Source organism: Geobacillus thermodenitrificans subsp. thermodenitrificans DSM 465 (assembly GCF_000496575.1).
GTDB lineage: Bacteria > Bacillota > Bacilli > Bacillales > Anoxybacillaceae > Geobacillus > Geobacillus thermodenitrificans.
In genome coordinates this window covers 168872-226542 of sequence record NZ_AYKT01000005.1, presented here as the reverse complement: position 1 = coordinate 226542, position 57671 = coordinate 168872, and the positions used below count along the sequence as shown (strand labels likewise).

Here is a 57671-nt window from a genome sequence, read left to right as displayed (position 1 = left end):
AGAGGAAGGCCTCGTTTAGAGGATTGAAACATCTCCTTCAACCAAAAAAAATTCTTCTTGATTGAAAGTTGAAAGAGGAAGGCCTCGTTTAAAGGATTCTACTCCCCCGCTTCCGTTCGCAGGAGGCGGGGGGTGTTTTTTGGCTAAGAATTGAGGCAGGAAAACCGTTTGCCATGGCGAAATATTGGAAATACGATCTCTTGTTGGTGGATAAGAAGCGCCGCCGACAGGGTGGTGCGGGAGAGGGGGCGTGCTATGGCAAACGGTGGCAGGAGAACAAAAGGGGCAGTGAGCGCGAGGCTGGAGCGGGTCAAAGAGCTTTTTCCGGAAGTGGTGGCAGGCGAAGCGATCGATTGGGAGCGGTTGAAAAAAGAGCTTGGTTACGAAGAGCAAGACGAAGTGTACGGATTCACATGGCCGGGGAAGGCGGGAGCGAAGCAGTTGGCGGAAACGCCCGCCATCGGAGCGCTGCGGCCCGACCGAGCGGCAAGTAAGCGGTGGGAGACGACGAACAACTGGTATATTGAAGGGGACAATTTGGAAGCGCTCAAGTTGCTGCGAGCGTCACATGAAGGAAGCGTGCAAATGATTTACATTGACCCGCCGTACAATACAGGCAAAGCGTTCACGTACAAAGACAATTGGCGCAAAAGGAAGCGCGCCGCTTCACATATAGAGCAGGAGGAAGCGCGCGTTCATGCCGGCTGGCTTAACATGATGTATCCGCGCCTTTGGGTGGCGAAGGCGTTGTTGGCTGAGACGGGAGCCATTTTTATCTCTATTGACGATACGGAACAGGCCAATTTGAAAAAAATGTGCGATGAAATTTTCGGTGAGCGTAATTTCGTCGCGACGTTCATTTGGCAGCGGGCGTTTTCGCCGGTCAACATGAACAAGTTCGCCTCCCGCAACCATGACTTCATTTTGTGCTATGCGAAAAACATCGACCGTCTCGCTTGGTACGGCTTGCCGCGCGACTCGGAGGCAAATGGGCGGTATGCGAATCCGGATAACGACCCGCGCGGGCCGTGGATGTCAGGCGATTTGTCGGTCGGTCCGCCCATTCCGGAAAAAATTTATGACATCGTGACGCCGGGCGGCCGGGTTGTTTCCCCGCCGAGCGGGTATTGCTGGCGGGTGACGAAAGAACGTTTCGCCGAGCTGGCAGCGGACAATCGCATTTGGTTTGGCAAGCACGGAAACGGGGTGCCGCGCCTGAAGCGGTTTTTGCGTGAAGTGAAACCGACGATGACGCCGCTTACGATCTGGACGCATGATGAAGTGTCTCACTCGCAAGAGGCGAAAAAAGAGCTGAAGGAGCTGTTTGACGGGATGGCGGTGATGGACTACCCGAAGCCGGTCAAGCTCATTCAGCGCATGGTGGCATTGACAACGAAGGATGATGACGTCATCCTCGACTTTTTTTCCGGTTCGGCGACAACGGCTCATGCGGTCATGCAGCAAAACGCCGAAGACGGGGGACAGCGGTCGTTCATCATGGTGCAGCTCCCTGAACGGATGGTGAAAACATCTGCGGCGTATCAAGCTGGGTTTCGGACGATTTGTGACATCGGTCGTGAGCGCATCTGCCGTGCAGGGGAGAAAATCATTCGTGAAACGGGAAAGATTGATCTTGATATCGGCTTTAAAGTGTTTCAAATTGAACGGAAATCAAAACAGCCCGCTCGCTAAGCGAACGGGCTGTCTCTTGGCTAATCATTTTCGTACAGTGTTTTCGTCTTTGTTTCAGCTGTGCTCATGGCGGTGTGTGTGGTTGCCGGAATGTACGCAGATTCTCCTATGGCGGCTGCTTAGGGGCGGGGATTATAAGGATGCCGCGTGATCGTTGTTGACAAACACATCATATTCAGCAGCAATCGTCTCTTTCAGCTCAGTTAAGGACGGCATGTCGCCGGCAAACGTGTACGTATCAAGACAAAGGAGTGAATATTCATTGCCCGGGTCGAACAAGATGGTGACGACTTCTTCGGTTCCGGCATCCACTTGCCGGACGGCGTCACCGTCTTCTGGTTCAACGAGCACGTTTTGGTACGTTTCGTGGATGATGTAGTAACCTTCCTGCAATTGCTCTACAAATAAATGTTCCATGTCCATCAGTTCATGGACAATCATTGTTTCGTCCTCCTAGTTTTTGTGAAATTCTTCTCAATGTCAGTATACAACGCGGAGCGACCCATGTATATAGATACCGGTGGAAGTTTGAAAAGTTGTCACTTTTGTATGTCCATAAAAACATAAGGTGGATAAGTCGCGGGGGAACAAAAGAGTCGATTCAAAAGAAATCGCGCCCTTATTGGTGGGCGCGATTCTCCTTCGTCTTGATGGATATTAATCTTTCGCCGGCGTCGGCGTGGCTGGCTGGTAGTTTGGATTGAGGTGGCGCCGGGCAAAGACGAAGTAGTAAACGATGACGACGGCGGTAATGAGCAATGTTAACAGCAGCTGTGAGATCATTGATTCAATAAACAGCATGGAGGCAAGGATGACGAGCAAGGCGAGAATCGTAAAATAGGTTAAGTATGGGAACAGCCACATTTTGATTTTTAAGGCGGTGCTGTTTTCGCGTTCAAGTTTTTGTCGCATGCGCAGTTGTGAGACAGCAATCACTAAATAGACGAGCAATGCGATCGCTCCGGAAGAGTTGACAAGAAAGAGAAACACTTTATCTGGCGAGACGTAGTTCATGATGACGGCAATATAGGCAAACAACGTGCTGGCGATGACTGCCCGAACCGGAACACCGTTTTTGTTGAGCCGTAAAAATGACTTTGGCGCTTCTCCTTTTTCAGCGAGAGAGTAAAGCATGCGCGACGTTGTGTACAGTCCGGAATTGAGGCAGGACAAAACGGCAGTCAATACAATAAAGTTCATAATTTGGGCGGCCGCAGGGACGCCAACATGTTCCAAAACGGCAACAAACGGGCTTTTCAAGACACTTGCGGAGTTCCACGGCAGCAAGGTTACGACAACGGCAATGGATCCGATATAGAAGACTAAAATTCGCCATGTTACCGATTTGGTCGCCTTCGATACTGCTTCCTGTGGTTCGGCTGATTCTCCGGCAGCGATCGTGACGATTTCGGTTCCGAAGAAGGAGAAAATGACGATCACAATACCAACAAGGATGGAGCCGATGCCATGCGGCATAAATCCGCCGTGGCCGGTTAAGTTTTTCAGCCCGACCGGTTCGCTGCCTGGAGCGAGGCCAAAGATGAACGCCAAGCCGAGAATGAGGAAAAGAACGATGCTCGCCACTTTGATGAAGGCGAACCAATATTCAAACTCCCCGTAAGATTTTACAGACCAAATGTTTGTCAGTGTCATCAAAATGGTGAGAACGAGGCTAAGGAGCCATAACGGAATGGAAGGAAACCAATATTGGATGATTGCCGCTCCTGCGTTGGCTTCAATGGCAATGACAATCACCCAGAAAAACCAATACAGCCACCCAACGGTAAATCCTGCCCATGGGCCGATCGCTTCATGAGCATAGGCGGCAAACGATCCACTCGTCGGGCGGGCGGCCGCCATTTCCCCGAGCATCCGCATGACAAGCACGACGAGTGCGCCTGCTAGAGCGTAAGAAACAATGGCTCCCGGTCCTGTCGAGTGAATGACAGCTCCGCTTCCGACAAACAACCCGGCACCGATAACCCCGGCGATGGCAATCATCGTCATATGGCGCTCTTTTAACCCTTTTTGCAGACCGGAATGATTCATCCCAATTCCTCCTTTCAAAGGAAGTGAAATTAACTAAATAGTCTGACTACGCTGCTGTTTTTTTAGTGTATAGGGAAAAGCCATGATGCACATTAGACAAAGTGCCAATAAAAAATAGGTAGCTATTGGACAATTTGTCAATAGACGTTATCTTATTAGCAGGATTTTGGTTGTAAAGTTCCGAATATTTTTGACAGTAGTCAAGCAAAGGGGGAGGAAAGGATGGGGTACGGCTTTCCTCTGACAGTCGCCGATGTTTTACAGAGGAAGTATTTCCAAAAGGCGGTCGTTATTGCTGGAAAAGAAGGACTGTCAAGGACGGTCAAATGGGTGCATGTTGTTGAGGTCACGAAAATCAGCAATTTGTTGCGCGGCAAAGAGCTCATTTTGTCTACTGGTGTCGGGTGGCGGGAAGATGACTCATTGTTTTTATCGCTGCTTCGGCAGCTGATCGAATGTGATGCTTCCGGGCTATGCATCGAATTGGGAACGTATGCCTCCTCCATTCCAAAGGAGGCACTGGAACTGGCTAACCGTCATCATTTCCCGCTCATTCTTTTTCTTGAGGAAGTTCCTTTCGTCGAGATTACTCACGATATTCACACGTATTTAATTAATCAGCAGTATCAAATGATCGCTCAGCTCGAGTCGTATTCTCAAGAGTTGAACAAAAAGCTGTTGACGGTTCATCATTATCGGGAGATTTTAACATTTTTGCACAGCTGCCTAGGCCATCAGGTTGTTTTCCACATGCACGGCGGGGATGTGGAATACATACCGAGCCGGCCAAGGGGGAATTTGGGGGCAGGTGTTGGGCTTGGAGGAGAAAGCGACTGGCCATCAGCTGCGGTCGTCAAGCCGATTTCGTTATTTGGTGCTGAATACGCGGAGTTGGCCCTTCTTCCTGTCGGACGGGACATCAACGAGTTTGATTTGCTCATTTTGGATCGCACCGCAACAGCGCTGGCCCAGCACTTGTTGCGGAACCTTTACGTCGAGGAGAGGCGGCGCACCGAAGAAAATGAGTGGCTAAAGGGCTGGATTGAAGGAGAGTACTCCGATCAAGAGATTTCTTCCTATTTATTAGACCATCATCCTTCCCTTCATAGCCGCGGGGGAGTGGTATGGGTTTGTAAAGTGGGGACGGCGGGTCAAAAAGGAAACTTTGATTCAACATATTTTAAGCTGTTATGCCGTTCGCTGTTTGAGCAACGCGGGTTTCTCTTATTTTCGGTAGAGATGGGACGCCACCTTGCGTTTATTGCCATCAATCTTCGGGATGAGGAGACGTGGAAGAGCCGGATCGAGGAAGGAATCAAATGTCTCATGGCATCGGACTTTATGCAAACACGACTTTCCGCCTTGCCGGTCGGCGTCGGAACGTTTGTCCCATCTCTTTCTTCCATCAATCAAAGCTACCGCGCTGCGCTAGAGGCGCTGAAAATTCGCAGTCGGTTGGACGAACAGGGAGCTAGCCTGTTTTACGATGATTTGCATTTATACCGGATGATTATGGTGTTAGACAAATATAGCGATTTGCGTGAGGCCATCAACCGATATTTAGGGCCGATTATTGAGTATGACCGGAAATATAATGGAAAGCTGCTTGAAACGCTCAAAGTGTATCTGCAGTGCAACGGTTCGAAGCAAGAGGCGGCAAAACGGCTGTTTATCGTCCGGCAAACGTTGTATCACCGCATCGAGAAGCTGGAAAGCTTCCTTGGGGATAATTTCATGGAGGCGAACAAACGATTGGCTATTGAGCTGATGATCAAAGCGTATGACTACTTGATGGGTGATGGAGAGGCGCTATACGCGCAAAGAAATGCGCAACTTTAGTGAATGGAAACGGAAAGCCTGTTTGCGGGAGCAGCTAGGAAGCCCGCTTCCATGGGGAAGAGCGCAACAGGGGAATGGATGGCGGTTTAGATAGAACAAGGTAGCCAAACTGTGGAACAGATTCAATGACTGTTTTTACATTGTGTCTAATGAACGGCGTAGGAAGTTGCGCGATAATGACTATAGCATGAGGCGATTCTAAATAGAGAGGAGCCAAGCGGTGATGAAAACTGAACAAAGCCATCAATTATGGCTCGACAAAGACGATCGATACATTTGGCATTCGATGAAGCCGTACAATCCAAACGCGACGGTTGTTGTGACCGAAGCCAAAGGATGCTGGGTGACCGATGTCGCTGGAAACAAATATTTGGACGCCATGGCCGGGCTTTGGTGCGTCAATGTCGGCTACGGGCGCGAGGAGCTCGCTGAAGCGGCGTACGAGCAACTGAAAACGCTGCCATATTTCCCGCTGACGCAAAGTCACTTGCCTGCCATTCAGCTTGGGGAAAAACTCAATGAGCTGTTAGGCGATGAGTATGTCATCTTCTTTTCCAACAGCGGGTCGGAGGCGAATGAAACAGCGTTTAAAATTGCCCGTCAATATCATCAGCAACGTGGCGAACCCCACCGATACAAAATCATCTCCCGCTACCGGGCATATCACGGCAATTCGATGGGAGCGCTCGCGGCGACCGGACAGGCACAACGAAAATACAAATATGAGCCGCTCGCTCCGGGCTTCATCCATGTGCCGCCGCCTGATCGATACCGCGATCCTGATGCAGCGGACGATCCGCGCCAGCTGCGAGCCGTGAAAGCTGTTGACGATGTGATGACGTGGGAACTGAGTGAGACGATCGCCGCCATGATCATGGAGCCGATCATCACGGGCGGCGGAGTGCTCATGCCGCCAGATGGATACATGAAGGCGGTCAAGGAAGTATGTGAAAAACACGGAGCACTACTCATTGTCGATGAAGTCATCTGCGGTTTCGGCCGAACAGGGAAGCCGTTTGGGTTCATGCATGAGGGGATTAAGCCGGATATCATTACGATGGCGAAAGGCATTACAAGCGCCTACTTGCCGCTGGCAGCAACGGCGGTGCGAAAGGAAATTTACGAGGCGTTTAAAGGAACGGATGAATACGACTATTTCCGTCATGTTAATACGTTTGGCGGCCATCCGGCTTCGTGCGCTCTGGCGCTGAAAAATATTGAAATCATGGAGACAGAGCATCTGTTTGACCGTTCACGTGAGGCGGGCGAATGGCTGCTTTCAGCACTGAAAACGAAACTGGCTGACCATCCGTATGTTGGCGATGTGCGCGGAAGAGGGCTGCTTGTCGGCATTGAGCTTGTTGCTGACCAAACGACGAAAGAGCCGCTGGATGTATCGCTCGTCAATCAAGTAATCAGCCGCTGCAAAGAGCATGGTGTCATTATCGGCAAAAACGGAGCGACGGTCGCCGGGTACAACAACGTGCTTACCTTATCGCCGCCGCTGTGCATCAGTGATGATGAGCTTTCATTCCTTGTCCGTGTCTTGACGGAGGCATTAGCACAAATCAAATAGAAAAGGAATGCCAGCCGGGTGGTTGCCTTGGCTGGCATTTTTATAGAGTTTTAGCTGCTGTATGGGAAAATATGGCAGTGAAGAGGGGAAGCGAAGGAAGGAACATAAAGGATGACTGCCGCCCAACAGCGAAGAGTGGGATGATGATAGCACCGACGTTTTGGGAAAAGGAATCGTCTGCTAGTATGTCGAACATAGACTAGCGGAATAAACAAAATGAAGAAGGAGGGGGAACCGTGCCGACATTCCAAGCGTTTGTCGTCAACAAAACCGAAGCGGAGTTTACAGCCGGAGTTGAAACGCTCTCGATGGATGATTTGCCAGAAGGAGATGTCGTCGTCCGCGTCCACTATTCAAGTGTCAACTACAAAGACGGATTGGCATCGATTCCGGATGGTAAAATTGTGAAAACGTATCCGTTTGTGCCAGGGATTGATTTGGCTGGGATTGTTGTCTCCTCAAACGACGCGCGATTTCGCGAAGGGGATGAGGTGATTGCGACCGGCTATGAAATCGGTGTTACTCACTTTGGGGGGTACAGTGAGTATGCGCGTTTACATGGCGATTGGCTCGTCCCATTGCCGAAAGGGTTGACGTTACGAGAAGCGATGGCGATCGGTACGGCTGGCTTTACAGCGGCGTTGTCCATTCACCGTCTTGAGGAGCTCGGACTTGTTCCGGAACGCGGACCTGTGCTCGTCACGGGGGCAACGGGTGGTGTTGGCAGTCTAGCAGTGTCGATGCTTGCCAAGCGCGGCTACACGGTGGCAGCGAGTACAGGCAAAGCGACAGAGCACGACTATTTGCGTGCTTTAGGAGCAAAAGAAGTGTTGACGCGCGAGGATGTCACGGCCGAGCGCATCCGCCCGCTTGATAAGCAGCGTTGGGCGGCGGCGGTCGATCCGGTTGGCGGACGGACGCTAGCAACCGTGTTGAGCCGTATCCGCTACGGCGGAGCGGTGGCAGTGAGTGGATTAACAGGAGGCGTCGAGGTGCCGACAACCGTCCACCCGTTTATTTTGCGCGGTGTCAGCCTGCTTGGCATCGATTCCGTCTATTGCCCGATGGACTTGCGCCTTCGCATTTGGGAGCAATTGGCTAGCGATTTAAAGCCGGATTTGGAGCAAATTGTCCATGAAATTTCGCTTCATGAACTGCCGGGGGCGCTTGCGCGTATTTTGCGCGGCGAACTACGCGGCCGGACAGTTGTACGGTTGGTCTAACGGAGAAGAGACGAACGAGATCCCCTGCCGAATAGAGGCAGGGGAGTTTCTTCATTAATATAAAGGCATGATATTTATCATTTGGTCTTGAGTGATCAAGAATCACCATAGTTACTTCACGACAAAATCCTTCCACGTTCTTCTAAGTGTTTTATCGGATGTGGTGACAAAGATATGTGCCATCATACCTATACAGGGAAGCATTTCAATAGATGAAAAAGAGCTATTTGAAGAAGCGAAATATGGAGGTAATTGGTAATAAAGTGGTATATACAACTATACCAAAAAACTTGTATGATAACGATAGAAAGCGCTATCATTGTTTTGCGGGAGATCTTAATCGGATAAAGGGGGCTATTTTATGGATAAGCGGCCTGTTTTTATGATCTTGTCGTCGATTTTGTTCGGCTCCGTTCTTTTTTGTTCACCGGTCGCCGCCACATCCCACCATGATCCAACCCCTACAATCGAGTCAGCCGAAATAAAAGCGTATAAAACGAGTCAGTCTCACAGGAAAGCCTCTTTTTCTTGGGATCAGAAAGGATCGATTTCCGCGGTTATTCATCCTGGAACACCTCAAGCTGCTGGCATGAGAGAAGCTCCTTTACGAAAAATTGATGAAGTCATAACGCAAGCCATGCGCGACAACGTCATTTCGGGGGCGGTCGTTTACATTGTGCGGCGCGGAATGATTGTGAAACAGAAAGCGTATGGATATGCCAAACAGTATGAGGACGATACGTTTACACAATCTAAACAGCCGATTCCGATGCGAATGGACACAATGTTTGATTTGGCATCCATCAGCAAACTGTTCACAACAACAGCGGCGATGAAGCTATACGAACAAGGAAAATTTTCGCTAGACGATCCTGTTGCGAAGTACATACCGGAATTTGCCCAAAACGGAAAAGAAAATGTAACGATCCGTCAACTGATGACCCATACGTCTGGGCTGGCGGCGTGGATCCCCCTGTATACAATGGGAACGAATCGCGACGATCGTTTGCAAATTGTATTTGCCCAGCCGCTTGAGCATCCCCCGGGAACAACGTATGTATACAGTGATTTGAACATGATTACTTTAGGTGCATTGGTCGAACGTTTATCGGGCGTACGTCTTGATCAGTTTGTGTATCGGTATATTACGAAGCCGTTAGGCATGAACAATACGATGTATAATCCCCCGTTGCTAAAAAAGAGGAGAATCGCTGCTACGGAATATCAGCCATGGACGGGAAGAGGAATGGTTTGGGGGGAAGTGCATGATGAAAACGCATGGGCGCTAGATGGGGTGGCCGGACATGCGGGATTGTTTTCAACTGCTAGGGATTTGGCTATTTTTGCTTCCATGTTTTTGCAAAATGGAACATATGGCGGCAAGCGGATTTTACAGCCGGAAACGGTTCAGCTGCTCATGGAAAATCAAATTCCGCAGTTTCCTGGATACGATCATGGGCTCGGGTGGGAACTCGCACAAGGATGGTATATGGATGCATTGTCTGAACATACATCGTTTGGCCATACAGGGTATACGGGAACATCCATCGTTGTAAACCCGAACAATAATGTGATCGCTATTTTATTAACTAATCGCGTTCACCCTACACGCAATACGCCATCCATCAATCCGTTGCGCAGGCAAGTTTCCCGTCTAACGGCAGACGCCATTCCCGTGGCCATTCCCGGGAAAAAAGCAGCTTGGTTTGCGGGATATGGAGATCATTTGAATGCGATACTGTCGACAAAGGTAGTGGCCCGTAAACAGCTCACATTAACGTTTGATACATGGTACCGAATGGAGCCGGATGTTGATTTCGGTGTTGTCGAAGTATCACAAGATGGAGAACATTGGAGGCAAGTTGGGGAACAGCTGACAGGCAGCAGTGACTGGACAACGAAAACGGTGCCTATTCCGGCTCATACGGTTGCCATTCGGTTTCGCTACTGTACCGATTCGTCCGTTAACGGGCGTGGCTGGTATGTCACAAATATTCGCCTTGTCGACGATGATGGGAAAGAGTTAGAGACATTATGGGAAAGCCATGATTGGGAACGGCGCACGTTTTAAACAAACCATATAAGGGGGAACGGGGATGTCATTTTATTGGAAAACAGCTGTTTTCATGACTGTGATCACCTTTTTCATTTCGTGGGCCTCGCCACAGGTTGGAGCCAAAGAGAAAGTGGGAGTCGATTTGATTATCTACCAGAATATCCCTGAGGTTGACGTAACCATCGACGGGAATACTGTCGCATTGCGGGCATTGAAAGTTTATCCAAAAGGAAATTTTTCTGAAGTGACAACAGGGGTTCAATGGAAATCATCCAATCGACAAGTCGCTTCTGTCAGCCGCAACGGTACCGTAGTTTTCAGCGGGAAAAGTGGAAAAACGTTCATCACCGTTACCGATGGCGTTCGCAAAGATCGAATCGGATTTACTGTAAAACCCGTTTCTGCAGCAAAAAAAGGGGGAAAATCAGACATCAAAGTGTCTGTTTCTAAGGAAAAAGGAAGCCGTTATGACGTGATTTCGCGAGCGGTTAAAGGGTTGACACTAGAAGAAAAAATCGGCCAGATGCTAATGCCGGATTTCCGATATTTTAACGGAGCACCTGTCACGGCGATGCGTCCGGAAATCAAAGAGCTCATACAAAAATATCATATTGGCGGCATTATTTTATTCCGAGAAAACGTTGTAACGACCGAGCAGACAGCACGGCTTGTGATGGATTATCAACAAGCAGCGGAAAAGTTCGGTTTGCTGATCTCCATCGATCAGGAAGGCGGCATTGTGACGAGGTTGCAGTCAGGGACGAATATGCCAGGGAATATGGCGCTCGGAGCTACGCGTTCGGAGTCGCTCGCTTACAAAGTAGGACATGCGATTGGCGAAGAGTTATACGCGTTAGGCATAAATATGAATTTAGCACCTGTTTTGGACGTAAACAACAATCCGGATAATCCGGTTATCGGGGTTCGTTCATTCGGTGAAAATCCAGAATTGGTCGCCCAACTAGGGACAGCATATATGAAAGGGCTGCAAGATAGCGGTGTTGCCGCTACCGCCAAGCATTTTCCAGGTCATGGGGATACTGCGGTCGACTCTCATCTCGGACTTCCCGAGGTGCCACACGACCGAAGCCGTCTTGAAACGGTGGAATGGTATCCGTTTCAAAAGGCAATGGAAGCTGGGATTGACGCGGTGATGACCGCCCATGTCACATTCCCGAAAATCGATGATACGAAAGTCATTTCCCAAAAAGACGGGACAGAAATTTCGCTTCCTGCCACATTGTCACATAAAGTGCTTACGGAATTAATGCGTCAAGAAATGGGATTTCAAGGCGTGATTATTACGGATGCTATGAACATGAAAGCCATCAGCGATCATTTCGGACCGGTCGATGCAGCAGTTAGAGCGGTGCAAGCGGGTGCGGATATTGTGCTGATGCCGATCGGATTGGAAGAAGTTGCTACCGGTTTGAAGAAGGCGGTGGAAAACGGTGAGATCTCACAAGAGAGGATCGATCAATCCGTGAAACGGATTTTGACGTTGAAAGTGAAACGGGGTATTTTTAAGCAAGAGACGCCGCCGAATGAACAGGAAGTGATCGATCGCGCGTTGCGTGTTGTCGGTTCAGAGGAGCATAAACAAATCGAGCGCGAAGCGGCAGCCAAATCGATCACATTGGTGAAAAATGAACAAGTATTGCCGCTATCGCCAAGCAAAATCGATCATCTCGTCGTTGTCGGCAATACGATGATTGAATCATTGGCTGAAGCGGTGCGGGCATATGTGTCCAATGTGACTGTGATTCAAGGTGCAGCTCCGTTAAACGAGGAGCAGTTACAAAGCGTAAAAAAAGCCGATGCCGTTATTGTCGGCACTTATACGTCAAACGCCTCAGAGCGGCTGCCGTCCAATCCACAAATGAAAATGGTGCGACAAATGATTGATAATACGGATGCTCCTGTTATTGCTATCGGGATTCGCAACCCGTATGATATGATGTCCTACCCGGACGTTGAGGCATATTTGGCCCAGTATAGTTTTCAACCGGCAAGTTTTCAGGCGGTGGTAGATGTGATTTTTGGAATCAACATGCCAACCGGCCGGCTTCCGGTAACGATTCCACGTTATGATGGCGGTATATTGTACGAATATGGTCATGGCCTTAGTTACTAAAACGGGAGGAACGTTATGAAAAAGAAATGGTGGATGATGTTTTCTTTGATCTTGCTAAGTTTATTTATGTTTACCGATGCCTTGGCCAAAGCCCCGAAGAAAAAAGAGCATCCACAGCTAGAGTTGGGCATTGAGGTATTACTCAAAGAGCAGAAGAAGTTAATAAAAGGGAAACGGATCGGCCTCATTACGAACCCAACGGGAGTTGATCGGGATCTAAATAGCTCAGTAGACCTTCTTTACAATGATCGTGATGTTGAACTCGTCGCTTTATATGGACCGGAACATGGAGTGCGCGGCAGCGCCCAGGCTGGCGAATACGTTCCTTTTTACATTGATGAAAAGACTGGCCTTCCCGTATATAGTTTGTACGGGCCAACGAAAAAACCGACACCAGAAATGTTAAAGGGAGTAGATATCCTTCTTTTTGATATTCAAGATGTCGGCGCTCGGTTTTACACGTATATTTATACGATGGCGTATGCAATGGAAGCAGCAAAGGAAAACAACATCCCATTTATTGTGCTAGATCGCCCGAATCCGTTGGGCGGCGTGAAAGTCGAAGGACCTGTTCTAGAAACGGACTATTCCTCTTTTGTTGGAATGTATCCCATCCCGTTGCGACATGGAATGACTGTCGGTGAATTGGCGTTGCTTATTAATAAAGAGTTCGGTATTGATGCGGATGTCACCGTCGTGAAAATGAAAGGTTGGAAACGTTCAATGTATTATGATGATACGGGATGGCAATGGGTGTTACCATCTCCGAACATGCCAACATTGGATACTGCCTTGGTATACCCCGGAACGGCACTGTTTGAAGGAACAAATGTATCGGAAGGCCGCGGGACAACAAAGCCATTTGAACTGATTGGCGCTCCGTTTATCGATGGGTTGCAGTTAGCTGAAAAATTAAACGCTCTTCGCCTTCCGGGCGTACGTTTCCGTCCAGCAAGTTTTCAGCCAACGTTCTCGAAATATAGCGGAACACTCGTACATGGTGTACAAATTCATGTCACCGATCGCCAAGTGTTCCGACCGGTCGAAACAGGAGTAGCAATGGTAAAGACGATTCATGATTTGTATCCAGATCAATTTGCTTTTCGCGCTGAAGATAGTCAAGGAATCTCTTATTTTGATCAACTGATCGGAAATGGATGGGTTCGAAAGGCGATTGAAGAGGGAATGACGATGGAACAAATGAAAAAGCGTTGGGAAAAGGATGTGGAAGCCTTTCACAAGAAACGTGAGCGATATCTCCTTTATTAAGTAGCATTTTATTGTGAAAAGGAGTATATATCGCTGCCGTTGAAGCCAGCGCAGGGCGAACCATGAAGAAGAAATGATGCGTGCTTGTGAAGCGATGGCCAAAATCGCGAGATAAGGAGGAAGGGGAAGAATCGTCTCCCCTTCTTTTTTCTTTCATGCTTTCTACCCAAGCTGATACCGCTCCAGCTCGGAGAAAAAGTCTTTTACAAACTGGTAGAATACTTTCACCGACGGGGCAAGCTCATGATGGTCGGAAATGATGATGCCGACGTTTCGTTTCACTTGCGGCATTTCCAGCGGTACTTTGGCGGCATAACGGAGAAGGCTTTCCGATAAGGCGCTCTCTGGCAGGAGAGTGACGCCGATGCCGGCGGAGACGAGTCCTTTAATGGCGTCGAGGTCCTCGCCTTCCGATGAGACATTTGGGACAAACCCCGCTTGGTGACAGGCCTCAATTAAAATTTGATGCAAAATATATCCTTTTGGAAATGTCACAAACGGATCGTTACGGAGTTCGTTTAACACGATCCGGTCGCGACGGGCGAGCGGATGGCTGTTTGGCAAAAGGACGAAAAACGGCTCGGAAAATAAAATTTCCCCTTTAATACCGATTTCGCGCGCTGGAATCGGCCCGAGAAATGCCAAATCAATTTCTCGCTTTTTCACCGCCTCAATCAAATAACGGTATGCTCCTTGGCGAAGATGGAACGAGACATTTGGGTGCTCCGCTTTAAAGGCGGAAATGACCATCGGCATCATCTGGCTGGCGAGACTGGTCGGGAAGCCGATTTTAATTGTTCCGCGTTCCGGATCCAAATACTCCTCAATTTGTTGCTTGGCATCGTCGATCGCTTTCAGCACCGCTTCCGCATGAGGCAAAAAATGGCGGCCAATGGGGGTGAGTTTGACATTCCGTCCTTCCCGTTCAAAGAGTTGGACGCCGAGTTCGGTTTCAAGGTTGGCGATTTGCCGGCTGATCGCCGATTGGGCGACATGAAGGGCATCGGCCGCTTCGGATACGTGCTCGCGCTTGGCAACTTCGACGAAGTATAGCAGTTGTCTTAATTCCATTTTCTCCCTCCCTTTTTTATCGAAAAATGAGATTGATTTCATCTAAATTATATATTGTTTATATAAATTTTGAAAACTACAATAAATATTACAGACAATTCGGAACGGGAGGGGAAGGCAGCATGAAGCACTACGGATTGCCAGAAGCACAAGGATTGTATCGACCGGAATTTGAACATGATGCATGCGGGATCGGGTTTTATGCTCATTTAAAAGGAAAACCGTCACATGACATTATTGAAAAAGCGCTCCATATGCTTCGCCGGCTCGAACACCGGGGCGGTCAAGGCAGCGATCCGGAAACTGGCGACGGCGCGGGCATTATGATGCAAATTCCGCACGAGTACTTTCAAATCGTGTGCGGCGAAATGAACTTACCGGAAAAAGGTCGCTACGGGGTCGGGATGCTCTTTTTGCCGGAAAATGAAGAAAAACGAGCGTACTATGAAGCAAAATTCAATGAAATTATTGCTCAGGAAGGGCAGCAGTTGCTCGGCTGGCGAACGGTGCCGGTTGACAACAGCAAGCTTGGTAAACTGGCGCAGCAAAGCAAACCGTTCATTCGCCAAGTGTTTGTCGCTGCTAGCGATGACATTTCCGATGAGTTGGCGTTTGAACGAAAATTGTATGTCATTCGCAAGCAATTTGAAAAGTGCGTCGAAAACAATGAGTGCTACGTAGCGAGTTTCTCAAGCCGGACGATCGTTTATAAAGGGCTTTTGACTCCGGAACAAATCGACGCATTTTACTTGGATTTGCAAGATGAACGGTTCCGCTCGGCGTTTGCGCTTGTGCACTCGCGTTTTAGCACGAACACGTTTCCGAGCTGGGAGCGGGCTCATCCCAACCGCTATTTGATCCATAACGGTGAGATTAATACGCTTCGCGGCAACGTCAACTGGATGGCAGCGCGTGAAAAGCAGTTTGTTTCAGAAGCGTTCGGTGCCGATTTGGAAAAAGTGACACCGATTTTGGATACAAACGGAAGTGACTCGTCGATTTTGGACAATGCGTTTGAATTTTTTGTCTTGGCAGGCCGCGATCCAGCTCATGTGGCAATGATGCTCATTCCGGAACCGTGGTTTTGGGATGAACAAATGGATGACATGAAAAAGGCGTTTTACGAGTATCATAGCTGTTTGATGGAGCCATGGGACGGCCCGACGGCGATTTCATTCACTGACGGCAAGCGGATCGGCGCCATTTTGGACCGGAACGGATTGCGCCCGGCGCGCTACTATGTGACGAAAGACGACTACATTATTTTCTCATCCGAAGTCGGCGTCATCGAGGTTGACCCGAACAACGTTTTGTATAAAGAGCGGCTGAGCCCTGGAAAAATGTTGCTTGTTGATCTGGAACAAGGCCGGATCATTTCTGATCAGGAAATTAAGGAAGAAATGGCGAGCCAACAACCGTATCGTCAATGGATTGATGAGCACATGGTGACGCTTGATGATTTCAACGTTCCGGAAACGGTTGAAGCGCCGAAATCGCTCATTAAGCTGCAAAAAGCATTCGGCTACACGTTTGAAGATGTAGAAAAAATGATTTTACCGATGGCGAGGGAGGGCAAAGACCCGACAGGTGCGATGGGGATGGACGCGCCACTGGCGGTGCTGTCGGAGCGGCCGCAAAGCTTGTTTAACTACTTCAAGCAACTGTTTGCTCAAGTAACGAACCCGCCGATTGACGCGATTCGCGAGTATGTCGTTACCTCGACAATGACGCTGCTTGGCAAAGAGGGGAACATTTTGCATCCGGATGCTAAAGCGGCGCGCCGCATTCGCCTTGAGACGCCGTTGTTGACGAATGAGCAATTAGCCGCGTTAAAAGCGAATCCGTATCCAGAATTTTCGTGTGCCGTGTTGCCAACGCTGTTTACGGATGACTTGAAACAAGCGCTTGACGAGTTGTTTGCCAAGGCGGATGAAGCGGTTGAAAACGGGGCGACGCTTCTTGTTCTCTCGGATCGCGGCGTTGATGAAATGCATGTGGCAATTCCGGTGTTGCTTGCGGTGAGCGGGCTTCATCAGCACCTGATTCGAAAAGGGACGCGGACGAACGTCAGCCTGCTTGTCGAAAGCGGCGAAGCGCGCGAAGTGCACCATTTTGCGGCGCTCATCGGTTACGGTGCTGACGCCATCAACCCGTATTTGGCGCTTGAGACGATCCGCCAGGCGTCAGAAAACGGCACGATCGCCCTGTCGTATCGTGAAGCGGTAAAAACATATATGAAAGCGGCAGTCGACGGTGTCGTCAAGGTGATGTCGAAAATGGGAATTTCGACCGTGCAAAGCTACCGTGGCGCACAAATTTTTGAAGCGGTTGGTATTGGCACGGATGTCATCGATCAATATTTCACTGGTACGGCGTCGCAAATTAGCGGCATCGGGCTTGACGAAATCGCCAAGGAAGCAAAATTGCGCCATGAAGCGGCATTTGGCGCCCGGCACGAAGACAACGTGCTTGAGGCTGGCAGCGAGCTGCAATGGCGACGCAACGGCGAGCACCATGCGTTCAATCCGCAGACGATTCACTTGCTGCAATGGGCATGCCGGAAAAATGATTACAATCTCTATAAACAATATTCGAAACTAGCCAATGAAGAACAGCTGACATTCTTGCGCAACTTGTTCGACTTCGATCTGAACCGGAAACCGGTGCCGATTGACGAGGTCGAGCCGGTCGAGTCGATCGTCCGCCGCTTCAAAACAGGGGCGATGTCGTTTGGCTCGATCAGCCAAGAAGCGCACGAGGCGCTCGCCATCGCCATGAACCGGATCGGTGGAAAAAGCAACAGTGGTGAGGGGGGCGAAGACCCGGCCCGCTATGTGAAAGACGAAAACGGTGACTGGCGCCGCAGCGCGATTAAACAGGTCGCTTCCGGGCGTTTTGGCGTGAAAAGCCATTACTTAGTCAACGCTGACGAATTGCAAATTAAAATGGCTCAAGGAGCAAAGCCGGGTGAAGGCGGCCAGCTTCCGGCCAATAAAGTGTACCCGTGGGTCGGCAAAGTGCGCGGCTCGACGCCGGGAGTGGAGCTCATTTCTCCGCCGCCGCATCATGACATTTACTCGATCGAAGATTTGGCTCAGCTCATTTATGACTTGAAAAACGCAAACAAACACGCGCGCATTAGTGTCAAGCTTGTCGCCAAAGCAGGCGTCGGCACGATCGCCGCTGGCGTAGCGAAAGGGAATGCTGATGTTATCGTCATCAGCGGTTATGACGGCGGCACGGGCGCTTCCCCGAAAACGAGCATTAAACATGCCGGCTTGCCGTGGGAGCTTGGCTTGGCGGAAACGCATCAAACGTTGATGCTTAACGGCTTGCGTGATCGTGTCATCTTGGAAACTGATGGAAAACTCATGACGGGACGCGATGTCGTGATGGCTGCGCTGTTTGGCGCCGAAGAGTTCGGATTTGCGACGGCACCGCTCGTTGTTTTAGGCTGTGTCATGATGCGTGTCTGCCATTTAGATACATGTCCGGTCGGTGTAGCGACACAAAATCCGGAGCTGCGCAAAAAGTTTATGGGTGATCCGGACCATGTTGTCAACTTCATGTACTTTGTCGCCCAGGAAGTGCGTGAAATTATGGCTGAACTTGGCTTCCGTACGATCGACGAAATGGTTGGCCGCGTCGATGTCCTGAAAGTGAGCGAGCGGGCGAAAGCGCATTGGAAAGCGAAACATCTCGATTTGTCTCGCCTTCTGTACCAAGTGGACGGTCCGCGCACTTGTGGTAAGGGGCAAAACCATCGTTTGGAAACGACGCTTGACTATAAAGAAATTTTGCCAGCAGTACAGCCAGCACTCGAGCGACAAGAGCCGGTTGAACTCAAGCTCGCGATCCACAACGTCCACCGCACGGTCGGGGCGATGACGGGGGGCGAAATCTCGAAGCGCTACGGTGAAGAAGGGTTGCCGGAAGATACGATCCGCCTCCATTTCACGGGATCAGCCGGACAAAGCTTTGCGGCGTTTGCGCCGAAAGGAATGACGCTCGAGCTTGTCGGTGACGCAAATGACTACGTCGGCAAAGGGCTCTCCGGCGGAAAAGTGATCGTCCGTCCGCCGCATGAGGCGTCGTTTGCGGCGGCAGATAACGTCATTATCGGTAACGTCGCCTTCTACGGTGCAACAGGTGGCGAGGCGTATATTCGCGGCCGCGCCGGCGAGCGGTTTGCGGTGCGCAACAGTGGCGTCCATGCTGTTGTCGAAGGCGTCGGTGACCATGGTTGTGAATATATGACCGGCGGCCGTGTTGTTATCCTCGGCTCGGTCGGCAAAAACTTCGCTGCCGGTATGTCAGGGGGGATCGCCTACGTCCTCGCTGATGAAGACAGCTGGCAACAAACAGCCAACCGAGAGCTCGTGGCGTTTGAACGGCTCGAAGACGAGCAAGAAATTTTGGAAGTGAGCCGGATGATCGAAAACCATTACCGCTATACAGGAAGCCCGCGGGCGGCGTTGGTACTTGACGAGTGGAACGCCTATGTGAAGCGGTTTGTCAAAGTGATCCCGCGCAACTACAAACTGATGATTGAAACAATTCAAATGCTTGAACGGTCTGGGCTTTCGTATGAAGAAGCGGCCATGGCGGCGTTTGAAACGGTGGCGAAACAGAAAAAAGCGGCTGCCGCCAGCCCCCATGTATTGCAAGTGGCCGCAAAATAAGGCCATCCTTTTGGGCGGCAGCAGCCATGGCGCCGCCTTGGCCCCGCGGCCCGCGCGGGGCTCGCTTTTTGACTGGCCAAACAGGCGGGGAAGGTCGCATGAGAGAAGAAAGGCCGTATACGGAGAGAAGGAGGGGAACCATCGTGGGAAAAACAACAGGGTTTATGGAATACGCTCGTGAGGAAGAGAAAAAGCGCGATCCGCTTTCCCGTCTTGAAGATTGGAAAGAGTATGCACAACCGTTTTCCGAGGATGTACTAGCGCGCCAAGGCGCTCGCTGTATGGATTGCGGTACGCCGTTTTGTCATATGGGGTTGGAGCTCAACGGCCTCACCTCCGGGTGCCCAGTGCACAACTTAATTCCGGAATGGAACGATTTAGTATACCGCGGCCGTTGGAAAGAAGCGCTTGACCGGCTTTTGAAAACGAACAACTTCCCAGAATTTACGGGGCGCGTCTGTCCGGCACCGTGTGAAGGATCGTGTACGGTTGCCATCTCCGATCCGGCGGTCGCTATTAAAGGAATCGAACGAGCCATTATTGATAAAGGGTTTGCAGAAGGATGGGTGAAACCTCGCATCCCAAAAACGCGCACTGGAAAAAAGGTAGCCATTGTCGGCTCCGGTCCGGCCGGTCTCGCCTGTGCCGACCAGCTCAACCAAGCCGGCCACTCGGTGACGGTGTACGAGCGGGCGGATCGTGTCGGCGGCTTGCTGATGTATGGCATTCCGAACATGAAATTGGAAAAAGAAGTGGTCGAGCGGCGGGTGCGCTTGCTTGAAGAGGAAGGTGTTACATTTGTTGTGAACACCGAGGTTGGCAAAGATGTCACCGCCGATGAGTTGCGCGCTGAATATGATGCGGTTGTGCTGTGTGTCGGGGCACAAAAGCAGCGTGACTTGGTCATTGAAGGCCGGGAGCTGGAAGGCGTTCATTTTGCTATGGATTATTTAACCGGTGTGACGAAAAGCTTAATGGATTCGAACTTTGCCGATGGTCAGTTTATCGATGCGAAAGATAAACATGTTATCGTGATTGGCGGTGGTGATACGGGGGCTGACTGTGTAGCGACCGCGCTGCGCCAAGGCTGCAAAAGCGTTGTCCAGTTTGGCAAACATCCGGCCCTGCCAGACAAACGCGCAGACCATAACCCGTGGCCGCAATACCCGCTCGTCTTTACGCTTGACTACGCATATGAAGAAGCGAAAGCGAAGTTCGGTGTGGATCCACGGCAATATTGCATTCAGACGAAAAAAATCGTCGGCGATGAATATGGACGGGTAAAAGAACTGCATACAATTCAAATGGAAAAAATCATCGACGAAAACGGCAAAGCCATCTTTAAAGAAATTCCGGGGACAGAACAAGTATGGCCGTGTGATCTTGTTTTCATCGCTATCGGTTTCGAAGGTCCGGAACAGCCGGTGTTGAAGCAGTTTGGCGTGGAAACGGCCAACAATAAGGTAAAAGCCCCGTACGGAAAATATACGACAAACATCGAAGGGGTGTTTGCGGCCGGCGATGCTCGCCGCGGCCAAAGCTTGATCGTTTGGGCGATTCACGAAGGCCGGGGGGCGGCTCGTGAAGTTGATCGCTTTTTGATGGGAGAGACGAAATTGCCGTGACCATAGCTTCCTCCTTAAAAAGTACTGCTTTTTAAGGAGGATTTTTTGTTTTTCCGGAAAAATATTTATAGGAAAAACAAACAAGGAGTGAACCGAAGTGAATCGGCGATTATGGATGATATCGGCTGCCGGTGCGGTCCTTTTTTCGCTTGTTTGGATCAGCATGGAGGTCGGGTTGACAAAAGCAATGGACGAAGGTGGGCTGCGGGTGTTTGACCCATGGCACTGGCTCGATTCTTTTACTTTTTTTGGAAGTAAAGGGGCAATTGGTATAATTAGTGTGATGCTCGTCATCGGTTTATGGTTTTTCCGCCGTGATGTGTATGGGATGGTGCTAGTTCTCGTCGCTGTTGGCGGAGGGTATGGCATCAATGAGTGGGTCAAGCACGTTGCCGGACGGGAGCGTCCGCCGCATGCTGGAATTGAAGGGTTCAGTTTTCCGAGCGGACACGCAATGGTCGGGACGATTTATTTGCTGCTTTTGGCGTATTTTTTGGCGCAAACGCGTACAAAGCGCGAAGAACGGGCAGCCATTTACGGTGTTTTTGCGCTGCTGGCACTCTTGACTGGTTTGAGCCGATTGAGCTTGCAAGCGCATTATCCGTCCGATGTGCTCGGCGGGTTTTTGCTTGGAGGAGCTTATCTTGCTTTTTGTCTCGCTTGTTACCGGACATTGGCAAGACGGATTGAGCAGAAACGGAAGAGCTAGAATGCTCGCTCCAATATGAAGATGGTTCTAAAAAATGATCTTCAATTATGTAAGATTTATACGGCAAAGGAATCGGTGATTCACCAATGTTTTTTCTTCCGGCAAGACTTTAGAAGGATAGTGTCCCGTGACGAAGAACGAATGGACGTCCCGGTGGTCTTTTGGACAGTTTTTCAAGCATATGTTAGTAGCAAAACGCCACAAGGAGAGAGAGGAATATGTCAGTTCGCGTTGTGAAAGCAGGGTATGCGTTGGCGCTGTTGTGCTTCATTGCCAGCATAGTTTATTTTTTTGCTGCCAACTGGCCTGAGATGGGACGTGAGGAGAAAGCCGGAATCAGCATCGCCGTCATGGCTGGATTTTATGTCGTTAGTGCAGTGTTAATGAGATTTCATCATTTTTTAGGGCGTTGGATGTTGATTGGCGGGGCGCTGTCGTTTGGCATTGCCTTGGCATTGCTTGGGCAAATCTATAATTCCCACGCTGATAGTTATTGGTTGTTTCTCATTTGGCTTGTGCCGACCGCCTTGCTGGCGCGGCTGACCAAAGACCAAGCGCTTTCAGTTCTCGCTGTGGTGTTGCTACAACTCGCCTGCTGGTTTTATTATTTCCCTTCTGCTTACCATATCGAGTGGACGGAATGGTCATCGTTTGGCTGGCTATTGTTGTTTGCTGCTGTCAACGGAGCCCTCTTTGGCGTGAGCCGTTCGCTGTGGGCAGCCCGTCTCGCCTATGCGGCCATGCATGGCTGGCTGCTGATGATCGGTATCACTGGTTTTTCGTACGGACGCGATGTCTGGTGGCCATACGTATATGCAGCGCTGTTAGCCGGATTGCTGTATTACTTTCTTGCGATCTCAAAACAGCGGTCGTACACGTTACTGACAAGTTTGTTTGCCGGCTTGTTTTTGCTGATTCAATACATTCGTCTGCTCGTGGATCATTTTGAAACATGGCTGCTTCTCATTGGGCTTGCAGTGGCAGCGGCTGTTCTGTATGGCGGAATCGTGCTTCTGCAGCGGGCGGGACTGTTTTCGTCGGGGACGCGGGCTGGAAAATGGTTTTTGACGGCGTTTCAGGCTGTGATTACGCTTGCGGCTTCGGCGTTGGCGACGGCAAGTTTGCTCGGCTTGTATCTCCTTTGGACGGAATCATGGTCGCCGTATGTGCTCTTTTTCGTCTCGATCTTCGGATTTGTTCTTCCTGCCTCGCTTGGCCGACGGTGGAATTCTGTTGTTCGCTATACGTTGCTTGCAGTCGGTTACGGGCTTGGATTGGCGATGGCGCCGGAAGTGTCGACGGTCGTGTTGTTTCTTTATGCTGCTGTATTGGCGTTCGGACTGATCCGTTCCTTCGAGCACGGGGTGCGCCGGTTGACGACGGTGGCGTTGACGCTCTATTTGTTTGTGGCACTTGAATTGACCATTGAAGATGGGCGGCTTGTGCTGCTAGCGCTTGCCGTGTTGAACGGCGGTTTGTACGCATACGACCGGTGGAGAGGGAAGATAGCTCTCACCCCGCTCGTGTTGGCACTAGGCGCGCTCGGGATCGCGACAAGCGTTGACATGTTTACCGCCGATGGACTATATATTGTTTCTAATATCGCCATGGTTGCTGTGCTCGGCTTTTTCTTGTTTCAACAGCGACGCCAGGAGCGAGCTGTTGCTTGGGGGTATACAGCACTTTATCTTGTGTTGAAATATTATGAACTGGCATGGAACTTGCTTCATAAATCGATCAGTTTACTAGCTGCTGGGATCGTGCTGCTTGTGTGGGCGGTCTGGTTGGAAAAGCGAAATCAGCTCGTGTTATCCGAAGGAGCGCGTTGGCGTCGGCGCGTTTCACTTTTCGTAGCGATTGTTGTCGCCGCCCAATTTGTTTTTGTAGGGGTTACGATATGGCAAAAGGAACGCTTGTTGCGGTATGGTGATGTGGTAAAGTTGGAACTTGAGCCGGTGGATCCGCGTTCGGTGCTGCAAGGGGATTATATTCAGTTGCGTTATGACATTTCCACGATCCGGTCATTGGCCGGAAGTGGTAAGGTGCAAGTTTTGTTGCGAAAAGGGCCGGATGGGGTGCACCGCTTTGCCGGCGTGTATGCTGTCAATGGTGAAAAACGGCCCGGATTTACGCGACAACAAGGGGACATTGTGATCAGCGGCACCTTCTATGATACCCGAGTCGTATACGGAATTGAGTCGTATTTCGTGCCGGAAAAAACAGGAGTGCGATGGCAGGAAAACGCCCGTTTCGCTTATGTGCGCGTCAGCAAAAACGGCGATGCGTTGCTTGAGGAGATCAGCACAAAATGAGCCCACTGTCTCCCGTGAGCTCATTTGGCGAATCCGATTCATAATTTTTTCTGTTCGCTAATGAGAATGATGGGCTTCTTTTTGGCGTCAAGCCGCTTGATGACGGATAAGAGATCTTTTTCAGCCATGGCGATGCAGCCGAGCGTATAACTGGAAGGGCGTGGCCAAATGTGCAGAAAGATGGCGCTTCCTTTTCCTTTCACGATCGGGCTGTCGTTGTAACGAACGACGACGGCATATTTGTAAAGTGGGTGAGTGAGGCGTTCAAACGATTTCCAGCGCCGATGCGGGTTGCCGCGGTAATAAATCCAGCGGTTGTAGTCTTTGGATGTCGGATCGTCCACCCAATAATCGTAAGCGGTTGTTTGCCGGTAGGGGATTTTCAGCCCCGCCGGCTTTTTGGCGGTGCCGAACGCTGTACCTAATGGGTAAACGCCAGCGGGCGTCTTTCCATCTCCCTCTTTTTGTTTGCCAATGCCGTTTTTACCGACAACAACGCGGATGTTCGCGAGCACTTTCCGCCATGTTCCGTTTTGTTTTTCGTAAAGGTATAATGTCCCGCTTCGTGCCTTGGCATGACTGGTAACTACAACTAACACCTGCCCGTTTGGCAACTTGTTCAGCCGATTGAGAATCTTTTTTCTACTGATAGCGCCGAAGCGTCTGCTCGCCCGGCTGATAGGGCAAGCACGAAGCTACAAAGCAGCCAAAACCAGCGCCGCATAGTCATCCCCCTTTGTTGATAACTATCGCTCTATGAAATGTTGTACGGTCATCATCTCAACTGGTTAGACATCGGAACTGACGAAACATGGAAACGTTGGTTAGTGCTAGATTTATAGTAATAAATCAACTGGTTGGTTTTCAATCCATTTCTGTTTTTTAGCATCATACTTCCGTGAGAGTATTTTCCATAATTGATTGAAAAAAGAGGAAAGCGTCGTTAGTTTATGACAAGTTCGTGTACCGAAGTCGCAAGATACCGAAACGATCAAAGTGGAAACATGCGCATGATGCGGTCAAAAAATGGCGTTGATCGGAAAGGCAGGACATTGTACGTGGTATGTCAACATCGAGGAACGGGGGAATTTACTCCCCCGCATAGCGTTCGAGCACGCGGTCGACCGCCGTGCCATACGCCTCACCAAACAAATTCAAGTGCACGAGTAAATAAAACAGCTGGTAAAGCGGCTTTCGTTCATGGTACTCCGAAGAGAGCGGCATAAGCTCTTGATAGCTCGCATAAAACTGGGGCGGAAAGCCGCCAAACAGCTCAGTGAACGCGATTTCCAACTCGTAATGGCCATAAAAAACGGACGGATCGATCAAATACGGGACGCCGCCCGGACCCGGAAGCCAGTTGCCGCCCCATAAGTCACCGTGCAACAACGATGGAAAGCAATCGTTTGGAATCCACTGGTCAAGTCGCTCGAGCAAACGTTCAAAACGTGTTTGCCGCTTAGCGGACAGAAGGCCGTTCGCTGCCGCCCGTTTCATTTGCGGGACGAGGCGGACATCGCGGTAATAGTCGAGCCAACGGCCGTACCATCCGTTTCGTTGCGGCAGCATCCCGATATAGGTATTGCGGTCAAGCCCGAACGCCGGTCCGCGGCAATGATGAAGGCGGGCGAGGCCGCGCCCAAGCTGTTCAGCCGTCTGCGCTGTTTCTGTTCCTTCCACCCACTCGAGGACAAGCCAGCCGTATCCGTCCGCCTCCCCAGTGCCGAAGACGCCTGGGACACGGATCGCATTCGCCTGCTTGATCAGCTCCAATCCTGCCTGTTCGGCGGCGAAAAAGCCAGCTGGCGGGAAGCGTTGCATTTTGATGAAATACGTTTGTTTGTCGCTTTGAACGCGGTAGGCGTCATTGATGTCGCCGCCTGATACTCGGCGCCAATGACGGATTCGCGAATCGTCGCCGATTGAGCGAAGCGCCTCTTGCAAAATCGTTTCCCGGTTCATGGTGCTCCCTCCGTCAGCTGTTGGTCAATTTCTTTGAGCACTTCGCCAATTTTCCGTTGATGAATGACGGCATCAGCCAGATGATCAAGTTCCGTCGGTTCCCAGTTGATGATGACCAATTTGGCTCCATTTTGTTTGGCGACAAACGGCAGCTGATTCGCCGGCGATACTTGCAAGGATGAGCCGAGCACAAGGAATAAGTCCGCTTGGCGGGCCTCCTCCCACGCTTGGGTGATGGCTCTCTCTGGCAGAGGTTCGCCAAACAACACGACCGATGGGCGTAAAACACCGCCGCATTCGCACGTCAATACGCCGTGTAAATAAACATGGCTCGGCTGTTTCTGCCCGCACTGCTGGCAATGGACGGTGCGCAGCGAGCCATGCAGTTCGATGACGCATTGACTGCCGGCTTGTTGGTGAAAACCATCGACGTTTTGGGTCACGATCGTCCGTACGATTCCGCGTTGCTCCCAATCAGCCAACAGGCGATGCCCGTTATGTGGCTGACACTGTTGCAAGGTGCGGATGCGATATTGGTAAAACTCAACAAATGACTCGTGGCGGTGGTGTAAGGCATCGACGGTGGCCAATTCGCTCGGATTGAAGCGCGCCCACAGCCCCGTGCGCGGCGAGCGGAAATCAGGCAGCCCGCTTTCGGTTGACATGCCGGCGCCAGTAAGCACAACCGTCTTTCGCGAGTTGGTAAGCCAGGAGGCAATGGTCACTGTTTTTCCTCCTTTACCTTTTTCTCTCCCCATTTTACAGTTCAATGGGTCATTCATATATGTTCGACAATCATTTTGCTTTCCCTGTCCGTCTATTTCGATTATGATAGAAGAAGGGGAAAGAAAAAAATGGGCAAGGAGGAAAGAAATATGGGAAAACGTGTATTGATCATTACCGGTGACGCTGTTGAGGCGCTTGAAGTGTATTACCCGTATTATCGTTTGTTGGAAGAAGGGCATGAGGCAACGATTGCCGCACCGAAGAAAAAGAAACTGCACACCGTTGTCCATGATTTTACCGACTGGGATACGTATGTGGAAAAACAAGGATACTTGATTGATGCTCATGCGTCGTTCGCCGAGATCGATCCGACGCAATACGATGCGTTAATTATTCCGGGTGGACGCGCGCCGGAATACATTCGTCTTGATGAAAACGTACAGCGCATCGTTCGCCATTTCTTTGAGGCAAATAAGCCGATTGCCGCGATTTGTCATGCTTCGCTTATTTTTGAAACGATGCCTGATGTGCTGAAAGGACGGAGCTTGACAGCATATATCGCCTGCAAACCGGGGGTCGAAGCGCTCGGAGCGACATATGTGTCCGACCAAACCGTGCATGTCGACGGCAACCTCGTTTCCGCCCATGCTTGGCCGGATTTGCCGGCGTTTATGCGCGAGTTTCTCCGTTTGCTTCAATAGTGGAAAAACAGCGGTCTCCCTTCAAAACAGGGAGGCCGCTTTTTCTCATGTGAAAAAGTTGATGCTGTACGGTTTGCGACCGACCTCGGTTTCTTTGATTGCAAAGGGAGATGACAGCGCGTGTTGGCCCGCTCTGTCTTTTCCCATTTTTGTTTCCGTGAATGGTGAGGAATCTTTTGGTCATGAACGGAGGGGACATTTTTTCATTATGTCGCCAGTCGGTGAGGCAGAAAGGAGCCGGGCAAGCATCCCGGTCTGCGGAGAAACAGCTAGAGAATCATCAGCCGGTGATGTCCGTTTGTTTCGACTTCGCTTTCGTCGTCAAATAGACGCCAAACAAGACGAAAGCGCCGCCTGCAAGCTGCGAGACGGATAGAGTGCCGCCAAGCAAAAACGTGATCAAAGCGGTAAACACGGCAATCAAGTTTAAATATACGCCGGCATGACTGGGGCCAACTTTTTGCACCGAGACGTTCCAAAATAAAAAGGAAAGAACGGACGGAAACAAGCAAATATAGGTAATCCCAGCGAACCCAGCTGCGCTCAATTGATCGGATGGAAACGGATACAACATAGCGAACGGCCATAATATGATCAAACTGAAAAAGACGGAACACGCCGTCGCTGTTATCGGCGGAACAGGGAGTTTTTTGCCAATGATCGAATAAAGTGCCCAGACGACGCCGGCTGCGAGCATCATCAAATCGCCGCGGTTGTAGTTTGTTTGGAAGATATGACCGATATGCCCGTCTGTCAAAATAAACAGCACGCCAATGAGCGATAATAAAAACCCGATGATATTCACTGTTGACAGTCGTTCTCGTAGCAACATATACGACAACACGACGATGATGGCCGGATTGAGTGAGTTGACGATCGCTGCATTCATCGATGACGTATAGGCGAGCGCGCCGTACAAAAGCAAGTTATAGCCGATAATGCCGAGCGCCCCAGACGCAACGAGCGGCAGCCAATATTGTTTCATTACATCCCAGTAGCGCGGCCGCTCAAGCCAATAGGACACAGGAACTAGGATGATGAAGGCGGCGCACCAGCGAATCAAAGTCAGCCAAAACGGGCCAGTTTCCGTGATGACCGCTTTGCCGACCACGTAATTGCCGGCCCAAAACAAGTTGGCCAAGACTAGAAATAGTTTTTCTTTCATCTTTCTTCGCCCCTGTTTTGTTTCTCCTATCCTTTACGTTTACTTCACCTCTTCCGTAGTTTCCTCTTTTTTCGTTTTCCTTTTATTTTATTTCAAGCCTCCGTTTCCCAATGCAGGCGTAAGTACGGAGCGTTTCGTGTAGCTTATTTCTTTGAGTTTGTTAAGGGCAAGAAAATCATGCCTTCCCGCCTTGTTTTCGATGAACACAGACAATAGACGGTAGCTTGTAATGCGGACAGCGACAATGGTCATGTTGCCGATCAAAGCACATTCTGATGATATTCGCTCGTTTGTCCTGCTCAAACAATAAGGGTTGTCTTTTTTTTACTCATAAGATAACATGTGTACCGTAAGGCTGTTTATAAAATAGAGAAAAGGAAGGACGATTGTTATGGCATTACCAGGCGGGGCAGCGATGAACATTACGATTCGTCTCCAGTTTGAAAAGGATATCGTCTCATTTAGCGATATCGCCGCAGCCATTGGCAAAGCAGGTGGAGACATCGTCGGGATTGACGTCATCTCATCGAGTAAAGTTCATACAGTGCGTGACATTACCGTCAGTGCGCTCGATACGAAGCAATGCGATTTGATCATCGAGGCGCTGAAAAAAATTCGAGGCGTCAAAATTGTGAACGTTTCCGACCGCACGTTTTTAATGCACATCGGGGGGAAAATTGAAACGAATTCGAAAATTCCGGTGAAAACACGTGATGATTTGTCGCGAGTGTATACGCCGGGCGTGGCACGCGTTTGCACGGCTATCGCTGAAGATCCGCGCAAAGCGTATTCGTTAACGATTAAACGCAACACCGTCGCGGTCGTGTCCGACGGTACGGCAGTGCTCGGGCTTGGGGACATCGGCCCGTATGCAGCGATGCCGGTCATGGAAGGGAAAGCGATGCTGTTTAAACAGTTTGCGGGAGTCGATGCGTTCCCAGTTTGCTTGGACACGAAAGATACGGAAGAAATCATTCAAATTGTGAAAGCGATTGCCCCGGCGTTTGGCGGCATTAATTTGGAAGACATTTCGGCGCCGCGTTGCTTTGAAATTGAGGCGCGTTTGAAAGAAGAACTTGACATCCCGGTGTTCCACGACGACCAACATGGCACAGCGGTCGTGTTGCTTGCTGGATTGCTGAATGCGTTGAAAATTGTCGATAAAAAGCTTGAGGATATCAAAGTCGTCTTAACTGGTATTGGCGCGGCCGGCATCGCTTGCACGAAAATTTTGCTTGCTGCCGGTGTGCGCAACATTATCGGGGTCGACCGTTATGGCGCCATCCACCGCGATGAAACGTACGAAAATCCGTATTGGCAAGAATATGCACAAATCACCAATCCTTATAATCTCAAAGGAAGCTTGTCGGATGTGATCGTTGGTGCGGACGTATTTATCGGCGTTTCCGCCCCAGGCATTTTGAAAGTCGAAGACGTGAAAAAAATGGCCCGCGATCCGATCGTGTTTGCGATGGCCAACCCGGTGCCGGAAATCGATCCGGAGCTGGCCGAACCGTACGTGCGCGTGATGGCGACCGGACGTTCTGACTATCCGAACCAAATTAACAACGTTCTTTGCTTCCCGGGCATTTTCCGCGGTGCATTGGACTGCCGAGCGAAAGAAATTAATGAAGAAATGAAGCTTGCTGCCGCAAAAGCGATTGCTTCGGTTGTCACTGAAGATGAATTGAACGAAACGTATATCATCCCAAGTGTATTTAACAGTAAAGTAGTAGAACGCGTTCGCCAGGCAGTCATTGAAGCAGCTTACCGCACCGGGGTCGCTCGGAAGGACAACATTCCGGTTGGTGGGTATACAGGACAGTAAACAAGCAACCCAATCGAACCGATGGACGGCTTCCTTTGTAAGGGGAAGCCGTTTTTTCGTTGCAGGAGCGTCTTATTGCGGGCGAATCACGTTTAGAAATAAGGTTAAGGAGCGAAGGGGCAGTGATCGATCAATATTTTCAAAAAATCAACGAACGTCTAAAACTCGTTTTAAAACACGAAAAGGACAATCTGAAAAAGGCCGCCCATGCGGTGAGTAAGGCGGTTCAGAACGGCGGGATCATTCAACTATTCGGATGCGGTCATTCTCATATTATGGCGGAGGAAGTGTTTTACCGTGCGGGTGGACTTGTCCCGGTGAAACCCATTTTTGTGGAACCGTTGATGCTGCATGAAGGAGCGGTTCGGTCTTCGATGTTAGAGCGAATGAATGATTTCGCACCGAGTTTTATAGATCGCGAAGATATTCGTTCTGAAGATGTCTTCTTTATTTTGTCCACATCAGGGCGCAATCCGGTTCCGATTGATGTGGCGCTGGCGGCGAAAGCGAAAGGCGCTTATACCATTGCCATAACATCCTTGGAATATTCAAAAAGCCAGCCCTCGCGGCATAAGAGCGGCCGGTTGTTATATGAGGTCGTCGACCTTGTGATTGACAACCATTCCGTGAAAGGCGATGCGATTTTAACCCATCAGAACGTTTCAGTCCCATTTGCTCCCACTTCGACAGTGGTCGGCAGTGCGATTTTAAACGCCGTTTTGGCTGAGGCAATTGCGCTTATGGCAGAAAACGGAGTTGAGCCGCCTGTCTTTTTAAGCGGCAACATCGAGGGGGCAGACGAACATAACCGCCGCTGGATTGAGAAGTATAAAGAACGCATTCCGGTATTGATTGAAGGGTGTCAGCCATAGCGTCAGAACCAGGCTCTGTAGCCAACTGCCATCGGTTCTTGCTAAAATCGTAGCAAACGATGAGACGGTGGGAGATGGAGACGGATGCGTTTTGACGAACGGGTGCGACTGTATGCCGATAAGCTGAACGATACGGATGACCAAATTGTTGATTACATTATGGAGTACCGCAAAGAGATCGCTGACATTTCGATTCAGAAAATGGCGGCAGCGCTTTATACAGTGCCGAACACGATCGTCCGGTTTGCCAAAAAATTAGGATATAAAGGGTTTGCTGAACTGAAGGCGGCGTTGGCACTCGAGCAGCGGGGCGGGACGGCCATACGGGCGGACGGAACAACGATCATTGAAAAAACGAAAGAGCTGATTGATGATCAGCTCATTGAAGAAGCTGTGCGCAAGATGCATGAGGCCAAGCACGTCTTTTTTTACGGCGTCGGCGATTCTGCTTATTTTTGCGAGATGATGGCTAAACATTTGCGGTGCGTCGGCAAACAGGCCGACTTTTTTGTCCAACGCCACGATATGCTATATAATGCGGATCATTGCGGGGAAAAGGATGTTGTCTTTGTCATTAGCGTATCCGGAGAAACGAAGCAAGTGCTTGAGGCGGTCGCGGCCGCGAAGCAGAACGGGGCGTTTGTCATCAGTTTGACGCATTTTTGTCCAAATTCACTCGCTGATCTTGCCGATTTTCATTTGTATTGCTGGGCGCCCAAACAGTTTTTAAACAAATATGATGTTACCGACCGTACATCGCTCTATCTTGTGTTGCGGGTGTTAAGTGAACGATATTGGCAAAAGCAGAGTGGATGTGTATAAATACACAAACAAACTGAATCACAGCGAGAGAATAGTGAAAAAGTAAGAAGATTTCAGTCTTCTTGCTTTTTTTCTTTTATAATGAAGTCGACAAACGGCATGGAAAGAGAGGATGAGAGAGATGGAACTAAAACAGCTGACGAACGTTCGGCTGATCGATGTAGAATTGTCGTTGTCTACAAAAGAAGAAGTCATTCGCCATCTCATTAGCAAGTTGGACGAGGAGGGGAAATTGTATTCGGCTGAATTGTTTTATCAAGCGGTGATGGAGCGGGAAGCGCTTTCTCCGACGGGGCTCGAAGCGGGCCTAGCCATTCCGCACGGGAAATCGAAAGCAGTAAAATCGGCAGCCTTTGCGGTGGCGAAGCTGGTTCGGCCGATTCGTGATTGGGAGAGCATCGACCCGTCCAATGAAGTAGAACTCGTTTTTTTATTAGCGATTCCGGAACAGGAAGCGGGATCGACGCATTTGGATTTGCTCGCGGAGTTTGCCAAACGGCTGGCGCGCGTTGAATATCGTAAACGGTTGCAGCAATGCCGCACGGCGGAAGAGATGTATCGAGCTCTTGATGAAGAAACGAGAGAGGCCATTGACGCAGCGGCAGCAAAAAAAACGATTGTCGCCGTGACAGCCTGCCCGGCTGGCATCGCCCATACGTATATGGCAGCTGAAGCTTTAGAGCAAGCCGGACGGGAGGTCGGGGTTGCTGTATACGTTGAAAAGCAAGGGGCGAACGGCATTGAAGATCGTCACACAGAGGAGCGACTGCGAAAAGCCGAAGCAGCGATTTTTGCTGCGGATGTGGCGGTGAAAAACGAGGAGCGGTTTGCCCATTTGCCCGTGTACCGAACGACAGTTGCGGCGCCATTGAAAGATGCGAAAGGCGTCATTTTGAAAGCGCTTGAGAAAGCGGGGAAGGAAGGAAAGTGGGAATATGAGCCGGCAAAGGAAACGGAACCTGAGCGCGTTTCATGGCAAACAGAAGTGAAAAATGCCATTTTGACCGGCATTTCTCATATTATTCCGATTATCGTTGCCGGCGGGATGATTTTGGCGTGTGCGGTGCTCATCGCCCAAGCGTTCGGATTACAGCAAGTGTACGATACGGAAAATTCGTGGCTTTGGATGTTGCGTAAACTAGGCGGCAATATGCTTGGTACGCTCATGATTCCAGTGCTGTCAGCTTACATGGCGTATGCGATTGCCGACAAACCAGCGCTTGGTCCGGGATTTGCAGCTGGGATTGCTGCGACGATGATCAACAGTGGCTTTTTAGGAGGCATGCTCGGCGGCTTTTTGGCGGGCTACTTTATGAAGTGGTTGAAAAAGCAGCTTCCGCCAAAAGGTGCGTTCTCTGGATTCATCAGCTTTTGGTTGTATCCGGTCATCGGTTCGCTTGTTGTCGGAGCGCTTATGCTGTTTGTGTTCGGCAAGCCGGTCGCCGGTTTGAACAATGCGCTGCTTGAGTGGCTGGACAACTTGTCGGGCAGTAACGCCATTGTGCTCGGCGCGATTTTAGGAGTTATGGTGTCATTCGATTTAGGTGGGCCTGTCAATAAAGCGGCGTATACGTTTTGCATTGGTGCGATGGCAAGCGGCAACTTTATTCCGTATGCGGCGTTTGCCTCGGTGAAAATGGTGTCGGCGTTTTCAGTTACTGCAGCGACGCTGTTGTTCAAACGGTATTTTGAAGAATATGAGCGAGAAGTCGGCAAATCAACATGGATTCTTGGGCTAGCTGGTATTACCGAAGGAGCCATTCCGTTTATGATTAACGATCCGCTACGCGTCATTCCGTCGCTTTGCATCGGATCGGCAGTCACCGGAGCGATTGTCACGGCTTCACAAATTGGACTGAACGTTCCCGGAGCCGGTATTTTCTCGCTATTTGTCCTACAAGGCGCCTCGTTATGGAAAGCAGGATTCATCTGGCTCGGCGCTGCACTAATTGGGGCATTTATTTCCATGGTGCTGTTAGTTGCCACGCGCGTGCAAAAGTTAAAGATGCAACAACGATAAGGCAAATGAGGTGAAATCATTGAAACGATACGTTCACATTGTTCCTCATGTGCATTGGGACCGCGAGTGGTATTTTTCCGCGGAAGAATCGCGCATTTTGTTAGTGAACGATATGGAAGAAATATTAGAGATGTTGGAAACGAATCGTGATTACCCGTACTTTGTTCTCGATGGGCAGACGGTTGTATTAGAAGACTATTTGTCCGTCAAGCCGGAGCAAAAAGAGCGCATTCGCCGCCTTGTCCAAGAAGGAAAGCTGATCATCGGTCCGTGGTATACGCAAACGGATGAAATGGTCGTCGGCGGGGAGTCGATTGTCCGCAACTTACTCTATGGGCTGAAAGATTGCCAGGAGTTCGGCGAGCCAATGCAAATCGGCTATCTTCCTGACTCGTTCGGACAATCAGCGCAGATGCCGCAAATTTTGAATGGCTTCGGTATTAAGCGGGCCATTTTTTGGCGCGGTGTGTCGGAACGACACGGCACAGACAAAACCGAGTTTTACTGGGTGAGTGATGACGGTTCTAAAGTGCTTGTGCAGCTATTCCCGCTCGGTTATGCCATCGGCAAGTATCTTCCGACTGATGAAGCAAAACTGAAGGAGCGGATGGACAAATACTTTTCCGTTTTGGACCGCGGGGCAACCACCGAGCATATTCTCATTCCGAACGGCCATGACCAAATGCCGATTCAAAAAAATATTTTTGACGTGATCAACAAGCTGCAAACGCTCTATCCAGAGCGGACCTTTTTCTTAAGCCGTTATGAACATGTGTTTGAACAGTTGGAAAAAGAAGAGCAGCTTCCAGTTATACGCGGCGAGTTTTTGGACGGCAAATATATGCGCGTTCATCGCAGCATTTACTCGACTCGCATGGACATTAAAGCGGCGAACGCCCGCATTGAAAACAAAGTAACGAACGTGCTTGAGCCGCTGGCTGCCATCGCCTCGACTCTTGGGTTTCCGTACGAGCATCGGCTGATGGAGCTCATTTGGAAAGAGATGATGAAAAACCATGCGCATGACAGCATTGGTTGCTGCTGCTCAGACCTCGTTCATCGCGACATTTTGGGGCGCTTTGCGCTAGCGGAAGAGCGGACCGACCGACTCATAACGTTTTATATGCGCAAAATTGCCGATGCGATGCCGTCGGATCGGTCGATTGACAAGTTGGTTGTGTACAACACACTCCCATACGAACGGAATGAGCCGATCGAAGCGGAAATTACGACGAAATGGAAAGCATTCCGTCTCGTGGATGAGCACGGGGAACCGGTAGAATTTGAAGTGGTCGATGAAACGATTGTTGACCCGGGGCTCATTGACCGGCAAATTGTCCATTACGGCAACTACGATCCGTTTATCCGCTACACGATCCATTTCCGCGATCGCATCCCGGCGATGGGGTATAAGGCGTACGTTGTGCAAGAGGCGGAACAGATGAAAACACAGACACCAACGGCTGTTGAGCAAATTGATACGCCTTTTTACACAATCACTGTTAACGAGAATGGAACGATTAACGTTTATGACAAACAGCTGCAGCGAACCTTCCGTGATGTGCTCTTGCTTGAAGATGTCGGTGATGATGGGGACGAATACGACTTTTCCCCTTTGCCGGGCGATGAACCGATTGATAATAAGGAAGTGAAGGCGACATATTCGCTCCGTCAAAACAGCTATTTTGCTTATGCCGATATTGCTTACCGGTTGCCGTTGCCGGCCGACCTTGAAGGCAGAAAAGCCAAACGGCACGATTGTATTCTGGATGTCTCCATTCGGTTGACTGTTCCGATGGATCAACCACTCATCGATGTCCGGGTGCTCATCAACAACGAAGCAAAAGATCACCGTGTTCGCATGTATGTACCAACCGGTATTGCTTCGTCCCATTCGGTCGCTGACAACCAATTCGGCGTCATTCGGCGGCCGGTCGTCGATCCGGCAATTGATGTATGGGAGCAAGAAGGATGGGACGAACGTCCAGATGCGATCTACCCGATGCTTACGTATGTCGGATTGTCGGATGAAACAGGCGGTGTAGCCGTGCTGACGAACAGCACGAGAGAGTATGAGATTGTCGGGAAACAGCATGATACGATCGCGGTGACACTTTTGCGCAGCGTCGGTTATCTTGGTAAAGAAGAGCTCGTGCGTCGGCCGGGTCGTCCTTCCGGAATTAAAATGGAAACGCCGAATTCACAAATGTTCGGTACAAGTGAGCTGCACTTCGCGTTGACAACGCATCGTGGAACGACGGAAGAAGCAAATGTCGCCAAACGGGCGAAACAGTTTTTGACGCCGCTTTATACGTACAACAAACTGCCGTACGATGCCATGAAAATGAATCCGGTGGCGTTTTCAGTACCGTATGAATATAGCTTGTTTTCACAGCAGGAAGGTGAGACGGTGCTAAGCACGGTGAAGCGAAGTGAAGACAACCGCGGTGTAGTTATTCGTTTCTTTAACCCAACAGTGCAGAAGACGATGGCGTCATTCCAATGGCACGGGTCGTTATCGACGGTATGGCGCACGAACTTAAATGAAACACCGCTCGCGCCGTTGTCGATGGATGCACAACAACGATTTACTGTGCAGGTAAAACCGAACGAAGTACAAACCGTGCTTGTTGTTGATCAAGAGGGAAACGGTGAATAAACAAAAAAGCTGGGGCTCATCGCCGCCAGCTTCTTTTTTATAACAAAACGATGTGTTTCTCTGTCTATTTTGTAACGCAGATGTAACAATTGTTAAGTGAAATGTCTGAATAAGAGACTGTCAACTCTCTTTTTGCAAGAAAAATATAGATCATTAGAGTAATAGAGGAAAAAAAGGAGTCAACATTAGTGAAAGGATGTGTCTTCCAATTGTTGTAGCCATCGGCAATCAGTGTTTCTCTGGCAATGAAAACAATCGTGTTTTTAACCAGGGGTTGCCAACATGTTCCTTTTTCCATTTTGGACCAAAAATATTACAAAAACCCCGTGGTATAATGGGGATGCGGGTGAGAGGACATCGGAACGGTCCTTATCGAACAACGCGAGCCTCATTGACAGACGCAACAATCTTTGAAACTTTGAAAATAGAAACCAAGGAGGAATTCCAATGAAAAAGAAAATGGTAGCCACGATCGCCGCTTCGGTTGCACTCATCGGTGCTTCGTTTGCGGCAACGACGAAAACGGAAGCAGCAGGGACGACATGCCCGACGACGAACGTGTATCAAGTAAAATATACGAATACAAACGTTCAAGATTTGGAAAAATGGTTGAAACAATACTTCCCGTTTGTGTCGATCCAACCGGCTAAACAGGCACAACAACCAACGGTAAAACAGCCGACAGAGGCGAAGCCGCAAGCGCCGGCAACGGTCAAACAGCCAGAGAAGAAACCGGCAGCTAATACGCAAGCGCCAGCAAAAACGCCAGCAACGGCACCAAAGTCTACAACACAAGAAACAACGGGCTTAAATGCGTATGAGCAGCAAGTCGTTGAATTGACGAACAAAGAACGGGCAAAACATGGTCTGCCAGCGCTTCAAGTCGACTTAGCCCTCAGCAAAGTCGCCCGTGAAAAATCACGCGATATGGCGGTTAACAACTACTTCTCGCACAACAGCCCGACGTACGGCTCCCCGTTTGAGATGATGAAAAAATTCGGCATCTCGTACACAGCTGCTGGGGAAAACATTGCTAAAGGCCAACGCACACCGCAAGAAGTGGTTAATGCGTGGATGAACAGTGAAGGTCACCGGGCCAACATTTTGAACAAAAACTTTACACATATCGGCGTTGGTTTTGAAGAAAACGGCTATATTTGGACGCAGCAATTTATCCGCAAGTAAGAACGGCGTCTTTCCCCATCCTGTCCATCTGTCTGATGGACAGGATTTTTTTTGCTAGCATAGTTCTCTAACAAAAAATAGAAAACTATGTTATAATGTTCAGCAGGTTGAAATGAGTCTGTAGATCACGGAGGACGCGACGATGCGAATACGCGACTGGGATCGCAACTTGAAAGTTCGGCTGTTTGGCGAGGCGCTGATGAATACAACCTTTTGGATGTTTTTTCCGTTTATGGCCATTTATTTTGCCGAATCATTTGGCAAGGAAACCGCAAGTGTGCTATTGATCGTTTCACAGGTATTTTCTGTTGTTGCCAATTTGCTAGGCGGTTATTGCGCCGATATGTTCGGGCGCAAGCGGATGATGGTGTTATCCGCTTACGGACAGGGGGCGGCGTTTTTTATTTTTGCCTTGGCTAGTTCCCCATGGTGGTCGTCGCCGCTCGTCGGCTTTTTATGTTTTACGTTTGCCGGCATTTGTGGGGCGTTTTACTGGCCGGCGAGCCAGGCGATGGTGGCGGATGTTGTGCCCGAAAAAGATCGAAGTCATGTATTTGCTGTGTTTTATACATCTGTCAACGTCTCGGTTGTCATCGGTCCGACGATCGGCGGGCTATTTTATGCGAATCACCGGTTTGCGTTGTTGCTTGCCGCGGCCTGCTCATGCTTCGCGATGGCGACACTGTTGGCTAAACAGTTGCGTGAAACGGCTTCGTTGGCGGCAGGCAGGAAGAAGGTGGAGGAGTGGCCGCAGTTTTGGCGCGAACAACTAAGGCAATACGCCGTCATTGTTCGCGACCGCACCTTTTTCTTGTTTATCGCCGCTGGGGTGCTGGTGGCGCAAACGTTCATGCAGCTGGATTTGTTAATTCCTGTGTATACAAAAGAAACAATCGAAGGGGAAACATTATGGGGGCGTTTTACGATAGATGGGACTAGTGCGTTTGGGCTCCTGATTGCAGAAAACGGGCTGCTTGTCGTGCTTGGCACAGTGATGGTGGCGCGCTATATGGAGCGCTACGACGAACGATGGGCGTTTATCGGTTCGTCGATTTTATACGGCGTCACAATGTGGCTGTTTAGCCATACGACATCGATCGTTGGGTTGATGTTAGTAATGGGACTGTTTACGCTGGCCGAGCTGATGACGGCCGGTTTGCAGCAGTCGTTTGTGTCGAAGTTGGCGCCTGAGGATATGCGTGGCCAATATTTTGCTGCGGCGAGCCTTCGTTTTACGATCGGCCGGATGTTGGCACCGTTTTCTCTTGCCGCAGTGACTTGGATCGGCTATACGTGGACATTTGCATTTCTCGGCATACTCGCATTGGCAAGCGCAGGGCTGTATGCGTGGATGTTCCAGCAAGCAGGACGGGCGCAGCGATCCGATATTTCTCTTTCCTGATGACAGGGTAGTGCAAACGGCTACCCGTTTTTTTTATGCATCATTATAATAAAAAGCGCGTCGACGCTCGTGTAACATATATTCCCTATCTCTAACATAAAGTGGAACTAGATAAAGAGAAGGAGAGGGGAAGCGATCATGAAACCGCACACGTCTGAACCGGATATGATTCAGGGGGGGAGCGGACAAGACGGTGCTGCAGCGATGGCGCGCTACGAGAAGCGCCAACAAGCACGTGTTTTGTCCAGGGAAAAGAGAAAAAAACAATACCGTTTCATCGGTTGGTTGCTTTTTGCTTTCGCTGTCCTATGGGGGATGGGTGCGCTGATTTGGAGTGGATACGGCGCGTTGAAAACGACGGCAGGGCGTGAGATCGCCATCATGAGGTTAAAAGGGGCCATCGAAGATCGCAATGCCGCTGCCTTGCAGGTGATGTTGCGGGTGACGGATGAAACGGTACCGCTCAATGACCAAACGCTAACGCCTTTGTTTGCCTATTTCGACCAGCATCCGGAGGCGTATAAAATGCTTGATGAGGAGTTTGCTCGTCAGAGCGAAGGCAAGCAAGTGTATATTAAAGGATTGACGTCCCATCCGCCGGTGTTTACGATTCATGTGTTTGAAAATCGATATGTGTTTGAACCGGCTCTATATTTCATCCACGCCCGTGTCGCTGATTCCGAAGCGACGCTCGTCGTCAACGGGGTAAAAGTGAAGGAGGAGGAGACAAAAGACCCGTTCGTCAAAAAAATCGGCCCGTATCTGCCAGGCGCATACACAGTGACGGCTGTTCATCCGGATGGCAAAAAGAAGACAGCCCGCGTTGAGCTGTTCGGCGGCGCCCGCGTTCGTGAAGTCGATATCACGAAATGAACGAATAGGCGAATACAGCTTCGACGATGGCGGTAATGGTGACATCTTGCGTCTGCACAGGCGGCGATGATGAGGAAGCGCTAAGAACGATAGGGCTGTATGGTGCCGGCGGGCTTGTCGGCCGTTCCTTCAGCTCGACGGGTATGTCGTGAAGCGGCAAGCCAAGAGTGCGGGCGATGGCCAGGGCTTTTTCTTTTGCGTTTTTCACCGCTAGCGTCAGTGCTTGTTGATAGTAAGTTTGTTCGTTGGCTAGGCGGAACTCTAAGCCGCGGGCAAGATTCGCCCCGTGGGCGACAGCTGTTTCGTAAATGGAGCCGGCTGTTTTTGGATCGCGGACGGTGATGTTGAGCCAATGCTCGACCTCATATCCGGATAAGACGGCTGCGCCGTCGGGATGTTCGTACGTTGGAATGATCGAAAAGGCGGTCGTCTCGAAATCTTCCGGGCGGACGCCGACTGCTTTTAATGCCTCAATGACATCGTTGGTGCGCCGGGCGTTGTCGGCTAGTGCTTCTTGAACGTTCTGATGCGCGGTGCGGACGCCAAGCGCAATCATAACGGTATCCGGCTTTGCAGTGACCGTTCCTTGGCCGATGACAGTCATCGTTGCACGGGATGGGGCGGGACGGTGCCATGGCTGCATCATATCCCCTCCTTCAGCCGCTAGGCGGCTTTTTGATCATCATCGGCTGCCCTCCAGTAATAGACGCGCGGCAGGCCGACATAGCACCAGTACTCTTTGAGCAATGAGACGGCGACAAACGAGAAAAGTTGCCAATCGATCGCCTTCATAGCCATCCCCCTTTCGCTTGCCTCGTTTAATATAGCCTATTCAAAACGGCCATTGTCCTATACGTGCCGGTTGGCGATGAAACTTCTCGAGGCGATTGTACGTATATAAAATGGACGTGCTATAATAGAAAAAAAGATGAAGAAAGGGATGGACAATGAAGCAACTGCTTCGCACGATATGGCGTTGGTTTGTTTCATGGAACGTTGGAATCATCGTTGCGGTCACTGTATTTATCGCCGCTGATTTTCGCTTTTTGCCCTCACTCTTATCAGGGATGGGAGCGATGTGGGGGGTATCTGCTGTGATGAAAAGACGGCAGCGCCGTTTGGTAGCCGACGTGTCGGCTGAGGAGCAGGCATATGTCCGCAGCCAGCTTCGCGAGGCACGCGCGTTATGGAAACGGGTGCGCCGCGCCCGTTTCCGGCTTCGCTCGGTGGCCATGTGGCAAACCGTTTCCCGGTTGAGCGCGGTCGTCGACCGGATCATTCGTGCGGTTGAACAAAAACCGCATCAGCTCCGCCTTGTCCAACCGTTTTTCCTCAACGAGTGGCCGACAGCGGTGGAGATGGTTGAAAAATACGTATACTTGTCGCAACAACCTGTGCAAAACGCCGACATGGCAGAAGCGCTGCGGAGGACGGAACGGCTGCTCGGCGAGCTGACCCAAGCGGCAGAGCGGCAGTTGCTTGAAGTGTTATCAAGCGATGTTTGGTCGCTTCAGACGGAAGCGAAAGTACTTGAGCAATCGCTCCAACAACCGGATCGTCTTCATTTGCTGCCGTCAAGGAAAGGGGAATGACAATGGATGAACGGAATCGTGAGATAGAACCAATCGACTTGTTTCGCGAACAGGAACGGACAAGCACGCTCGATGAACTGTTGGCTCAGCCGTTTTCCTCACCGGCTGTGTCGCGGGCTGAAGAAGCAGATAAGCCGACCAGCGTGCTTGAGACGTTAAAGCCAGAACATCGGGAAAAAGCGCTGGCGCTCGCCAAGCAAATCGACCCAGCCAACCAACAGGCCATTTTACAGTACGGCGTGGCCGCACAAGCAGAACTATCGAAGTTTTCTCATACGATTTTGCATCATGTGCAGACGAAAGATGCAGGCCCGGTCGGTGAAGTGATTAGTGAGCTAATGGCAAAAATTAAAGAAGTTAATCCGGATGATCTCATGCCGGCAAAAAAAGGATGGTTGTCCCGTCTGTTTGGTACGGTGGCCAAACCGCTGCAAGGAATCGTGGCGAAATACCAAAAAATCGGCGTCGAAATTGACAAAATCGCCGACCAGCTTGAGAAACACCGGCATGGACTGCTTCGCGATGTGATGATGCTTGAGACGCTTTATGAGAAAAATAAAGACTATTTTGAAGCGCTCAATATTTATATTGCGGCGGCCGAATATAAGCTTGAGGAGCTACGGACGAAAATGATCCCGGAAAAGCAGGCCGCTGCCGAGCGTTCCGGAGACCAAATGGCATGGCAGGAGGTTCAGGACTTGCGGCAGTTCGCTGATCGGCTTGAAAAGCGGGTGCACGACTTAAAGCTTAGCCGGCAAGTGACGATCCAAACGGCGCCGCAAATCCGCATGATCCAGCATATGAACGAAACGCTTGTTGAGCGTATCCAGTCATCGATTTTAAATGCGATTCCGCTTTGGAAAAATCAAGTTGTGATTGCTTTAACGCTCTTCCGCCAGCAAAAGGCGGCTGAAGCGCAAAAGCGGGTTGCCGAAACGACAAACGAACTCTTGTTGCGCAACTCGGAAATGTTAAAAACGAATAGCATCGAAATTGCGAAGGAAAATGAGCGCGGCCTCATCGATATGGAGACGTTGAAGCGAACGCAAGAAAATTTGATTACCACGCTCGAAGAAACGTTAAAAATTCAAGCTGAGGGCCGCTTGAAACGGCAGCAGGCTGAACGTGAGCTAGCGGCGATGGAGGCGGAACTGAAACAGACGCTGCTCTCGTTGAAGCGGCCGGAACAATAAAGAGGGACGGCAGTGTTTTGAGCATTGCCGGAGGACGAAAAGATAGTGTCTAGTCCGTACAAGCAGAATAAAGCGAATTTCGTCGTATAAAACGGGTGTCTTGCAGACGACAAGACACCCGTTTTTTACTGTTATAAGGTTCCTGTTGATGAGGGAACAGGTGGAGCAGCGAGTGTTTAATTCGTCACTGATGAGCATTGGCCATTTGATGCTTATCCGCTGCTTACAAAATGGGGGGATTGGGAGGTTCTTGTTCCTGTCGGTTGCTTTCTTGCCCCGGCTGTTCGCTTTCCCGATCGTCGGAACGGGTGGCGCGGACGTCAAACTCTTCCGCTGTCTCCGTTTGCCATTGGCTGCCGATGAGCGGCACGTCTTCTTTTTCATGTTGGCCAATGACAAACCGCAATACGTAAGCGTGAAACAACAATTCCCCGAATGCAACGAGCAAAGCAGAGAAAAACGCCGCGCTTAAGATGGCGCCGCCGGCGGTATCATAAAACGCACCGATGCCAATCCATGTGGCGACAAATACGAGGCCAAAATCAGCGATCGTCGCCGAAACGTTGCCGAGGCGCGGCAAAACGTATAAGTCGCCGAGCGCATAGGCGACAAGCGTCAGCCAAAGGCTGAACCATAATATTTCCGCCGACGAAACGCGCAAAAACAGCGGCAAAATGGCGAACATGACGGTCGTTGTAAGCAAATATTTTAGCACTAACGCCAGCAAATGTTTCATCTTATCCTGCCGCCTTTATTCCGCCGGGGAGTTCGGCCCTTCTAGTTTTTTATCCCCGTATCCCGGCTGTTTTTCCCTCTCTTTTTCCGGCTGTTGCTTTTTTCGTTGTTGTTCAAGGCTGTCATTTTGTTTTGGCTGCCTCATTGGCCATCATCCTCTCTTTTCGGTGTTTATCGTTAGTTTGCCGCGTTTGCCACAGTGTATGCATGCATAATCCAAAAACTTCCTCTTTTTATTTTCTACACCTGTTCCACATTAATAAGTGAATTGGGAATGAATAAGGAGGAATAACGATGACGGAGAACAAACAAGCGCTCGAGATCGCCGGACGGCAATATGCCCCGTCTGATTATAAATCAGATTCGTTTCTTGGAGCGGCGTTGGCTGAAACGCATGAACAAGTAAGCGATGCGTATATGGAAGGAACCGTTGAGGCAGCAGTTGACCAAGAAAACGGACCGGACATTCCCCTCTCCGGTCAGAGTAAAGCGCCAAAGGACGCGGAAAACGCCAAGGAATGAGTCCTTGGCGTTTTTTGTGCTAACGAAATCTCCGACTTGTTTGTGAAAAGGAAGGGGAAAAAGGAAAGAAAAACAGTTCGTACTTTCTGCCATTGCCGTCTATACTAGTAGTGCGCACGACGATTCACCGATACAAGGGGGATGATCATCGTGAGATGGCAGCGGGCTTTGTTAGCGTTGCTCAAAGAACGGAAAGACCAATCGATCGCATTGGCGATCGATACGTCGAACCGGCCGTCCCGTCCGGTGCTGATTCAAAACATCATCAAGCTGTTTGAGAAATTGCGTCCGGACACGTTGCTCGTCCAAGCGGATTTTAAAATTCGCGATGTATCTCCAGTTGGTATAGCTACACTTAAATATTTCAAGCATGGAAAATCGTCGTACACTGAAGTGCTCGAATGGGCCGCTGCGCAAAAAATCGATACGTTATTTTATATCACCGATGTGACTGGATATTTTTACGAAGAATTGGAAGTGAACTATGAGGTATTTTGGCTTGTCCCGGATGATTATATGCCGCGTGTACCGTTTGGCAAGCTCATTCGCGTTGCGTAACATGGCAGGAATGCCCTTCATGATGAGGGGCATTCCTTTTTGTTAGAAAACTTAACAAAGTTTTTATTTATGAAAGCGGATTCTATAAAAATATACGTTGTATTCGTCTTAACCATGTTATATATTATAACATATAAAAGTAACAACAAATAACAAAAAGGGGGATGTACATGGGTGAGAAAACATTGATGTTTGGTCTTGATGCTCTTTGGGTGATGCTCGCGGCGGTGCTCGTCATTGGCATGCAAGCGGGGTTTGCCTTGCTTGAGGCAGGATCGACACGCATGAAAAACTCCGGGCATGTGGCCGGCAAACAAATTTTAAGCTTTGCGCTCGCATCTTTAGCGTTTTGGGCATTTGGCTTTGCTATTACGTTTGGAGCAGGAAACGGCTTCATCGGAACGGAAGGGTGGTTTTTACAAGAAGGGGAAGGGACGTTTGATTCGCTGTCGTGGGCGAATGTGCCATTGGCACTTAAATTTTTATTTCAGCTCGGTTTTGCCGGTGTGTCGCTTGCCATCGCCTGGGGCGGCTTTGCAGAACGGGCGAAACTGTCTGTCTATTTCGTTTTCGGAACGATTTTTACGATCGTTATTTATCCAGTCATCGGCCACTGGGTGTGGGGCGGTGGCTGGCTCGGACAAATGGGAATGCAAGACTTCGCTGGTTCAACAGTTGTCCATTTGCAAGGGGCCATCGCGGCGCTTGTAGCCACTGTATTGCTTGGACCGCGCATCGGCAAGTTCAATAAAGACAAAACACCGAATGTCATTCCTGGGCATAACCAAGTTTATACCGTGATTGGCGGTTTGATTTTATGGATTGGTTGGTTCGGCTTTAACGCTGGGAGTACGATGGCAGTTGGTGATGGGTTTTTCGGCTATGTCGCGCTGACAACGAATTTGGCTGCTGCGGCAGGAGCGATTGCCGCGATCTTGACAGCAAAAGTGTTAGTCGGCAAAGCGGACATCCCGGCGATGGTCAACGGCGTGTTAGCGGCATTGGTTGCGATTACGGCAGCATGCGCGTTCGTTGAACCGTGGGCAGCGGTCATTATCGGGGCTGTCGCGGGATCGTTCACGTTCTGGACGTCCGTTTACTTCGAACGTAAAGGGATTGACGACCCGATTTACGCTTTTTCCGTCCATGGTATTGCTGGCATCATCGGCACCATTTCAACCGGATTTTTCGCTTCGCCACGCTTAGTGGAAATCACCGGTGTCGGCAAAGCCGGTTTAGTATACGGTGGTGGATTCGATCAGTTGATTGTACAAACGGTTGGTGTGGTGGGTGCAGCGATATATGTGGCCGTCGTCTCGTTTGCCATCTTATATGTCATGAAGAAAACGATCGGGCTGCGCGTCACAGCGGAGCAAGAAATTTCCGGGCTTGATATTAGCGAACACGGCGCTTACGGCTATCCGGAACAGCTTGATCCGGCCTATCAGCCGAAGACAGCCGCTCAGCGATAAAGATGGAGAAGAAAGCGATGTTGGCAGCGGTAACCGACCGGCTGAAAACGGCCGAGTCGGTTACCGATCTTCGTTTCTGCCATGACGAGTTGGTGCGCGAATTGCGGCGATGGCTGGCGCTTGAGCATATCGAACAGCTGGCGGAAGAGGTGGTCGGCGTGCATGAAGCCATGTTTCGTCGCGTATTTTTCCTTGCCGAACAGGAGACAGTGAAAGGGGCTGTTGGCATCCGGCCGTCGGCCTGGTGTTGGTATGTGATGGGGAGCATCGGCCGACGCGAGCCGACGGTGTGGACGGATCAAGATCATGGCATCTTATTTACTTGCGTTCGAGAAGAGGAGAAGGGCTGTTACGAGTTTATTCGCCATATGGCGGCCATCGGGACGAAGATGCTGTATGAGATCGGTTATCCGTATTGTTCTGGCTATGTGATGGCAACTAATAAGCGTTGGGCGCAATCGATGAGCGACTGGGAACGGCAGCTATCTTCCTATTTAGATGGCGGATGGCCAAACGACCTTCGCTTTTTGTACATCGCGATGGATATGCGGCCGCTTTATGGTGACGTCGAATTGGCTGATGCAGGGAGGAGGGCGTTGTTTGCGGAGGTTGCTGACCGGCCGCTGCTGTTGGCGCGCATGGGGGAACATGTTCAATTTCCTCGTGTTCCGCTCGGTTGGTTTGGCAATGTGCAAACAGAACGATGGGGTCCGCACAGTGGGGCGATTCATATGAAACAAAGTGGTTATGTGCAGATCGCTAACGCTTTGAAATGGCTTGCTTGTCTAACGCGCGTGCCAGCGGTGACGACGTTAGAGCGGCAGCGGATGCTAGCAGAGTCCGGGGCATTGCCGTCAGCGCTTTCTATTGATGTTCAAGAGGCGCTTGCGGTTTACTATTATATTCGCCTTAAATACAGCACCGAGGTGGAAGACGGGCGGGAATATGTATTATGGCAGACGCTCAACCGGGCGGAGCAAAAGCAGCTGAAGCAGGCGATGCGCACCGCGAAGCGGTTGCAGCGCTTCGTTGCTCGCCGGGTGGTCGGGATGTATGAATGACCGGCACCGTTTTTGGCAGCGGGCGCTTCGCTTATTGGCCCTGGGCGTTCCGCGCGGAGCATCGCCCGCCTTATTGGGCAACGATCAGTCACTGCAGCACGAAAGCTGGCTTCGCTCGCTGCAAAAAGAGAAAGACCGTTTCATTGATTGGCATGACCGTTTGACCGATATTCCGTTCGTCATCATCGATATGGAAACGACCGGTTTTTCGCCGCAGCAAGGTGACGAAATTTTAGCCATGGCAGCGGCGAAAACGGTCAATGGTCTCGTCACCGGCACATATATGACGCTCGTCAAACCGGAAAAACCGATTCCGGAACATATTTCTGATTTGACCGGCATTGAAGCGAAAGACGTTGTGTTCGCCCCACCGCTTGCTGAGGCGTTGCGCACGTTTGTTCCATTTATTTCCGCAGGTGTCTTGGTCGGCTACCATATTGGCCATGATTTATCATTTTTGCGCCATGTGCTTTGGCGTCATTATCGGCAAAAATGGAGCTGGCGCTTTGTCGATATGCAACCAATAGTCAGCCTTGTCCGCCATCCGTGCCCGACGCTTGACGATGCCCTCGCTTGCTATGGCATTGACTGTCCGCGGCGCCATACAGCGGACGGAGATGTGGAAGCGATGGTGAAGCTCTGGGCGATTTTGCTCGGTGAACTGCGTGAGCTCGGCATTGAAACATTGCATGATTTGTATGCCGCCCTCAGCCGCCATTGATCTTCCTCGCAGCATTGGAGGAGCCGACTCTATCAGAATGAAGAAGAGTCCGGTCTTAATAGAAAAAGCGCCGAAGTCGGCGCTTTTTTGTCGATATTAAAGTGGCTTTGTCGGCGTTGGATCGGCATAGCCTTCTTTATATTTTTCATCGATCATGTGACGGATGTCTTTCACCGATTTTCCGGCTTCATAAGCGGCGATCGACTCAGCGGCGATCTCTAGGCAGACGCCGCATTTCGTCCCATGGTCATCCCAAACGATTGATCCATCTTGTTTATTTTCATAGACGAAGCAGTCGTAGTTGTTTTTATGCCCCGCTGCTTCGCCGCAGCCGCAATAGCACGGGATGTTCTCAAGCAGTTCGCGGTGCTCGGCGGCTTGTTGGTACAACACAGCCATGTCTTCCTCAAACACGCTTAAAAAGCTTGGCAAATGCTCAATCGATTTCGTTGTTTCACGAATATCGCCGTTGGCGGTTTTCGTTATATGCGAATGGCTTTGTTCTTGGCTGCTGTCATCGGCACAGCCTGACAGCAGAACGCTGAACGACAACATGCATGCTGCGATCCACGTCGGACGTTTCAACCTTCTTCTTCCTTTCTCTTCGATTCGTTTCATAGTTTGAATGTACCATACTTTGCGCCAGGCGGCAACGGACTTGCCGTCAGGCAGGCGCGCTGCTGTTTCCTTAAAATGGAGTGGGAGGCGGCAAAAGCGAACAAAAAAGCTGCACAAAGGAGCGAGGGGAGTGCTCCGTTTTGTACAGCTTCATGTTGTATCTTTATTGTTGTTCCAAGAAGTATTTCTCAATATCATCCAACATCAAATGAGCCGCGAGCACACCGCCAGCGGTGTTCCAAATTGTGTCGCTCACTTTGTACACTTTGCCTTGTTTCGCAACGTTTAAGTTTTGAAAGAGCGGATCGTTGATCCAGTCTTTTTCTATTTCGTTCGCTTTGCCGTCCCCCGTTTCATATGTAAAGTAGAACAAGATGTCGCCGTCCATAGCCGGGATGCGTTCTTTCGTCACGCCTGTTTCCGCGAAGTCGTTCACGTTTTGCGATTCCGGACGGGCGAAGCCGAGTTGGTCCAAAATGACACCGGAGAACGAGTCTTTATGGTAAATGCGGACGTCGCCGGCTAGAAAGCGGACGATCGATACTTCCATCTTCAGTTTGTCGCCAAGTTTCGCTTTTAAGTCTTCAACGCGCTTGTCGTATTCGGCAATGACTTGCTTCCCTTTCTCTTCTTGGTTCACCGCTTTCGCATACAGCATAAAGTTGTCTTTCCAGTTGCCGCGCAGCGTCTCTGCGAACACGGTCGGTGCGATTTGTTTTAACTGCTCATAAATTTTTTCATGACGCATTTTGTTGCCGATGATTAAGTCCGGTTTTAAAGCGGCAATGGCTTCAACGCTCGGTTCCGATTCCAATCCAAGCTCTTTGACGCCGTCCATTTTGTCTTTGATGTGGTCATACCAAGGATCGCCAGTCCACGATTTGACAGCGCCGACCGGTTTTACGCCTAACGCAAGAAGCGCTTCTGTTCCTTCGTTCGTTAAAATGACGACCCGTTTTGGAGTTCCTTTGATTTCTGTCGTGCCCATGGCGTGTTCGATCGTGTAGCTCTCTTCTGCTTTCGGTTCGTTATCTTTCGCTGATTGGCCCGCTTCTTCCTGTTTTCCGCCGCAGCCTGCGAGAAGAAGGAGAGAAAGGATGAAAACGGAAAGAAGAGAGCGATGTTTCAATTTCACAGTTACGTCCCCCTTTGGTGTTGATAATGAATTTCATTTACGATAGTATAATAAATAAAAGCGATAATCATTGTCAATATAAAATTAAAAAATATGAGAACATCACAAAAAATTATTGACGATGAGAGTCATTATCAAATAGACTTAACGATAGATATATAATTAATGAAGCAAGGGAGACCTCAGGAGAATGTTAGCAACAAACCGGCAAAAAGCGCTTGGCCTCATTGGGCTATTCATCTTGCTTCTTACTGCGATGTGGATGAGCATTGTATACGGATATACTGATACGAACTGGCGACAGGCGATAACAGCATTGATCGACAATAACGGCTCGAACGCCCATTTAGTTGTGGCGACGGTCCGGTTGCCGCGGGCGCTCATTGCCGCAGCGGTCGGTGCAAGCTTAGCGATGGCCGGGGCGCTCATGCAAGCGCTGACGAGAAATCCGCTCGCTTCGCCGGGCATTTTCGGGATTAATGCAGGGGCCGGTTTTTTCATTGTTGTTATGGTCACGTTTTTTTCCATCTCTTCCATGCAAATGTTGTCATGGGTCGCATTTATTGGGGCGGCAATGGCGGCGGCAATCGTGTTTGTGATCAGCGCCGCAGGAAAAGAAGGACTGACACCGCTGAAGATGACGCTTGCGGGCACAGCCGTCGCTGCCTTATTTGCCTCGCTGACGCAAGGGATGTTGGCGATGAACGAAAAAGCGCTCGAAGAAGTGCTCTTTTGGCTGGCCGGATCGGTCGCCGGCCGGAAGTTGGAATTGTTGGCAACCGTCTTTCCGTATTTGGCAGCGGCCTGGCTCGGAGCCATGTTGTTGGCGCGCCATGTCAACATCTTAATGATGGGAGACGATGTAGCGAAAGGACTCGGACAGCGGACGAATGTGATCAAAGCCGCCGCTGCTCTGTTAGTCGTGCTGCTCGCTGGCGGATCGGTTGCTGTCGCTGGTCCGATCGGCTTTATTGGCATCATGGTGCCGCATATGGCGCGGGCGCTGGCCGGTATTGACCATCGCTGGCTGCTTCCGTACTGCGCTTTGCTTGGTGGGATTTTGCTGTTGGCTGCTGATATTGGGGCTCGCTACGTGCTCATGCCGCGTGAAGTGCCCGTCGGCATTGTCACCGCGTTGATCGGTGTTCCGTTTTTCGTCTACATTGCCCGCAGGGGGATCACCACGAAATGAAAAAATACATCACTGTCCGAATGGGAAACTATGTATCATTTTTCTATGACAAAAAAGCTGCTGTTGTGATCGCTGCGCTTGGGGCAGCTGCAGTTTTGCTTTTTCTCGTCAGCGTCGGCAGCGGGGAGATGAGCATTTCGCCAGTCGAAGCTGCCACTGCGCTACTTGGCTATGGTGAGGAAATTCACCAGACGGTCATTTTAACGTTCCGTCTGCCGCGCGTGTTGGTCGCTTGGCTGGCTGGAATGGCGCTTGCGGCAGCAGGTGCGATTTTGCAAGGAATGGTGCGCAATCCGCTCGCTTCACCGGATGTGCTCGGGATCACCGGAGGGGCGGCCGCTGCGGTCGTCGCCTTTTTGGCGCTGTTTAGCGACGAAAACAACTCTCTCACCGTCAGCATTCACTGGTTGCCGCTTGCCGCTTTTCTCGGCGCTACGGCTGCCGCTTGGGTTGTGTATATGTTGGCGTGGAAAAATGGTCTCGTTCCGCTTCGGCTTGTGCTTGTTGGCATTGGCATTTCCGCCTTGATGCAGGCGTTGACAACACTATTGATGATCGTCGGGCCGATTTACCGAGCGAATCAGGCGAACGTTTGGATCACCGGCAGCGTATATGGTGCCTCTTGGCAACATGTCTCGTTCATGGCGCCATTGGTCGTTGGACTGCTTCTTGTGGTTATGCTCGCGGCCCGGCATGTTAATGTGCAGGAATTAGGAGATGAGCTGGCAATCGGGCTTGGCAGCGCGGTTGAACGGCAACGTCTAGGGCTTGTTTTGCTGAGCACAGCGCTTACTGGGGGAGCGGTCGCCTTCGCCGGCGGCATCGGATTTGTTGGGCTGATGGCGCCGCATATGGCGCGCCGGCTTGTTGGTTCAGCGTTTGGTGCGCTGCTTCCGACGGCCGCGCTGTTGGGCGGCGTGTTAGTCATGGGAGCAGATCTCGCCGGGCGAATGCTTTTAGCGCCGACAGAAATTCCGGCGGGTGTATTTACAGCTGCACTCGGTGCGCCATATTTTATTTATTTGTTGTATCGAAGCCGGAAAACATAATGAGGGAGGGGCAAGCATGGAAGCGCTGCAGGCGAAAGAGTTGACTTTAGCGTACGGGGAAGCGCTCATTATTGATCGCTTGCATTTAACGATTCCAAAAGGAAAAGTGACGGTGTTGATCGGCGCGAACGGCTGTGGCAAATCGACGCTGCTGCGCGCTTTGGCCCGACTGTTAAAGCCGACAGGCGGCGCCGTTTTGCTCGATGGAAAAGAGATTGCCAAACAGCCGACCAAAGAAATCGCCCGCCGGCTCGCCATTTTGCCGCAGTCGCCTACAGCTCCGGAAGGGCTGACTGTGTTGCAGCTCGTCAAGCAAGGGCGTTACCCATACCAAACGTGGCTAAAGCAATGGAGCGAAGAAGATGAGCGTGCCGTTGCGCGCGCCTTAGCGGCGACCGGGCTTACGGAGCTCGCCGAGCGGCCGGTTGATTCACTTTCCGGCGGACAGCGTCAACGCGCGTGGATCGCCATGACACTGGCGCAAGAAACGGACATTATCTTGCTTGACGAGCCGACGACGTATTTGGATCTGGCACATCAAATTGACATTTTAGATTTATTGTTTGAGTTAAATGAAAAAGAACAACGGACGATCGTCATGGTGCTCCACGATTTAAACTTGGCTTGTCGATATGCGCATCATCTCGTCGCCATTCGCGACAAAACAGTGTATGCAGAAGGGAAGCCAGAACATGTCATTTCTCGCCAACTGGTGAAAGATGTATTTCAGATGGACTGCCAAATTACGTACGACCCGCTCTTTGGCACCCCGCTTTGCATCCCATACGGAAAAGGGCGGCACATTCTACAGAAAGAAGGCGTATCGTGATGAGGTTAAGCGAAGCAGAAATCAAAGCATTGGAAACGTACCGTTTCTCAAGCGGGACCGCTAATGTCTCGTCATCGATGTTGTTTGCTCAGCTGCTTCATGATGACGAGCAGCTCGCTAAGTATGTTGCGCACGTGCGCAACGAGATGGGGGCGGCGAATGACGCCGTCGCGGCATCGATGCTTGTCAAGCGGTTAAGCTTTTTGGCGCCGATGGCCTTATACGCCATGTCGATATGGAACAAGCGGCTTGTGCTCGATCCTAGACGAATTTGGCTGGATACGGATGACGAAGGGGAAATGTGGATGCCGCGTTTTCGCCTTGAGCCGCCGGAAGCGGAAGTGTGCGACATTGAGCGCAGCCGCTGGCGTGAGCAAGCTGTTCATGACGTGTTCGCCAGTTTGTTCGCGCCGCTCATCGCCCAATTGCGGCACCTGACGCGCATATCGCCGCTTGTCTTATGGGAAAATGTCGCGATTTACGTGTACTGGGTATATGAACGTTGGTTGGAGGACGAGTCGCTTGCCCCGGTTGCCGACCGGCTGCGGGACGATTTCCGCTTCCTCATTTATGAAGCTGATGGCCGCCTGTTTGGCCAAAAAGACAACCCACTCCGCCGCTTCTTTAAAGGAGCGAGCGGTATGCAACGGACGACGTGCTGCTTGTACGTGCAAACAAAAGGAGGAACGTGTTGCCAAACGTGTCCGCTTAAAGCCCGCCAGCGGCAAACTGGATGACCAGTCGGCCGCTAGTGGGCGTTTTTCATTGGATGGAATTGGTTGATTTTTAAAAACGGAAGTGACGGTCATAGTGTATATTTCGATCTATGCCGAGGTAACGATGGTATGAAAAGATTGTAAACACAAGACGTGGCTTCTTACATAAGCTAAGTTGGTCGGTGAGAATCGAGCGGTTTGTCTAGAGGACCAAGCCAAGAACAAACATGGTTAAGAATCGTAATCTAGCCAAATGCCGTGGGATCGTATTGGTAAGTAAAGGAGTTGAAAAATCGATGGGAACACTCTCTTTACATATCGGGGAAATCACCAACAACCAGCCCTTTTGTGCAGGAGTTGTTCTCACTCGTGAAAATTGTCTGCCTGTGACATTGAACATAGATGGATTACCAAAGGATATGGAAAATACCTGCTGGAGAGTGGGCGGAGTTGGAGGAGGACAGGAGCTAGGCGAGTCAGTCTGGGATTGTGCATTACGCGAAGCCAAAGAAGAACTTAGCACAGGAGTAAACCTTCTTCATTCACCAGTTACCTATTTTCACGATAAAGATACTAAACGTCTCTATCAAGTATCCGTCATGGACCGTCCTGCCCCTCTATTATTGGAAAGAGTTGCAAATCCAAATCCTTGTCAACCGTACGCTCCAGGTCTTCCAACAGGCCCGTATATCTATTTTGCTTTGTTTCTGGCTGAACTGGAAGATTGGAGCAAACGTTGTCCAGGAGACGATGTAAAGGGCTTGTTGCTCTGTCCGATCGATCAATGGCATAAGGTGGAAAGTGGAATCGAGTTATCAAAACTGATTGAAGTTGGCGCCCCCGGTTTGGATCTAAATCGCCAACTTTGGTTGCCAAAGGACGAGTCTTTCTCCACAATAACTCGTATATTGAAAGAGAACAAGGAAATCAGAAAAATGAATGAGGAGAATAGACCTCTTGAATGAATTTCGTGATTGGATGAAATCGAATATCAGCCATCGATCGTGTCCAGTTTCAAGTGACAGACAGTTTGCAAATATTTTGGCTTCCGAAGGGAGATTTTTTAAATCGATGTATTTAGCAGTCTATCATGTTTGTTGTGATGTTTTTAAAAAATATTGGATATGTTTTTACTCTATCCAGTCAACATCTCCCTTTTTCCAAACATCTCCGTTTTTTCTTAGGGTAATGCAACAGTACGGGCATGTAAACTTCGTGACTTCTGGCTCAACTTTCAGTTTTCGATCACAATGCAGGCAAGTCATTTTGATAACGGGGTAGCGGGAGTTGCGAACCCATGCGATCATTGCCGCTATGAGAAAGAAAATAGGGGCAATCACAATGCCTACCATCGTGATTGTAAAAAAGATGCCTAAGGATGCAAAGCCGGAGACGAAAGAGTTCCATTTGGCACGTTTCGGTTGTCGTTCACCGATAAAATGATCCACATCAAACATGTTCTCCACTCCAAGTTCATGCATGACAGAGAAATTGACAAAAAAGTGATTTATGCTCCATTATGATAATAACAAAAAAGGCGAGGGAAGGGCAGAACAAATTGTGATTGATTTGCCGCCAATTGAACAACAGCTTAAAAAGATTGATGCTGGCTTAAAGATGATTCAGTTTGATGTTGATAAAAAATACGTCATCCCCTAAGAAACATCGAACAACCTATCAATCCTACGATGCAAGATGCTATGTCTGTTTATTGGAGATTTATGTTATTAACATCTAAGGATGTCCATAAAAAATCAACAGTTTTTTGCCGAAAGAGAAAATAACAATCTTCAAAAGGAAAGCATGACAATGTTCACCGCTGGATAGGGGGGGAGTTAGCCAGCATCCTGTCCATATAGACGGGAGTTTCCAACGATTCCACGGCTTTAGCGGTGTGGCTTGTGTCAATAGTGGCATTGTTGAAAATTCAAACGACGCGGACGATCGTGGAGACAACTATTCATTTGGCGAAAAAGCTTGGATATGGAAGTGTTAGCCGAAGAGATAGAGACCGAGCCGCAAGTGTCGCTTCTTTCGAAAATGGATTGCCACTATGGAGTGACTTGAATCCTTCGCATGAGGCGAGAAAGCTGCAGCAATGGCTCGAACCGTACAACCGCGCTGTCTGTGGTGACCGGCCATTGTCACCTTGTCATTTCTGCACATGATTTTCCTCCGCTTATCGCACACTAAAATCGATCACTGTGCAAGAGGAGGAAAAAAGATGGAGTTTGCGCCAAGAAGAGTGATTCTCGAAGAATTTATCGACACACTCGAGCCGATGATGGAGACGTACGGACTTGATCAAGTCGGCATTTTCGAGGAGCGCGGTGAAGGAAACCGTTATTATGTCGGCTATACGATCAATAAAGATGGTGAGATGATCACGATCCATATGCCGTTTATTCAGAACGAACGCGGCGAATTGGCGCTCGAAAAGCAGGAATGGACGGTCAGAAAAGACGGCCAAGAGAAAAAAGGTTACCGTTCGCTGCCGGAAGCGATGGACGAGGTGATTCATTGATGGAACCGCAGGCGGCCTCACTAGGCCGCTTGTTGGGCTAATGGGAGGGGAAAAAGATGATCATGGAACTCAACGTGACGGATCGCGAAACGGCTGTTCAGGTGTTGCGCTTGCAGCAGCGTGCGTACGCGGTCGAAGCGCAAATCATTGGCAACACGGCGCTCCCGCCGCTTCGCGACACCGTTGGTACGCTGCAACAGTGCACCGAACGTTTTTTCGGCTATTTTCGCGACGGACAGTTAGTGGGGGCGATCGCTTACGAGCGGGGTGGACAGACGCTTTTCCTTTGCCGGCTGATGGTTGACCCGGATTGTTTCCGTCAAGGGATCGCGAGCGCATTGCTCGATTTTGCCATCAAGCAAGAGCCATCGGCAAGTAACATCATCGTGACGACCGGAAGCAGCAACGCGCCAGCCATTCGCTTTTATGAGCGACATGGATTTTACGCGACAGAGCGGATACAAACACCGGAAGAGATCGAGTTGATAACATTGGTGAAAGAAATTTGATCATGCGGTGTTTCTATCACTCTTCAAAACTAGCGAAAAAAGGATGCATCGTTCAAGCAGGTCATTTGCGTAGAAACGGAGAAATAACCATAGGGTGCTTTTGGGCTTAAGAGTATGGAGGCAAAACCGTATGCCGAATTACTCGCTTCTTCATATGTAATTGAAATGATGAATAGAGGGACGGAGAGAAGGATGACGACAACGCTGTATTTAACAAGACATGGGGAAACGCAGTGGAACGTGGAAAAGCGGATGCAAGGATGGCAAGACTCGCCGCTTACCGAAAAAGGGCGGCAAGACGCCAAACGGCTTGGGCAACGGCTTGAAGCGGTCGAGTTGACAGCGATTTATGCGAGCACGAGCGGTCGGGCGTTCGAAACAGCGGAACTCGTCCGTGGTGAGCGGCCCATTCCGATTTATCAAGACGAGCAGTTGCGTGAAATGCATCTTGGCGACTGGGAAGGAAAGACGCATGATGAAATTCAGCAAATGGATCCGGTTTTGTTCGACCATTTTTGGAACGCCCCCCATTTGTATGTGCCACAGCGCGGTGAACGATTTTGGGACGTGCAACAGCGGGCGCTTGAAGCGGTGCAGCGCATCATTGCGCGGCATCAAGGGAAGACGGTCTTGGTCGTCACTCACGGTGTCGTGCTGAAAACGCTCATAGCGGCATTCAAAGGTGTGCCGCTCGATGATCTTTGGGCGCCTCCGTATATGTACGGCACGAGCGTGACAATCGTTGAGGCGCATCATGATGAATTTCGTGTTATCGTTGAAGGTGACGCTTCTC

Annotated in this window: 50 protein-coding genes (1 of these 50 cut by a window edge); 36 read left to right on the top strand and 14 right to left on the bottom strand. The window is 50.2% G+C overall.

All coding sequences use genetic code 11. The features are described 5' to 3' along the window. The first annotated feature begins 255 nt into the window (after window positions 1-255). Window positions 256-1692 carry a site-specific DNA-methyltransferase gene (locus DSM465_RS0106335; RefSeq protein WP_029760928.1) on the top strand — a complete coding sequence of 479 codons (1437 nt, stop codon included), beginning with the start codon at window positions 256-258 and terminating at the stop codon, window positions 1690-1692. Between the two features lie 132 nt (window positions 1693-1824). Here the strand turns inward: DSM465_RS0106335 and DSM465_RS0106330 are convergent, their stop codons facing one another. Then, entirely contained in the window at window positions 1825-2133 is a 309-nt protein-coding gene (locus DSM465_RS0106330; protein WP_029760927.1) for a hypothetical protein, read from the bottom strand. 216 nt (window positions 2134-2349) lie between these two features. After that, window positions 2350-3741, bottom strand: a complete 1392-nt coding sequence (gabP, locus tag DSM465_RS0106325; protein WP_029760926.1) for a GABA permease — start codon at window positions 3739-3741, stop codon at window positions 2350-2352. Between the two features lie 222 nt (window positions 3742-3963). On the opposite strand from gabP, the gene DSM465_RS0106320 reads away from it, so the two are divergent. The 6 genes from DSM465_RS0106320 (at window position 3964) to DSM465_RS0106295 (ending at window position 13838) form a co-directional block, all read left to right on the top strand. Next, on the top strand, window positions 3964-5580 hold the full coding sequence (locus DSM465_RS0106320; RefSeq protein ID WP_008879437.1) for a PucR family transcriptional regulator: 1617 nt from the start codon (window positions 3964-3966) through the stop codon (window positions 5578-5580). Window positions 5581-5803: 223 nt separating this feature from the next. Next, complete coding sequence (locus tag DSM465_RS0106315) at window positions 5804-7156, top strand: taurine-pyruvate aminotransferase (protein WP_008879436.1); 1353 nt, start codon at window positions 5804-5806, stop codon at window positions 7154-7156. Between the two features lie 236 nt (window positions 7157-7392). After that, the gene (locus DSM465_RS0106310) at window positions 7393-8379 is read left to right on the top strand and encodes an NADPH:quinone oxidoreductase family protein (RefSeq protein ID WP_008879435.1); all 987 of its coding nucleotides are present in this window, start codon (window positions 7393-7395) and stop codon (window positions 8377-8379) included. A 361-nt stretch (window positions 8380-8740) separates the two neighbouring features. Further along, entirely contained in the window at window positions 8741-10450 is a 1710-nt protein-coding gene (locus DSM465_RS0106305; RefSeq protein ID WP_029760924.1) for a serine hydrolase domain-containing protein, read from the top strand. A gap of 25 nt (window positions 10451-10475) precedes the next feature. Then, complete coding sequence (gene nagZ / locus DSM465_RS0106300) at window positions 10476-12569, top strand: beta-N-acetylhexosaminidase (RefSeq protein ID WP_029760922.1); 2094 nt, start codon at window positions 10476-10478, stop codon at window positions 12567-12569. A 15-nt stretch (window positions 12570-12584) separates the two neighbouring features. Continuing rightward, entirely contained in the window at window positions 12585-13838 is a 1254-nt protein-coding gene (locus DSM465_RS0106295; protein ID WP_029760921.1) for an exo-beta-N-acetylmuramidase NamZ family protein, read from the top strand. 162 nt (window positions 13839-14000) lie between these two features. On the opposite strand, the gene DSM465_RS0106290 is transcribed toward DSM465_RS0106295, so the two are convergent. Beyond that, entirely contained in the window at window positions 14001-14909 is a 909-nt protein-coding gene (locus DSM465_RS0106290) for a LysR family transcriptional regulator (protein WP_008879431.1), read from the bottom strand. Between the two features lie 122 nt (window positions 14910-15031). Between DSM465_RS0106290 and gltB the strand changes: the two genes are divergently transcribed. The 4 genes from gltB to DSM465_RS0106270 all read left to right on the top strand — a co-directional run bounded on the left by gltB (window position 15032) and on the right by DSM465_RS0106270 (window position 24237). Next, on the top strand, window positions 15032-19591 hold the full coding sequence (gltB, locus tag DSM465_RS0106285; protein ID WP_008879430.1) for a glutamate synthase large subunit: 4560 nt from the start codon (window positions 15032-15034) through the stop codon (window positions 19589-19591). A 143-nt stretch (window positions 19592-19734) separates the two neighbouring features. After that, entirely contained in the window at window positions 19735-21216 is a 1482-nt protein-coding gene (locus DSM465_RS0106280; protein WP_029760920.1) for a glutamate synthase subunit beta, read from the top strand. Window positions 21217-21331: 115 nt separating this feature from the next. Beyond that, complete coding sequence (locus DSM465_RS0106275) at window positions 21332-21925, top strand: phosphatase PAP2 family protein (protein WP_035498255.1); 594 nt, start codon at window positions 21332-21334, stop codon at window positions 21923-21925. A 218-nt stretch (window positions 21926-22143) separates the two neighbouring features. Further along, complete coding sequence (locus DSM465_RS0106270; RefSeq protein WP_029760919.1) at window positions 22144-24237, top strand: GDYXXLXY domain-containing protein; 2094 nt, start codon at window positions 22144-22146, stop codon at window positions 24235-24237. Between the two features lie 38 nt (window positions 24238-24275). Here DSM465_RS0106270 and DSM465_RS0106265 read toward each other — a convergent pair whose 3' ends face one another. The 3 genes from DSM465_RS0106265 to DSM465_RS0106255 form a co-directional block, all read right to left on the bottom strand. Then, window positions 24276-24851 carry a L,D-transpeptidase family protein gene (locus DSM465_RS0106265; RefSeq protein ID WP_011887255.1) on the bottom strand — a complete coding sequence of 192 codons (576 nt, stop codon included), beginning with the start codon at window positions 24849-24851 and terminating at the stop codon, window positions 24276-24278. Between the two features lie 475 nt (window positions 24852-25326). Then, complete coding sequence (locus DSM465_RS0106260; protein ID WP_011887256.1) at window positions 25327-26199, bottom strand: fructosamine kinase family protein; 873 nt, start codon at window positions 26197-26199, stop codon at window positions 25327-25329. Beyond that, window positions 26196-26924: an NAD-dependent deacylase gene (locus tag DSM465_RS0106255; protein WP_029760918.1), complete on the bottom strand. Its 729-nt coding sequence runs from the start codon at window positions 26922-26924 to the stop codon at window positions 26196-26198. The genes DSM465_RS0106260 and DSM465_RS0106255 overlap by 4 nt, the downstream gene beginning before the upstream one ends. A 150-nt stretch (window positions 26925-27074) precedes the next feature. On the opposite strand from DSM465_RS0106255, the gene DSM465_RS0106250 reads away from it, so the two are divergent. Beyond that, window positions 27075-27626, top strand: coding sequence for a DJ-1/PfpI family protein (locus tag DSM465_RS0106250; protein WP_008879423.1), 552 nt, complete (start codon window positions 27075-27077; stop codon window positions 27624-27626). A 280-nt stretch (window positions 27627-27906) separates the two neighbouring features. Here the strand turns inward: DSM465_RS0106250 and DSM465_RS0106245 are convergent, their stop codons facing one another. After that, on the bottom strand, window positions 27907-28791 hold the full coding sequence (locus tag DSM465_RS0106245; protein WP_029760917.1) for a DMT family transporter: 885 nt from the start codon (window positions 28789-28791) through the stop codon (window positions 27907-27909). 391 nt (window positions 28792-29182) lie between these two features. Between DSM465_RS0106245 and DSM465_RS0106235 the strand changes: the two genes are divergently transcribed. The 8 genes from DSM465_RS0106235 to DSM465_RS0106200 all read left to right on the top strand — a co-directional run bounded on the left by DSM465_RS0106235 (window position 29183) and on the right by DSM465_RS0106200 (window position 40452). Further along, window positions 29183-30619, top strand: a complete 1437-nt coding sequence (locus tag DSM465_RS0106235) for an NAD-dependent malic enzyme (protein WP_029760916.1) — start codon at window positions 29183-29185, stop codon at window positions 30617-30619. A gap of 122 nt (window positions 30620-30741) precedes the next feature. Then, window positions 30742-31491 (top strand): SIS domain-containing protein, encoded by a 750-nt coding sequence (locus tag DSM465_RS0106230; RefSeq protein ID WP_011887261.1) that lies wholly within the window; start codon window positions 30742-30744, stop codon window positions 31489-31491. An 84-nt stretch (window positions 31492-31575) separates the two neighbouring features. Beyond that, the gene (locus tag DSM465_RS0106225) at window positions 31576-32313 is read left to right on the top strand and encodes a MurR/RpiR family transcriptional regulator (RefSeq protein ID WP_029760915.1); all 738 of its coding nucleotides are present in this window, start codon (window positions 31576-31578) and stop codon (window positions 32311-32313) included. A gap of 121 nt (window positions 32314-32434) precedes the next feature. Next, window positions 32435-34333 (top strand): PTS 2-O-a-mannosyl-D-glycerate transporter subunit IIABC, encoded by a 1899-nt coding sequence (gene mngA, locus DSM465_RS0106220; protein WP_029760914.1) that lies wholly within the window; start codon window positions 32435-32437, stop codon window positions 34331-34333. 19 nt (window positions 34334-34352) lie between these two features. Next, entirely contained in the window at window positions 34353-36992 is a 2640-nt protein-coding gene (gene mngB, locus DSM465_RS0106215) for a mannosylglycerate hydrolase (protein WP_029760913.1), read from the top strand. 447 nt (window positions 36993-37439) lie between these two features. Then, on the top strand, window positions 37440-38177 hold the full coding sequence (locus DSM465_RS0106210; RefSeq protein ID WP_011887263.1) for a CAP domain-containing protein: 738 nt from the start codon (window positions 37440-37442) through the stop codon (window positions 38175-38177). Between the two features lie 142 nt (window positions 38178-38319). Next, complete coding sequence (locus DSM465_RS0106205; RefSeq protein WP_008879417.1) at window positions 38320-39579, top strand: MDR family MFS transporter; 1260 nt, start codon at window positions 38320-38322, stop codon at window positions 39577-39579. A 138-nt stretch (window positions 39580-39717) separates the two neighbouring features. Then, entirely contained in the window at window positions 39718-40452 is a 735-nt protein-coding gene (locus DSM465_RS0106200; protein WP_029760912.1) for a zinc ribbon domain-containing protein, read from the top strand. On the opposite strand, the gene DSM465_RS0106195 is transcribed toward DSM465_RS0106200, so the two are convergent. After that, window positions 40442-41095, bottom strand: coding sequence for an SIMPL domain-containing protein (locus DSM465_RS0106195; RefSeq protein ID WP_029760911.1), 654 nt, complete (start codon window positions 41093-41095; stop codon window positions 40442-40444). The two genes, DSM465_RS0106200 and DSM465_RS0106195, sit on opposite strands and share 11 nt — an antisense overlap. Before the next feature lie 20 nt (window positions 41096-41115). Continuing rightward, a complete protein-coding gene (locus DSM465_RS20070; protein WP_257788513.1) occupies window positions 41116-41250 on the bottom strand; it encodes a hypothetical protein in 135 nt (44 codons plus the stop codon). Window positions 41251-41399: 149 nt separating this feature from the next. Between DSM465_RS20070 and DSM465_RS0106185 the strand changes: the two genes are divergently transcribed. Beyond that, window positions 41400-42044: a 5-bromo-4-chloroindolyl phosphate hydrolysis family protein gene (locus tag DSM465_RS0106185; protein ID WP_008879413.1), complete on the top strand. Its 645-nt coding sequence runs from the start codon at window positions 41400-41402 to the stop codon at window positions 42042-42044. A gap of 2 nt (window positions 42045-42046) precedes the next feature. Then, entirely contained in the window at window positions 42047-43237 is a 1191-nt protein-coding gene (locus DSM465_RS0106180) for a toxic anion resistance protein (RefSeq protein WP_029760910.1), read from the top strand. Window positions 43238-43460: 223 nt separating this feature from the next. On the opposite strand, the gene DSM465_RS0106175 is transcribed toward DSM465_RS0106180, so the two are convergent. Beyond that, window positions 43461-43973 (bottom strand): YndM family protein, encoded by a 513-nt coding sequence (locus tag DSM465_RS0106175; RefSeq protein ID WP_029760909.1) that lies wholly within the window; start codon window positions 43971-43973, stop codon window positions 43461-43463. A gap of 15 nt (window positions 43974-43988) precedes the next feature. Next, the gene (locus DSM465_RS20065) at window positions 43989-44117 is read right to left on the bottom strand and encodes a hypothetical protein (protein ID WP_008879410.1); all 129 of its coding nucleotides are present in this window, start codon (window positions 44115-44117) and stop codon (window positions 43989-43991) included. A gap of 149 nt (window positions 44118-44266) precedes the next feature. On the opposite strand from DSM465_RS20065, the gene DSM465_RS0106165 reads away from it, so the two are divergent. From DSM465_RS0106165 to DSM465_RS0106145, 5 genes are all read left to right on the top strand, one after another. Then, window positions 44267-44494, top strand: a complete 228-nt coding sequence (locus DSM465_RS0106165) for a YozQ family protein (protein WP_008879409.1) — start codon at window positions 44267-44269, stop codon at window positions 44492-44494. A gap of 150 nt (window positions 44495-44644) precedes the next feature. Continuing rightward, the gene (locus DSM465_RS0106160; RefSeq protein ID WP_008879408.1) at window positions 44645-45052 is read left to right on the top strand and encodes a VWA-like domain-containing protein; all 408 of its coding nucleotides are present in this window, start codon (window positions 44645-44647) and stop codon (window positions 45050-45052) included. 170 nt (window positions 45053-45222) lie between these two features. Further along, window positions 45223-46524 (top strand): ammonium transporter, encoded by a 1302-nt coding sequence (locus tag DSM465_RS0106155; protein ID WP_029760908.1) that lies wholly within the window; start codon window positions 45223-45225, stop codon window positions 46522-46524. A gap of 17 nt (window positions 46525-46541) precedes the next feature. Further along, window positions 46542-47585, top strand: a complete 1044-nt coding sequence (locus DSM465_RS0106150) for a DUF294 nucleotidyltransferase-like domain-containing protein (protein WP_029760907.1) — start codon at window positions 46542-46544, stop codon at window positions 47583-47585. Continuing rightward, window positions 47578-48306, top strand: coding sequence for a 3'-5' exonuclease (locus DSM465_RS0106145; protein WP_011887269.1), 729 nt, complete (start codon window positions 47578-47580; stop codon window positions 48304-48306). The genes DSM465_RS0106150 and DSM465_RS0106145 overlap by 8 nt, the downstream gene beginning before the upstream one ends. Window positions 48307-48402: 96 nt before the next feature. Here DSM465_RS0106145 and DSM465_RS0106140 read toward each other — a convergent pair whose 3' ends face one another. Both DSM465_RS0106140 and DSM465_RS0106135 read right to left on the bottom strand, forming a co-directional pair. Next, the gene (locus tag DSM465_RS0106140) at window positions 48403-48891 is read right to left on the bottom strand and encodes a PCYCGC motif-containing (lipo)protein (RefSeq protein WP_008879403.1); all 489 of its coding nucleotides are present in this window, start codon (window positions 48889-48891) and stop codon (window positions 48403-48405) included. 196 nt (window positions 48892-49087) lie between these two features. Next, window positions 49088-50059, bottom strand: coding sequence for an ABC transporter substrate-binding protein (locus tag DSM465_RS0106135; protein WP_008879402.1), 972 nt, complete (start codon window positions 50057-50059; stop codon window positions 49088-49090). A 190-nt stretch (window positions 50060-50249) separates the two neighbouring features. Between DSM465_RS0106135 and DSM465_RS0106130 the strand changes: the two genes are divergently transcribed. From DSM465_RS0106130 to DSM465_RS0106110, 5 genes are all read left to right on the top strand, one after another. Then, the gene (locus DSM465_RS0106130) at window positions 50250-51251 is read left to right on the top strand and encodes a FecCD family ABC transporter permease (RefSeq protein ID WP_008879401.1); all 1002 of its coding nucleotides are present in this window, start codon (window positions 50250-50252) and stop codon (window positions 51249-51251) included. Further along, entirely contained in the window at window positions 51248-52300 is a 1053-nt protein-coding gene (locus tag DSM465_RS0106125; protein WP_008879400.1) for a FecCD family ABC transporter permease, read from the top strand. Before DSM465_RS0106130 ends, DSM465_RS0106125 begins: the two co-directional genes overlap by 4 nt. 16 nt (window positions 52301-52316) lie before the next feature. Next, the gene (locus tag DSM465_RS0106120) at window positions 52317-53129 is read left to right on the top strand and encodes an ABC transporter ATP-binding protein (protein WP_008879399.1); all 813 of its coding nucleotides are present in this window, start codon (window positions 52317-52319) and stop codon (window positions 53127-53129) included. Next, window positions 53129-53866, top strand: a complete 738-nt coding sequence (locus DSM465_RS0106115) for an IucA/IucC family C-terminal-domain containing protein (protein WP_008879398.1) — start codon at window positions 53129-53131, stop codon at window positions 53864-53866. Before DSM465_RS0106120 ends, DSM465_RS0106115 begins: the two co-directional genes overlap by 1 nt. Window positions 53867-54141: 275 nt before the next feature. Next, the gene (locus DSM465_RS0106110) at window positions 54142-54810 is read left to right on the top strand and encodes an NUDIX hydrolase (RefSeq protein ID WP_008879397.1); all 669 of its coding nucleotides are present in this window, start codon (window positions 54142-54144) and stop codon (window positions 54808-54810) included. A gap of 165 nt (window positions 54811-54975) precedes the next feature. Here the strand turns inward: DSM465_RS0106110 and DSM465_RS0106105 are convergent, their stop codons facing one another. After that, complete coding sequence (locus DSM465_RS0106105; RefSeq protein WP_008879396.1) at window positions 54976-55302, bottom strand: hypothetical protein; 327 nt, start codon at window positions 55300-55302, stop codon at window positions 54976-54978. A gap of 52 nt (window positions 55303-55354) precedes the next feature. Between DSM465_RS0106105 and DSM465_RS19410 the strand changes: the two genes are divergently transcribed. The 4 genes from DSM465_RS19410 to DSM465_RS0106085 all read left to right on the top strand — a co-directional run. After that, window positions 55355-55504: a hypothetical protein gene (locus tag DSM465_RS19410; RefSeq protein ID WP_155121003.1), complete on the top strand. Its 150-nt coding sequence runs from the start codon at window positions 55355-55357 to the stop codon at window positions 55502-55504. A 565-nt stretch (window positions 55505-56069) separates the two neighbouring features. Continuing rightward, window positions 56070-56369, top strand: coding sequence for a DUF5634 family protein (locus tag DSM465_RS0106095; RefSeq protein ID WP_008879395.1), 300 nt, complete (start codon window positions 56070-56072; stop codon window positions 56367-56369). Between the two features lie 56 nt (window positions 56370-56425). Further along, a complete protein-coding gene (locus tag DSM465_RS0106090) occupies window positions 56426-56878 on the top strand; it encodes a GNAT family N-acetyltransferase (protein ID WP_008879394.1) in 453 nt (150 codons plus the stop codon). A 192-nt stretch (window positions 56879-57070) separates the two neighbouring features. After that, a protein-coding gene (locus tag DSM465_RS0106085) for a histidine phosphatase family protein (protein ID WP_008879393.1) crosses the window boundary here: on the top strand, window positions 57071-57671 show its 5' portion. It continues 26 nt past the right edge of the window; only the first 601 of its 627 coding nucleotides appear in the window; it begins with the start codon at window positions 57071-57073; its stop codon lies off the right edge, out of view.

What these genes read in the sequence shown, in the direction of transcription:
- DSM465_RS0106335 (WP_029760928.1), top strand. Translation starts at nt 256, where the DNA reads ATGGCAAACGGTGGCAGGAGAACAAAAGGGGCAGTGAGCGCGAGGCTG.
- DSM465_RS0106330 (WP_029760927.1), bottom strand. Translation starts at nt 2,133, where the DNA reads ATGATTGTCCATGAACTGATGGACATGGAACATTTATTTGTAGAGCAA.
- gabP (WP_029760926.1), bottom strand. Translation starts at nt 3,741, where the DNA reads ATGAATCATTCCGGTCTGCAAAAAGGGTTAAAAGAGCGCCATATGACG.
- DSM465_RS0106320 (WP_008879437.1), top strand. Translation starts at nt 3,964, where the DNA reads ATGGGGTACGGCTTTCCTCTGACAGTCGCCGATGTTTTACAGAGGAAG.
- DSM465_RS0106315 (WP_008879436.1), top strand. Translation starts at nt 5,804, where the DNA reads ATGAAAACTGAACAAAGCCATCAATTATGGCTCGACAAAGACGATCGA.
- DSM465_RS0106305 (WP_029760924.1), top strand. Translation starts at nt 8,741, where the DNA reads ATGGATAAGCGGCCTGTTTTTATGATCTTGTCGTCGATTTTGTTCGGC.
- nagZ (WP_029760922.1), top strand. Translation starts at nt 10,476, where the DNA reads ATGTCATTTTATTGGAAAACAGCTGTTTTCATGACTGTGATCACCTTT.
- DSM465_RS0106295 (WP_029760921.1), top strand. Translation starts at nt 12,585, where the DNA reads ATGAAAAAGAAATGGTGGATGATGTTTTCTTTGATCTTGCTAAGTTTA.
- DSM465_RS0106290 (WP_008879431.1), bottom strand. Translation starts at nt 14,909, where the DNA reads ATGGAATTAAGACAACTGCTATACTTCGTCGAAGTTGCCAAGCGCGAG.
- gltB (WP_008879430.1), top strand. Translation starts at nt 15,032, where the DNA reads ATGAAGCACTACGGATTGCCAGAAGCACAAGGATTGTATCGACCGGAA.
- DSM465_RS0106275 (WP_035498255.1), top strand. Translation starts at nt 21,332, where the DNA reads ATGATATCGGCTGCCGGTGCGGTCCTTTTTTCGCTTGTTTGGATCAGC.
- DSM465_RS0106270 (WP_029760919.1), top strand. Translation starts at nt 22,144, where the DNA reads ATGTCAGTTCGCGTTGTGAAAGCAGGGTATGCGTTGGCGCTGTTGTGC.
- DSM465_RS0106260 (WP_011887256.1), bottom strand. Translation starts at nt 26,199, where the DNA reads ATGAACCGGGAAACGATTTTGCAAGAGGCGCTTCGCTCAATCGGCGAC.
- DSM465_RS0106250 (WP_008879423.1), top strand. Translation starts at nt 27,075, where the DNA reads ATGGGAAAACGTGTATTGATCATTACCGGTGACGCTGTTGAGGCGCTT.
- DSM465_RS0106245 (WP_029760917.1), bottom strand. Translation starts at nt 28,791, where the DNA reads ATGAAAGAAAAACTATTTCTAGTCTTGGCCAACTTGTTTTGGGCCGGC.
- DSM465_RS0106235 (WP_029760916.1), top strand. Translation starts at nt 29,183, where the DNA reads ATGGCATTACCAGGCGGGGCAGCGATGAACATTACGATTCGTCTCCAG.
- DSM465_RS0106225 (WP_029760915.1), top strand. Translation starts at nt 31,576, where the DNA reads ATGCGTTTTGACGAACGGGTGCGACTGTATGCCGATAAGCTGAACGAT.
- mngA (WP_029760914.1), top strand. Translation starts at nt 32,435, where the DNA reads ATGGAACTAAAACAGCTGACGAACGTTCGGCTGATCGATGTAGAATTG.
- DSM465_RS0106210 (WP_011887263.1), top strand. Translation starts at nt 37,440, where the DNA reads ATGAAAAAGAAAATGGTAGCCACGATCGCCGCTTCGGTTGCACTCATC.
- DSM465_RS0106205 (WP_008879417.1), top strand. Translation starts at nt 38,320, where the DNA reads ATGCGAATACGCGACTGGGATCGCAACTTGAAAGTTCGGCTGTTTGGC.
- DSM465_RS0106200 (WP_029760912.1), top strand. Translation starts at nt 39,718, where the DNA reads ATGAAACCGCACACGTCTGAACCGGATATGATTCAGGGGGGGAGCGGA.
- DSM465_RS0106195 (WP_029760911.1), bottom strand. Translation starts at nt 41,095, where the DNA reads ATGCAGCCATGGCACCGTCCCGCCCCATCCCGTGCAACGATGACTGTC.
- DSM465_RS20070 (WP_257788513.1), bottom strand. Translation starts at nt 41,250, where the DNA reads ATGGCTATGAAGGCGATCGATTGGCAACTTTTCTCGTTTGTCGCCGTC.
- DSM465_RS0106185 (WP_008879413.1), top strand. Translation starts at nt 41,400, where the DNA reads ATGAAGCAACTGCTTCGCACGATATGGCGTTGGTTTGTTTCATGGAAC.
- DSM465_RS0106180 (WP_029760910.1), top strand. Translation starts at nt 42,047, where the DNA reads ATGGATGAACGGAATCGTGAGATAGAACCAATCGACTTGTTTCGCGAA.
- DSM465_RS0106175 (WP_029760909.1), bottom strand. Translation starts at nt 43,973, where the DNA reads ATGAAACATTTGCTGGCGTTAGTGCTAAAATATTTGCTTACAACGACC.
- DSM465_RS20065 (WP_008879410.1), bottom strand. Translation starts at nt 44,117, where the DNA reads ATGAGGCAGCCAAAACAAAATGACAGCCTTGAACAACAACGAAAAAAG.
- DSM465_RS0106165 (WP_008879409.1), top strand. Translation starts at nt 44,267, where the DNA reads ATGACGGAGAACAAACAAGCGCTCGAGATCGCCGGACGGCAATATGCC.
- DSM465_RS0106155 (WP_029760908.1), top strand. Translation starts at nt 45,223, where the DNA reads ATGGGTGAGAAAACATTGATGTTTGGTCTTGATGCTCTTTGGGTGATG.
- DSM465_RS0106150 (WP_029760907.1), top strand. Translation starts at nt 46,542, where the DNA reads ATGTTGGCAGCGGTAACCGACCGGCTGAAAACGGCCGAGTCGGTTACC.
- DSM465_RS0106145 (WP_011887269.1), top strand. Translation starts at nt 47,578, where the DNA reads ATGAATGACCGGCACCGTTTTTGGCAGCGGGCGCTTCGCTTATTGGCC.
- DSM465_RS0106130 (WP_008879401.1), top strand. Translation starts at nt 50,250, where the DNA reads ATGTTAGCAACAAACCGGCAAAAAGCGCTTGGCCTCATTGGGCTATTC.
- DSM465_RS0106125 (WP_008879400.1), top strand. Translation starts at nt 51,248, where the DNA reads ATGAAAAAATACATCACTGTCCGAATGGGAAACTATGTATCATTTTTC.
- DSM465_RS0106120 (WP_008879399.1), top strand. Translation starts at nt 52,317, where the DNA reads ATGGAAGCGCTGCAGGCGAAAGAGTTGACTTTAGCGTACGGGGAAGCG.
- DSM465_RS0106115 (WP_008879398.1), top strand. Translation starts at nt 53,129, where the DNA reads ATGAGGTTAAGCGAAGCAGAAATCAAAGCATTGGAAACGTACCGTTTC.
- DSM465_RS0106110 (WP_008879397.1), top strand. Translation starts at nt 54,142, where the DNA reads ATGGGAACACTCTCTTTACATATCGGGGAAATCACCAACAACCAGCCC.
- DSM465_RS0106105 (WP_008879396.1), bottom strand. Translation starts at nt 55,302, where the DNA reads ATGTTTGATGTGGATCATTTTATCGGTGAACGACAACCGAAACGTGCC.
- DSM465_RS19410 (WP_155121003.1), top strand. Translation starts at nt 55,355, where the DNA reads ATGCTCCATTATGATAATAACAAAAAAGGCGAGGGAAGGGCAGAACAA.
- DSM465_RS0106095 (WP_008879395.1), top strand. Translation starts at nt 56,070, where the DNA reads ATGGAGTTTGCGCCAAGAAGAGTGATTCTCGAAGAATTTATCGACACA.
- DSM465_RS0106090 (WP_008879394.1), top strand. Translation starts at nt 56,426, where the DNA reads ATGATCATGGAACTCAACGTGACGGATCGCGAAACGGCTGTTCAGGTG.